This is a genomic window from uncultured Vibrio sp. (genome assembly GCF_947488985.1).
GTDB lineage: Bacteria > Pseudomonadota > Gammaproteobacteria > Enterobacterales > Vibrionaceae > Vibrio.
This window is the reverse complement of the sequence record NZ_CANLBV010000029.1, coordinates 1-43987: the sequence shown is the minus strand read 5'-3', so window position 1 is coordinate 43987 and position 43987 is coordinate 1. Positions and strand designations below refer to the sequence as shown.

The window sequence follows — 43987 nt, the reverse complement described above, 5'->3', positions numbered from 1 at the left end:
ATGACAAGTTAGAAAGGAATTATGCCAGCATGCTATCGCTGGCATTCATGTTGATGTGGCTACCGATGTATTGTTGAGCACGAAATGTACAGCAAAGATCAACACGCCCTAATCACTCATTAACCGTGGCTCTCTGACCTTTTGGATTGATGAAGAGGCAATAGGCGGGTGGGCGCAAAACAAACAGAATAAGCCTGGGAGGCCGCGTCGGTTCAGTGATTTAGCGATCACGACAGCACTCATGGTGAAGCGAGTTTTTCTATGCCACTGAGAGCGCTGCAAAGGTTTATCGACGGTTACAGTATCTATGTATCTATGTATCCAAATATATAGCGCCCCTTCACCATAGAAAAAAGGGTACCACTAACCAATGTTAGTGATACCCGATATGCCAAGCTAAACGGTTACGTTAGTTCTGAACGACTTGTTGTCCAGATGCTGATGTTGCCACTTGCGCTTTGTTTCTGCGGTAGATACCCCACTCACCCAAAGCTAGCGCAATAAAGACGCCAGTTCCTACTTGAGCTAAGAACTCGCTATCTACGCCATCCAAAGGATGCCAGAAGAACGTAATCACACCTAGAACAAGGAATAGTGTTGGTACGTAGCATGCTAATCGAACCATCACCTTACCGCCTTTCATCATGTAGACACGTGGTGTTTTATCCACCTGACGCAGCTTCAAGAAAGCTGGGAACATAATGATGTAAGACAGTAGCAAGGTAATCGCGCCAAGACTGAATACGTTCCAGAATAGGTCTTCGTTACCACCAACCGTTGCAATCACAGCGTAGGCGATCATAACAACTGTAGAGACAACGCCGTTCCACAAAGCAGCGCCTTTGGCAACGCCATGTTTGTTCTCTGACTTAAAGCTGACTGGCATATCATTGTTTAAAGCGGCGTAGCGAGCGACATAGTTCACACCCACTGACCAGTTAACAATATTGGACACGAGCGTAAATAGAAACAGTACCGCTAACGCTTTCACCAATAGCCCGAGTGCGCCTTCAGTTCCGAACAATATCGTCAGTGACTCATACAAGCCAGCACTTGGGTTGATCTCATCCATTGGGATCACCGCCAGAATGCCGAAGCTTGAAATCAGGTAGAAGAACGCGATCAGCACGCCGCCTAACATGGTTGCTCTTGGAATGTCTTTTGATGGATTTTTCAGCGCACCGGCTGCGCCGCCAACCACTTCAAAGCCAACCAAACCAAACAGAGCTACAGAGATCAGAGTCAGACCTGTATTAATATCAGGCACAAAATCAGCCATGGTGATCGGGTTAGCGCTGACATTACCACTGGCGATGTGATAAATACCGGCAAAACCCACCAGCCCCATCACCGTCACTTTACAGATCGCGCCAGCCGTCGATACCCAACTTGCATCCGCAACCGGTTTTAGAGAAAGGTACACCGCCACCCAGCTCATTGCGATAGAGATCGCAGCAATTTCAATTGGGCTGAATTCAACACCAATCAGCTGACCTAATACCACGGCAAAGAGATAGTAAACCGCTGGGATCCACAGTGCGAAGTTAACCCAGTAAACCCATGCCGTTCGCGCTGCCCAGTTACGTCCGAATGCTCGCTTAACCCAGTCGTAGATACCGCCATCTTGCGGGAAAGTGGTCGACAGCTCTGCCGTCACCAGACCGTAAGGAAGGAAGAAGCACAATAAAATGATGCCCCACCAAACAAAACCGCCGGGACCTGCCGCCGCCGATGCTGCCACGGTGTCAATCACCAGAACCGTACACACCCCAAACAATACGGTTTCAAATAAACCGAGCTTTTTTTCTTTCATGTCCATATGTGTATCTCTAAATTAACGGGATCTGTTGAGTAATACAGTGAATGTTGCCACCACCCAGTAAAATATCGCGAGCGGGAATACCCACGACTTTATGCTCTGGGAATATCGCTTGTAATTCACTCTGTGCTTGTGCATCCGATTGTTCACAAAGCATAGGGAACAGCACTAATCCGTTAGTGATTAAGAAGTTGGCATAACTTGCTGCCATGCGGGTGCCCGTTTCACGCTCCATGCCCTCACACGCATCAAAGCCTAGCCCTTCAGACGCTTCAATGTGCAGCGGTGTTGGCAACGTCAGCTTATGGACTTCGATATTACGTCCTTTGGCATCGGTGCTACTTTGCAACAGCTCCAATGCATGTTGAGAAATAGCATACTGAGGATCATTCTTATCTTCAGTCCAACTCAGCACCACCTCACCCGGCCTTGCGACATGCATAATGTTATCGACATGACCATTGGTATCGTCATCGGCATACAGACCGAGATCAAGCCAGATCACCTTCTCGGCACCAAGGTACTGCTTTAGATAATCTTCGATTTGATCTTGGGTTAAGTCTGGGTTGCGACTAGGGTGTAGCAAACACTCCTTGGTGGTATAAATAGTGCCCTCACCATCGCTGTGAATCGATCCGCCTTCTAAAACAAATGGCGCTCGATACACACGATCTCGGTACGAATTTGCGATTTTTGCCGCCACGGCGTCGTCTTTATCCCATGGGAAGTAAAGGCCATCTAGCAAGCCGCCCCAAGCATTGAATTGCCAATCAACCCCACGACGCTCTCCTTGACCATTGACCACGTAAGTCGGGCCTGTGTCTCTAAACCAAGAGTCGTTCATGCTCATTTCTAGCACACGAACATTGTCATCCAGTTGCTGGCGAGCATTGTCGTATTGCTGGGCTGAAACACATACCGTCACTTTAGTAAACTCAACGATGGTATTGGCGACATTCACAAAGGCCGTTTGTGCAGGCTTTGCGCCCCAAGGCCAAGTGTCGGTTCGTTCCGGCCAACCTAGCCAAACCTCTTCTTGCGGCTCGTGTTCGCCGGGCATATAGAAGCCATCATTTTTAGGTATCGTCAGCATTATCGATTCTCCTCAACAGCACCGTCCATTGTCATCACTCGACGGTAGGCGCTCGGCACACGGTCACGGAAAATACCCCAGCTGCCACGTTCAGCATCAATGGCATTAAGGTCAAACTCATGGCACGCATATCCCTCAGACGAGCGATCCAGTTCTTGCACTTTTTCACCGGTATTGTCTGTTATAAACGACGAACCAAAAAAGGTAATTTCAGTCTCTGATGACGTACCTTTCTCTAAACCAATGCGGTTGGAGGCAATCACAGGGATCTGGTTTGCCGCAGAGTGACCTTGCATAACACGTTGCCAATGTGGCATTGAGTCCATTTCAGGTTGCTTAGGTTCGCTGCCAATCGCAGTTGGATAAAGAAGCAACTCAGCCCCTTGCAGCGTCATGTCACGAGCAGCTTCCGGGAACCACTGATCCCAACAAATACCCACACCAATTTTGGCGTACTTAGTATTCCAAACCTTAAATCCAGTATCACCCGGGCTGAAGTAGTATTTTTCTAAATAGCCATCGGTATCAGGGATGTGAGTTTTACGGTAGACACCTAACACTTCACCATCTGCGTCGATTATCGCAATGGAATTAAAGCGAACTGTGCCAGCACGCTCATAGAAACTGATCGGTAATACCACTTCCAGCTCTTTAGCCACATTTCGAAAGTGCTGAATAGCCGGGTTATTGGCAACATCGGTAGCGAGGCTGAAATGCTCAAGGTTGATGTCGATACAAAAATATGGGGTTTCAAATAACTCTTGTAGCAAGATCACCTGTGCGCCTTCGCTTGCTGCAGCGCGAACCAGCTGTTCTGCTTTCTTGATATTATTTTGTGCATCCCAGCTGCACGCCATTTGGGTAATGGCTACTTTAACCTTAGTGTTCATATTGGTACTCCTTGCGTTGAGTTCAATCTACGCCAGATACCATTATTTTAAAAATGCTATATTATCATAAAATCATGAATAGAATTCATAGTAGGTAAGTTAGTGAACATCGACCTAAATCAACTTAAGATATTGATTGCATTAGATGATGAAAGAAACATCACCCGAGCAGCGAAAAAGCTGTTTATTAGTCAATCAGCGGCAAGCCATGCGCTGGCGAAACTCAGAGAGCGGTTCAACGACCCGCTGTTTCTGCGTACCAGTGGTGGCATGATCCCGACCCCATTCACCAGCAAAATGCTGCCTGTGCTTAGACAGGGTATGTCGACTATCGAGCGTTCGGTGCGAACGGAAAAAGGGTTCGACCCAAGATTTGACTCACACACCTTTTACATTGGTGCTTGCGACTATTTTGAGTTCATCGCCATGCCTGAGCTCGCGACACGGTTTAAGACACACGCCCCCAATATTCGCATCTCTATCGATATCAACTCTGAACATGTGAAAATGGAACGCGTCGAAAGTGGTCGACTTGATCTATACGTGGGGGTCGATGACATTCAGAAGGTGCCGCAAAACTTTAATAAGTACTCATGGATCAAGGATAAATACGTCGCCGTCATCCCTAAGTGGCGAGACCTTCCGGATAAGCTATCGGTTATCGAGTTTGCGGCGCAAAGCCAAGTTCACCTGCCGATCACCAGCAGTGGTTCTGATGTGATAGACAACTGGCTACAAGACCAAAATATGTACCGCAATATACAGATGATCGCGCAAAGCTACGCCGTGGGTGGCTTGATCAGTGCCAAAAGTGGTCTGTTATTTTGTACGCCGTACAACGTCGCAAAACAACTGGTCGAAATGCTGCCACTTAAGATCGTTGAATTGCCAGACGATGCGCCTCACCTAAGCTTGAGCATCCTTGCCCATAAGCTCTACGACTACCACGACTCAGCAAACTGGATGATTGGTGAGATATTAAAAATTCAGTGTGAATAAAAGGCTGAGTCTGTGTAGTAAGCCAATTCGAGTAGCGAACCAATCCACCCTCATTACTGCTAATACGATGAGTTTAATGAACTTAAGTAGTCGACTAACGCCTGTTGGTCTGGGTGATATCGCGAATCATACTGCTATCTTGAGCCATCGCGAAGGACGGCGATGCCAACAATGTTATCGCCAGTGCAAATCGGGAAATACGTGTCTTATAACCTTATTGTTATGAGTGTTTGTTTGATGAAAATTAAGCCATTTTCTTCCTATACGAAACACGGTTTACATAATTTTACGCAACCAGGTCGCCAAATTAACTATGCTACGACACACGCACTCAATTACATTTGGTTACTTAGTGAAGTAAATCTGAAACATAGATGACACGGTTCTGACATTTTTGAGGTTTAGCTTATGGGCTTCGAAATTGATTTCAAACAAGGAATTACCCGTGAAGTTAACACCTGTCGTTGCAGCATTAGTTATGTCTTTCAGTTCAGCAAGCTATGCATTTAGCCTTCAACAATCGGCCAATAATGGTGCTGAAGACGTAGTGTGGACTGGACACCTTAGCCCTGATAGCGACACGACTATGTCTGCAATGCTCGCCGCGCATATTTATGGCGGAACGGCGACCGTGCCTGAGGCGATCAACCCAGAGTCCACGTTCATCTTGAACTACTGTAACGCTGAGTCACCGCGCGTAGAAACCGATTACTCTCCATACCGTGTCGGTTTGGTCGATTTCAATCAAGCGACTCAATTAGCACCAACCATAGATCAAGCCTCGATTGTCGCACTGGTCGATCATCACACCATTGGTGGCTCACCGATCAATACCCCACAAATTATCGAGATGGATATTCGTGCTTGGGGCTCAACGGCAACTATCTTGGCTGACAACGCTCAAAAGTTAGATGTAACGCTACCTAAACACCTTGCGTGTGTTGGTTTAGGCGCGATTCTCTCAGATACCGTAGTATTCCAATCCGACACCACCACTGAGCACGATCGTCAGTACGCTGAAAAATTAGCAACAATGGCCGATATTTCAGACATCGAAGATTTCGGTCAACAGATGCTGATCGCTAAATCGGATCTCAGCCACCTGTCTCCTGAAACCATTTTGACGCTGGACTACAAAAACTTCCAATACGGTGATAAAAAAGTGGGGATTGGTGTCGCTGAAACGCTAATAGCTCAGCAACTTATCGACCGTAAAGATGAGCTTTTGGCTGCAATGAAGAGCTACAAAGAAGAAAATGGGTTGGATTACCTGTTCTTCTCAATTACAGATACTAAGAATAAAGAAGCGAATCTATTGTGGGTCGATGAAAGCGACTATCAAGTGATTAAATCTGCATTCAACGCCGAGCCAACCAGCGACATTCTCACGCTCGAAGGAGTAACGTCACGTAAGCGCCAAATTGGCCCTGCCGTGCAAAAAGCGATTGAAAACCTATAATACCGACGTAGGAAGCAATAAAACTATCAGGTTTTAAAATGATGAAAGGGATGGGTAGCGATACCCATCCCTTGTGTTTTTTTGGGGTAACTGAACTGGCTCATTGACATAAAAAACCGTCAGACATAACGTCTATCTTGATTTTTAAATGAACACGTGCGAACACTTATAAGCTATAAGCTATAAGCTATAAGCTATAAGCTATAAATTACAAGCCCATTTCCTTCGTCAGCGTGTAAGCCTTGCCTTGCTCATCAGTCAAACGCTCCTCGGCTTGGTCGACAAGCCACAATTGGTTTTCACCAACAAAGAAACGGTACTCATCAACTTGAATAGTATTACCCGAATCGTTCCAAACCAGCTCACCCTCTACCATCACCGTTGCGCTCATCTTATCAACATAGCTTCGGCTAAAAGAGTATTGGCCATCGGATTTCAGCTCTAAGAGTAAATTGGTTCCAGCACAATCACTACAAGGCACCATACCTCGATACATACCATTCCAATCTAACGCACTGCGCGCGCTATGAGCTGCATCAACTTGCTCCTGTGCTGCTTGCTCGACTGACGGAGCTGGCTGAGTTTCAGAAGTGTTATCTTGACAGCCGACGAGTGCCGTCGCTGCGATCATGAGTGCAGCAAGTGAGTATTTGGTCATTGTAATTCTCTAAACGTTTGTTGGATACAAGACAAAGCTTAGATCGGATTCGTTATTTAACAATACAACAGTATCTATACTGACTGAAAAATGACAGAGCAGGTGATTACTCACAACGGTTCACATTTTAAAACTCATTGCGGGACAAAAATTCGTTACAGAAAACCGGCACATAAGCTATCCATGAATAACGACGGAGATGGAAAAGTCACTTAACTCAGCGCCTAGTATTATGGACTATGGCGTTTATGGACGAACTCGTTATAGCTGAACCATTCTAGCCAATTTTTCGTGGCCAGAGTCGTGTCTTCAGCCCAATGCATTTAGAGCATAACTGGTATCTCTGCTTTCAACTTCACGAAATTACATCCCCGGTAACCTCTTTGTGGTTGATGGTTGGCCTTGCTGCCTCATTCAATAGTTTAATTGCCGACTTCAATTGAACGTGTTTTGCCATCACCGTCTGATCGAGCATTCGACTCGCCCACTCTGGGAGCTCGCGAGAAATAGGATAAAAGATCCACAAACCTTGGCGACGATCTTGCACAAGCCTTGCGGCTTTCAATTGGGATAACGCGCGTGCTTTCTTCCATAAAGATGATCCCCTCTGCGAAGTTCACACTCTGAACAAATATTACCCACCTTGTACTTTACCCTCCCCTTTGAACAAAACGTGGTATTAGGCTTGAGTATCTTGGCGTTCATTGGGGTGCTTTGGTTAACGGAAGCCCTCCATGTCACCGTCACTGCGCTGCTTGTGCCCGTTTTGGCGGTTGTTCTTGATGTCTTTGATACCCAAACTGCACTCAATAATTTTTCTAACTCGATTATTTTTCTATTTCTCGGCGGCTTTGCTCTCGCAGCCGCGATGCACAAGCAAGGATTAGACAAAGTCATTGCCGACAAAGTACTGGTTCTAGCCAAAGGAAAAATGAGCGTGGCGGTCTTTATGCTGCTTGGTGTCACGGCGGGCTTATCCATGTGGATCAGTAATACGGCCACGGCGGCAATGATGCTTCCATTGGTGCTTGGTGTGTTGAGTAAGGTGGATGCAAAGAGCGAGCGCAACACTTACGTGTTTGTGTTACTCGGTGTGGCGTACAGTGCCAGTATTGGTGGTATTGCAACCTTAGTGGGCAGTCCACCCAATGCCATTGCAGCTGCGGAAGTCGGCTTAACCTTTACCGAATGGCTCGCGTTTGGTCTTCCGGCAAGTATTATCATTCTGCCGATCGCGCTACTGGTACTGTATTTTACCATGCGCCCTAATTTAGAGGGTTCATTCACTCTCAACAAAGAAGCGGTAGATTGGGACAAAGGGAAAGTTGTGACTCTTGCAATCTTCGCAGCGACCGTCTTCTTTTGGATCTTCAGTAAGCCCATTAATGCCATGCTGGGCGGAATACCGAAATTCGATACGATTATTGCGCTGTGCGCTATTATTGCCGTGAATTTCGCTCGAGTGGTTCACTGGAAGGACATTGAAAAAACCGCAGACTGGGGCGTACTTATTCTATTTGGTGGGGGGATCTGTTTAAGTAATGTTCTCAAAGCGACGGGAACTAGCGTGTTCTTGGCTAATGAGATCAGCGCCATGATTGCTGATTTTGGTATCTTGTTTATTGTCGCCATTGTTGCTATTTTCGTGGTCTTCTTAACAGAATTTGCCAGTAACACCGCGAGTGCTGCCTTGCTCATCCCTTTATTCGCGGCGGTTGCAGAAGCCTTTGGCATGTCACCTGTGGTGCTTTCTGTGCTCATCGCCGTCGCGGCTTCTTGCGCCTTTATGTTACCTGTCGCAACACCACCGAATGCGATCGTGTTTGCGTCCGGCTATATCGAGCAACGCGATATGATGAAAGTCGGCATTGTCTTAAATATCTTATCGATTCTGGCTCTAACCTTTATTGCACTGACGTTCTGGCTATAAACGATCAATGTTTAGCGAACACCATCAAATAGGAAGGGCTGTAATACCCTTCCCTTAGATATTGATGTAACATTTGGATATTTCTGAGTCACAATTAGCCGAAAATCGTCTTAGCGAAGATACAAAAGCAAAGATCGCCATAGCGACAAATACACTGTCCATTCCCTTTTCTTGTTAGATACAGGTTGATGCCTAACAGAATAAAGAGAATCGGGGTCGCAGTATTGAACGATGTTGCGCGGGATTATCTTCTGATCATGGAACACAACAAAGGCAATTCAATTACAGCAGACGGTTCTTATATTGCTCTGGGGTTTGGCCGGAGTATTTCTTGAACATACTAATAAAGGGGCTGGCTTGGTTGTAACCTAACGTAAGTGCTACTTCTTTAACTGACTGTCCATTTCTTAATAGATCCATGGAGTATAAGTAGCGAACTCGTAGCCGCCATTCAGTAAAACTCATCCCCAATTCACTCTGGCAATGACGCGACAAAGTGCGCTCTGTAGCATGGACTTTCTCAGCCCAATCCTTTAGCGAAATATCGCTGGTTGGGTTCTCTTCTATCGCCGCGAGAATTGGCGCAAGATACTTATTATCGGTTGATGGTAAAAAATGGTGTTCAACTTGTCGCTCTGCCAGCTGATCCAATAGCACCTGTACGAGCCTTTGATCTTGTTCGCTTTGAGCGACGTTCACATCCCGCTGGCGAAAGTCATCAATAATCGAAGAGACAATTGGCGTGATTTTTATTAGGCTGGTTTTTTCTGGTAAATGCTGAGTTAATTCATGGGCAATATTCAGTGAGCAATAGTCCAACGGCTTACGGTTATAGCTGCAGTGCATCACCCCAGCAGGCACCCAAATAGCTAAGTGCGGCGGTGCGAGAAAGCGGGTGCCTTCGGCTTCCATTTCAAGAATCCCCCCGCTGATCAACTGCACTTGCCCCCAAGGGTGGCTATGTACACGAGTTTCGGTATTGGATAAAAAAGCTTCAAAATTCATGAATACGTTGGATGGAGCCTTATCAATGGATAAGGACGGATGAAGGTTTCTTGAGTGTTTTTTCAAACTTGTCTTCCTATCGCGTCTGATGTCTTTATAAAGATATCTGTTAGTATAACGACCTGTCAAACTCGCCGCATCAACTCATTTGCACCGGAACCCATATGCACTATCTTTTACCATTTTTCACTGTCTGTATCTGGAGTGTCAATGCTATTGTCAATAAGCTTGCAGCAAGTGCCATAGAACCCAGTGCGATGAGTTTTTACCGCTGGTTTTTGGCGATATTAATCCTCACCCCTTTCTGTATTCGTTCGGCTATCAAGCAATGGCCAATCATTAAACCTAACTTATCTAAGCTGGCGTTCCTTGGCTTCCTAGGCATGGTCTTGAATCAGTCTTTGGGTTACTACGCCGGCTTAACCACCACCGCTTCGAATATCGCGCTGCTCACCTCTCTAGTGCCACTGATCAGTGTATTCCTCAGTGTTCCTCTGCTAAAAAAATCCATTTCAAGCCTGAGTATTGTCTCTTTGTGGGTTGGCATTAATGCTGGGTAAAGGCGATCCTCTATTCTTTATCCATCAAGAGCTGACGCAAGGTGATGGCTATATGTTAATCGCGGCCTTTGTCTATGCTTCTATTTTGGCACCTTGGATGTGGGTAAAGGCGATTGATGTCATAGGCGCGGATTCCAGCGCGATGTTCATGAACCTACTTCCGGTTATCACCATCGTGCTGGCCGCAACATGGCTTGGTGAAGAGATTAACCAATATCATATCATTGGCGGCGCAATGGTGATCTCAGGCGTGGTACTTGCTCAGCTCAAAAGAAAACCAAAGCTTGGGTCTCCTCTATCTCTGCAAAACTAACCATTTCTTTGACCAAGCTTTAAGTAATGACGTTACCTGCTCTATTTCGGTTCATTGACTTCCCGTGATGAGTATCAAATGCGTTTAATACCTGTTCACTCTTGTTGCAACATACTGCTGACTCATTCACTTGTGGGCATTCTGCGAATGAAAGTGGTTACTGTAATAGCTCATTATAATGAGCTATTACAGAAAGCGAGTAAGACCGAAGATCAATCTAAACGCTATATGCTATATCTGAATGCATAGGACATACTCAACGAATCTGCCGCAGTTATGCCTGATATCACTATAATCACACTAGATTTGTGCAAAATACGCTACAAGGTCTCCAAAATAACAATCCGAAAGGCAATATCTACGCAAAGGATCTATACTTCAACCAAGATTAAGGTGAGCTGAATAATAAAGTAAATTTAACTACCACTTTAGTGGTATTCGAGATAGAATCACCTCAGATACACAAAATGACAACGCTCAGTTGGCTAATAAAAAGGTACCGTAATGAGTACCAAACGGCTTACAAACACCTAGCACTATGCTAGGTGTTTTTTTTCTATCGAATTGTCTGCACTACTAAGCTCTCGTCAATGTCTCTAGCTCTCCATATTTGCTCATTTATCAGTTATTAGGAATAAATACTCTTAACAGTGAGTAACCCCACTTTTATTTCACTTTCCTTATGTATACTGTTAGCGTTTAGTAAAGGCAATGTTATTCGACATGATAATAAAGGAAGATTGATGAGCAGTAACAATAGCCGACAAGATGGTAAACGAGATGTCACTCTGCGTTTTTTAGCCGAGCCTAGCGATGTAAACTTTGGCGGTAAAGTTCATGGCGGAGCGGTGATGAAATGGATCGATTTGGCGGCTTATGCTTGCTCTGCCGGCTGGAGCGGCAAATATTGTATTACAGCCTACGCTGGTGGTATTCGATTTGTGGCCCCCATTCATGTGGGGAACCTGGTTGAAGTGAGTGCGAAGGTCATCTATACCGGCTCATCTTCAATGCATATCGCCATCGACGTTCAAGCGAGCGATCCCAAGGAGCTGAACAACCGTCTAACAACGCACTGTATCGTGATTATGGTCGCCGTGGATGAAAATGGTCTACCAACTAAAGTGCCAGAATGGAAACCTGAAACACCTGAAGACATAGAATTGAGGGATTCTGCTATTCGCCTAATGAACATGAGAAAAGAGATTGGCGAAGAGATGGAAGCGCACGTAAAATACTTAAAGTAAGGTTAATCTAAGCCAACCCCGACAAGCCTAACTCGACAACATGGATAATGATGCCAAGTAGATGCTTGGCATTGGTTTATCTAGCCTCTCTCTGCACATGTTCCCGCCCTATTCCCCAGTAACCACACCACACCACACTCAATACAACTCATCGAACATTATTTCTCAAGATAAATGGCAAGCGAAGCGCTATTACTTAGCAAATTATTTTGACTGTAATAAAGTCGTCATTTTGCTCTGGTTAAATACGGACACTTAAATGGATGTATTTACACTTTCTGGAGCCATTCTTGAGCGTCACGCACGTTACTCTTAGCGAATCAACATTGAATAACCTGAAGGCCGTTGAGTATCAATGGGTCAGGAGCCTGTATGTCGAAGGCTACGACAGCAATGAAATCAATCACTATATCCAGACTTGCTTTGGTGGTGACAGTACATTTGCGGATCTATTCCGCCGGGTCGCGCTCAATCAAGAGAGCATTTATGTCCTGCTTCAGCACTTAGGGTGTGCGCCTTCTAGTAAAGAGTTTTAATTCGACAAATTTGACCGAGGTCGAACGAGCCTGATAACCCTACCCTGACCACCTATTGCCAAAACCATTTACAAAGGGAATTTGCTAAGGGAATACGATTACCCACGCATCCCCTCTGCAAAACCGCTCCTGTTGCATAATAATTATTGAAGTATCACGCATAAAAATACAAGTCACGTATAAATCAACCATTGGTATTTTATACTGGATGTCTAATTTTTGAGACGATACTGAATGAAGAGATTATATCAATCACAGTAATTAAGTGTTCAGAAATAGCGCAGGGGAAATGCTTGAGAACAAGGCAGCTTTTTTGATAAGTCGTTATTCGACAATTAAAAATTGTAGCGCAGTTATCGAGTGTTTTAACAAGCTAGGGTGTCCAGTTATTTACTGCGATTGGTATTAATAGCAGACATAAAAAAACCCAAGTAAATACTTGGGCGAGAGTTACAAAAACTACTAATCATTACTAGCGTAAGGAACTTGATTAGTAGCCAGCTATGCGTAACCTGAGGGTTATTTTTATTACTGATCGGCGGCCAAACCAAATGATGTAATAAAAAAGCCAATATATAGAGCGACCTAACGGTCGCTCTTTTTCTTTATTATAGTATACAGTTTATCCTTTTACACCACCGGCCGTCAAACCACCAACTAACCAGCGTTGAGCCAGTAAGAATACGATTGTGATTGGAAGTGCTGAAAGTACGGCTGCTGCTGCAAAATCACCCCATAGGTAGTTCTGAGGGTATAAGTATTGCTGCATCCCTACCGCTAGCGTGTATGAATTAACATCCGTAAGTAGGATAGAGGCAACTGGTACTTCACCAACTGTCGCAATGAACGAAAGGATAAATACCACCGCTAGGATTGGCACAGACAGTGGCAGTAGAACCAATCTGAATGCTTGCCAAGGCGTTGCGCCATCCAATGCTGCCGCTTCTTCCAAAGAGTTATCAATCGTCTCAAAGTAGCCCTTAATCGTCCACACATGCAGTGCGATACCGCCTAGGTAAGAGAAAATCAAACCGCCATGAGTATTCAAGCCTAAGAACGGGATGTATTGCCCTAGTTTATCGAACAGTGCGTAGATAGCCACCAGCGCCAGTACCGCAGGGAACATTTGGAAAATCATCATCGCTTTCAAGATGGTGTTTTTACCCTTAAAGCGCATACGAGCAAAGGCGTACGCCGATGTGGTAGACAAGGCCACGATCAGAATCGAGGTGATGCCTGCCACTTTGATCGAGTTCCATAACCAAGTCAGTACTGGGAATGGAGGGGTTGTAACCGAACCATCCGCATTGGTGACTGCAATCCCCAATGCCAGCTTCCAGTGTTCCAATGAAGGGTTTTCAGGAATTAAACTACCCGTTGCGAAATTACCTTCACGAAATGAGATCGCGATTATCATCAGTAGCGGGAAGATAATCATAGCCAAGAAGCACCACAACACGGCATGTGTTGCCCACACTCGATATTTTAGGCCTTTGCCTTGTACCATAGCCATTGTCGTGCTCCTTAATCTTGAGACAGTTTAGTAAAGCGAAGGTTGAGTAACGCAAGTGCACCAACCAATAGGAAAATAAGCGTTGCGATTGCACTTGCTAGACCAAAGTCTTGACCGCCGCCACCTTCAAATGCGATTCGGTAGGTGTAGCTTACAAGCAAGTCTGTATAACCCGCAGGCTCAGACGTGCCAATCATGTTCGGGCCACCGTTCGTTAATAGTTGAATCATTACGAAGTTATTGAAGTTAAAGGCAAATGCTGCAATCAATAGCGGTGTCAGTGGTTTAATCATTAATGGGAAGGTAATGCGCTTGAAGTTATCAAGGAAGTTCGCCCCATCAATCGCTGATGCTTCATATAAATCATCAGGAATCGCTTTAAGCAGGCCCATACATAGGATCATCATGTAAGGGAAGCCAAGCCATGTGTTAACCATCAGTACCATGGTTTTCGCAAGGAGAGGATCCGAGAACCAGTTAGGGCTTAAACCGAAGATGTTCTCCAGTACCATGTTGATCTCACCAAAGCTTTGGTTGAAGAGCCCCTTAAAGATCAGAATCGAGATGAACGCTGGCACGGCGTAAGGTAGAATCAGCAGAACACGGTAGATTGAACGGCCTTTGAGCTCTTCCCACTGCACGATGTTTGCAAGTACAAGGCCAATCACCAATGTGAATGCAACGGTACATACTGAAAAGATAACCGTCCAAATAAAGATGCTGATGAAAGGTTCTTTGATACCCTCGTCTTTCCACACACGCTCAAAGTTATGCGTACCAATGCTAACAATGAAGCCCGGAGAGATTGTGTTACCTGTAAACTCACCATTGGCATCAACAGGTTGGTAGAAACCTAACTCCATATTTGGCTTGAGAACATCACCCGTTTCATTATTGATTAACGTTTCGCCATCATCTTGAAGGGTGTAAAGCGGAGCAACAGAAGCAAACTTACGTAAGCCACTCATACGGATGTCACCACCGTCCGGTAGATTGAAATCAACACCACTGATCGCTGCTCGGTTTTGGATGATCGCTTTGATCTTCTCTTTTTCACCTTGCGTAGACGCGATTGCAGATAGGTCCATTTCTGTCGCTGTCATATTGTCTAGAGAAAATACGTCAGTCGCTAATAGTTGGTCGCCATCTTTAACCACGATCTGGTGACCGTCGTCTGTCTTGTACAAAGTGAATGGGTAGCTATCACCACTTTGGAAAGTGCGGTCTAAAAGAACGGTTTGAGTACGTTCTAGAGAAAGCTGGTTTTTTGCGCTGTAGTTTGTAAACGCAAGCCCTACGGTGTATGCCAATGGGAAAAGAATGAATAAGATCATTCCGGCAATACCTGGGTAAATATAACGGTGAGCGTAGGTTTTCTTACTACCAAAAATGTAGAGTGCCAAGGCCGTTAAAATAACGGTAAGCAGAGCAAAAGCGAGCTCACCGCGAGAATACATTAAAATAGTAGCGTAGCCGTTAATTAAGCCAACGCTGCCAAGCACTCCCCATTTAATGAAGACGCTTTTACTACCTGGGAGGCTTGGTTGTGCTGGGATAGCATCGGTATCTTGAACTGACTGCATAGAGGAACCTGCTAGCGATATAGATAAAAAATAGAAAAGTAAGGAGAGGTTGCCCTCTCCTTAAAAGGTTGTACTTGGTGATTACTTAGTCATACGAGCTTCAGACGCTTTTAGTGCTTGCTCTACGGATTGGCGGCCGTCAACAACGTTGCCGATCGCTTCTTCCATGCTGTACCAGAATGTGGTGAACTGAGGGATATTCGGCATAACTTCGCCGTTCATCGCGTTGTTCATCGTTGCTGCAATACGAGTGTCGCTGTCTAGCTTAGTCTGAAAAGAGTTAAGAGCTACCGCACCTAGTGGCTTGTCGTCGTTCAGGCTCTTCAAGCCCTCATCCGTTAATAGGTAGTTTTCCATGAACTCAACCGCTAGATCACGGTTTGGAGATGCTGTGCTAATACCACCCGCCCATACACCTACGAAAGGTTTAGACGCTTTGCCATTGAACTTAGGCAGTGTGGTTACGCCGTATTCTACGCCCGCTTTCTCGATATTTTCCCAGCCCCAAGGGCCGTTGATGGTCATAGCAACGTTACCAGCAACAAATTCAGACTCAGCAACTGAGTAGTCCATATCTGCAGAAATGATTTTGTCTTGTACCATCTTCTCGATGAAGCCAAGTGACTCCTGAACGCCTTTAGTCGCTACGCCTGCATCTTTAATGTCGTAACCTTCAGCGGTTTGTTTGAATGCGTAACCGCCGTCAGCTGCAAGTAGAGGCCATGTGAAGTAAGCACCACCACGTAGAGGCCACATGATCGCTTTCTTGCCATCTTTTTGCAGTTCAGCGTTCAGTGCAGGGATCTCTTCCCAAGACTTAGGTGGGTTAGGAACAAGCGCTTTGTTGTAAATAAGAGAAACTGACTCGATTGCAATTGGGTAAGCGATGGTTTTGCCTTCGTAAGCAACCGCATCCCATGCGAAGTCTACGATACCGTCTTTTGTCTCTTTAGAAGGGTTGATATCAACAAGAAGACCGGCTTCTGCATAGCCACCAAAACGGTCATGCGCATAAAAAATCATGTCTGGGCCATCACCAGCCGCTGCAACTTGAGGGAATTTCTCTTCTAGTTTATCAGGGAAAGCAACGGTAACTTTAACGCCAGTATCTTCTTCAAAGCGTTTACCTACTTCAGCCATGCCTTCATAAGCTTTATCACCACCTACCCAAATTGTTAGTTGTCCTTCTTCGATAGCAGCATTTGCACCAAAAGAACCCAGAGCAACCAATGTTCCTAGAGCTACAGCGCTTAGAGCGTTTTTCATGTGAATATCCTTTTTATATTTATGCGTAGGGCACATCAACCAAGATGAGCCAGTTTTCGAAGCTTAATGATCTGAGAAAACAGACCCTAGCTCATCATCCTAGTCACTACGCCCTCACTATTATGGCTTAAATTCGTGATCATCATCCGGTCAGATTGGAGAGCAAAATCACAAAACACACAGCCGTCGTGATCAGCATCACCGTAATGCGGTGGATTTATTTGAACTGGATCGCCAATTATTATTCACCCCTTATATCTACTCCTCCCCTGCTACTCCCCCTTGTTAATTTTACGTTGGGAGGATGTACCATTCCGCTAATTCACCGAAACTGCATCCATCCAAGAGTGGATAGTAAGAACCCTTTACCAGCGAGTGTCATGTATAGTTGCATTGTTCACTTAGTTGGCTTCACTGCCCGCTGTTGTCTCTATTTTAGCAGCAAGCTAAATCTGTGATGGAATCACGGGGGAGATTTAGCTTGCTGTGGGGGGAAATAGGCAATAGTTTGGCTATGATGGGTGGGCTTGGTTAACGAATCCAAGTCTCACCCACTTTTTTCTTACTCATTCAATACTGACCAATTCCTACAGTTACTGCTGACCCAAAAATTACTTATAATGATACGCAGTAATACCTAAAATTAGATCGATCGAGGACTAGCTAGATGGCGAGTGTCACGTTAAAAAACGTTTATAAATCATATGGTGATGTACAGATTTCTAAGGACGTAACCTTAGACATCAACGAAGGTGAATTCGTAGTATTCGTTGGACCATCAGGTTGTGGTAAATCAACGCTATTACGTTGTATCGCAGGTCTAGAAGACATTACGTCTGGTGATTTGTACATTGGTGATCAACGCATGAATGACGTTGAACCGTCAAAGCGTGGCGTGGGTATGGTATTCCAATCATACGCGCTTTATCCTCACCTTAACCTATACGACAACATGTCTTTCGGTCTTAAGCTCGCTAACGCAAATAAAGCTGAGATTGATAAGCGTGTTGAGCATGCCGCAGAAATTCTTCAGCTTGGTCACTTATTAGAGCGTCAACCTAAAGCGCTTTCTGGTGGTCAACGTCAACGTGTTGCGATTGGCCGTACACTGGTTTCTCAGCCAAACGTATTCCTACTTGATGAGCCTCTATCAAACCTAGATGCGGCATTGCGTGTGCAAATGCGTTCGCAAATCACCAAGCTACAGCGTCAACTCGGTTGTACCATGATCTACGTGACCCACGACCAAGTGGAAGCGATGACCATGGCGGATAAGATCGTTGTTCTTGATGGCGGTTATGTCTCTCAAGTCGGCAAGCCACTTGACCTTTACCACTACCCTCAAAACCGTTTCGTTGCTGGCTTTATTGGTTCACCGAAGATGAACTTTATGTCGGTGCATATTGAACAAGCGGAAGCAGAGCGCGTACAAGTGCAACTATCAAACGGCATGACTTTCTGGATCCCAGTCGATGGTACGACCGTTAATGCCGGTGACCGTATGTCACTAGGTGTACGCCCTGAGCATTTGATGTCAGCGGAAGCGGGTGATGCGACGATTGAAGCTGAAGTGATGATGGTCGAAAAACTAGGTAACGAAACGCAAGTTTACCTTAATCTTGAAAGTGCTGACGCGGATGTTATCTACCGTCAGCCTGATACATTAACCGTTGAAGTTGGCGATAAACTGGCGATTGGTATTCCAGCGCATCGCTGCCACCTCTTCCATAGCGACGGACGCGCATGTCGTCGTTTATATAAAGAGTACGGTACCGATTAATCGACTCTCTGTTAGTAATATAAATGCCTCCCCCCTTGCCATTGGTAGTGGGGGTTTCTTTTTCTGCTCTATCTACTTCACCCCTCACCGCAAATAACAAAAAGGCCTAGCAACCGCTAGACCTTTCTCTATGAGTTAAGCAATAAGCTCACCGCTAATTCCACTTCTTTTAGACAAAAGACCTGTCTAAATCAACTTAGTGAATTGGCGTATCATTCTGTTTGTTGAACTGACCAAAGTGCTGCTCTAATACTTCAGGTGTTAGCTTGCCTTCCGCTTCTAGTCGCTTAAATTCAGCAACGATCGCTTTTTGCTCTTCAAGTGATGGCAGCTTTACTTCGGGCTCATCGCCCATCTCTTGAGTCATCTGCTCTAGTTCTTTTTCAAAATCGCTCATGATACTTACCTAAATGTTAAACCTAACCAGATTTTACTCATTTACGCCGGATGATGCTAGGACGATTCCATACAAAGCCGAAACCAGCTCAAGCAACCTTTAAGTTTACATCGACCCAAACCAAGGTTTGAGCGGCGTGAGTTGCTCATTTGCCCCCCGATTAACACAGCGGTTCTTGTTTTGCGCTTTCGTATATAGAAGGCGATTGGTATGATAAAAATCGTTCCAATTTTGAAAAGATAAATTCTGTAAATGCACTGGAACTTTTCCCAAATAATCAGTGACTAATAATCAAAATGAAAATCAAATGGATACCCAGAGAGTCCAAAATGCACAAAACAAATTTCGAAGCCCTTCAAAACTATTTAGAATCTCAAATCATTGGTCAGCAAGAGCTCGTTAAACAGCTGATGATCGCCCTGCTGGCGGATGGTCATATCCTGGTTGAAGGGCCTCCCGGCTTAGCAAAAACTCGCGCAGTAAAATCACTGGCTGACTGTGTTGAGGGGGATTTCCATCGTATTCAATTTACCCCTGACTTACTGCCTGCTGACTTAACTGGTACCGACATCTTCCGCCCAGAAACTGGAGAGTTTACGTTCCAATCTGGTCCTATTTTTAACTCACTAATTCTAGCGGATGAGATCAACCGTGCTCCGGCGAAAGTACAAGCGGCAATGCTGGAAGCGATGGCTGAAAAACAAGTCACTGCGGGTCGAAAGACTTATGCTTTGCCTGAACTGTTTTTGGTCATGGCAACGCAGAACCCGATAGAACAAGAAGGCACCTATCCGCTTCCAGAAGCTCAACTCGACCGCTTCTTGCTTCACCTTGAAGTTGAATACCCAGATATGGAAAGTGAACTTGAGATCCTGCGACTCAACCGCGGTGAAGCTCAAGGCAACGAATCAGTTCAACCACAAGAGATATCTCAGCAAACGATCTTTGAAGCGCGCCAAGAAGTGCTCAATATTCATATGGCAGATACCATTGAGCAGTACATCATCAGACTGGTAATGGCGACTCGCCAACCTAAACAATACAGCGACCAACTGGATCAATGGCTAGATATGGGTGTTAGTCCGCGTGCAACGATTGCCCTAGACCGCTGCGCTCGTGCACACGCTTGGCTTGCCGGCCGAGATTATGTTACTCCACAAGACGTTCAAGCGATGGCATTCCCTGTACTGCGTCACCGCCTACTCCGTAGCTACCACGCACAAGCTGAAGGGGTCACTGCAAATCAAGTGATCGCACACCTTATTTCACTGGTTGGTAGCGCATAGGGATACGCGCATGAATAATCAACTACCTAACTACAGTGACGGCGTGATGCTGAATCTGGATGAGCTGCTGCAATACAAAGCGCAGTCTGTTCGATGGTTGCCTCCGGCAAAAAGCCTCTGGTCACAGCTTAATGGCCAACATGAGAGTAACCGCAAAGGGCGCGGGATGAATTTCTCGGAAGTTCGTCAGTACCAAGCGGGCGATGACATTCGTAGCATTGATTGGCGAGTAACCGCGAGAACGGGCAAGGCGCATACCAAGCTGTTCTCTGAAGAAAGAGAGCAGCCTGTCATTTTGTTCTTGGATCTCTCAAGCAGCATGATTTTTGGATCAACCTTATTGCTAAAGTCGGTTCAACTTGCGCACTTTGCTAGCCAATTGTGCTGGTTAACTGTGGCTCAAAAAGACCGAATTGGTGCTGTGATTGATACGGGCAGAGAAATTATTGAGATTAAACCCAGTGGAAGCAACCATGCTCCGCTGCGTATTTTGCAAAAAGTTATAGAAATCAATAATGCAGCACTGACTAATCACGACAATCATAATGACACGACCTTAGAGCATGGGCTGAAATCTCTGCACCAGCTTTGTCCTAAAGGAAGCGATATCATTATGCTCAGTGACTTTGTGCGCTACCAAGAAAGTGATTACTCACTTATTAGTCAAATACGTCGACACAACCGAGTACGTCTGGTGCATTTTCACGACCCACTAGAGCAAGGTCAAACGACCTATAAAGGCTCGAAACAAGTAACAGATGGCAGTAAAACACAGTGGTTCAACTTCTCCTCAAATAAAGAAAAGGAAAAGCTCAACCATGCTTTCTCGACCAAGCAACAACAGCTACAGCAAATGGGGTTATCTCTCGCGATACCCTATAGCTCACTGTCGAGTGCACAGCCATTAATGAGCCAGATTTCAGGAGCTCAGTCATGAAGCAACCCTTAGACTTAAGCCCTGTTATTGCGCCAGAGGCACCAACATGGTGGCCTTTGGCGTGGGGTTGGTGGGCCGTAATTATCACAGCCATTATCCTGATTGCCTTGGTGTTTTTTATTCTAAAACGCAGAAAAAACAATCAACAGGCGAAGCAAGAAGCGCTGTCTTACTTTAGCAATAGTCAATCTTCAAATCGCTTATCTCCGAGCGAAGCACAACGCGTCCTTCGTCAGGCTGTATTGAGCTACTTCCCGCGAGCAAAAGTGGCTGGCCTAGCTGGAGATGATTGGTTGAAGTTCTTAGACACACAGCTGAAAAAGCCGTTGTTTGTAGCAAAACAATCCCAGTGGCAACAGTCGCTCTATCAAGATCCAACTTCAATGAATGACGATCAGTGCAAGGTTCAACAGCAATTAGTTGATGACTGCGAAACTTGGATTCGTAAAGCCCTTCCTCCAAAGCGAGGTCGTTATGACTGATCTTTTAAACGCGAACTTGCTAAACATTGAGTTCGTTTGGTGGTGGATGTTTTTCCTCGCACCACTGCCGTTTCTCGTTTACTTGTTCTCACCTAAAGCGGAATCAAGTAGCGCCCTTAAGCTTCCATTTCTGCCAGAGGACAGTAATACCAAAACACCAAGCACTCGCTTGCCAAAGGCGTTGTCCATCATTATCTGGCTTTTATTGGTGACAGCACTCGCACGCCCCGTTTGGTATGGCGAACCGGTGGAATTTCAACCGAAACACCGTGACTTGATGTTGGTTGTCGACCTCTCCTACTCGATGAGCCAAGAGGATATGCAGTTCAATGGTGAATACATCGACCGCTTATCGGCGGTCAAACATGTGTTGAGTGACTTTATTGAACGCCGCAAAGGCGACCGAGTTGGGTTGGTGCTCTTTGCCGATCATGCGTATTTACAAACACCGCTGACATTAGACAGAGGCACACTGTCACAGCAACTCAATCAAGCAGTACTGAGATTAATCGGTAATCAAACTGCGATTGGCGATGGCATAGGCCTTGCGACCAAGACCTTTGTCGATAGCGATGCTCCGCAACGTGTGATGGTGCTACTCAGTGACGGCAGTAATACCGCTGGGGTATTAGACCCATTAGAAGCGGCGGATATTGCTAAGAAATACGACGCGACCATTTACACCGTCGGTGTCGGTGCCGGCGAAATGATGGTTAAAGAGTTCTTCATGACGCGTAAAGTCAATACCGCGCAAGACTTGGATGAACGCACGCTAATGGAAATAGCAGAGCGTACTGGCGGCCAATACTTCAGAGCTCGCGACAGCAAAGAACTGGCGACGATTTACGACACCATCAACCAGTTAGAGCCGGTGACAAATGTCTCCAAAGTTTGGCGACCACAACAAGAGTGGTTTGTATGGCCTTTGTCTGCGGCAATGTTCTTCGCATTTATGCTGTTAGCCATTAGGAGAAACAATGTCTAACTTTACTTTTATCTACCCATATTGGTTCTTGGCTCTTATCGTGTTGCCTGTGATTTGGTGGCTTAGCAAGAAGCAATCTAAGCAAGGGTTATTGGCGTCTCATATCGCTCGATACTTGGCGCCAGAATCAAGCAAGCCATCGAAAAACCGCAGCACTTACTTTGGTATCTGGTGGATGATCGGTGTTATTGCACTAGCCGGCCCCAGCTTTCAAAACAATGAACAGCCGAGCTTTGAAAAAACGCAGGCGCGAGTTGTGATGATGGACATGTCGATGTCTCTATACGCTACCGACATAAAACCAAATCGCCTGACTCAAGCGCGATACAAAGCTCTTGATCTGCTTTCGTTGTGGAAAGAAGGCTTAACAGGAATGGTCGCGTACGCTGGCGATGCTTACACCATTAGCCCGCTAACGTCCGACATCAACACCATCAAGAGCCAAGTACCGAATCTTTCCCCGGATATCATGCCTTACCAAGGCAGTAACGCACCTGCTGCGGTTAAGCTTGCCATTGAGATGATGACTCGCGCGAAGATATATCAAGGTGACTTGGTATTGATTGCTGATGACATCGATGACCAAGAGAAGAAAGAGATCGACTCACTATTATCTGGTAGCAATTGGACGCTATCTATTTTAGCGGTGGGTACTGAAAGTGGTGCGCCAATCTCTTTGCCAACAGGTTCGATGCTGCAGACTGATTCAGGGCAAACCGTGGTCGCGAGAACCCACTTAGAGAACATGCGCGACCTGGCTCGCAGTTATGGTGGCACGTTCACTGAGGTTCAATTTGATAACTCAGATGTTGAACATATCGCGAGTTATCTCGACCGAGTTGCAACAACCTCTGAAGTGACCAAGACCAATAACTCACTCAGCACCAGAGTCAACAATGGCTTCTGGCTTCTGCCGTTCCTATTACTCCCTGCACTTGGGCTGTTCAGGAAAGGGGTTATTTGGTGCGGATTAGCTGTGGTTTTGTCGTTCAGCCAACCGAATACTGCGTTTGCGAATCCTTGGAAAACCGACGATCAGGTGGGTTATCAGCTTTATCAAGATGAAGACTTCCAACAAGCTGCAGAGCAGTTCCAACAACAAGAGTGGAAAGGCATCGCACAATACAAAGCGGGAGACTTCGAAGCTGCAGAGCAGACACTACAAGGTTTGAATGGCGAAGGTGCTCGCTACAACCTTGCAAATGCACAAGCACAGCAAGGCAAGTACGATCAAGCAATAGAAGAGTATCAACGCATTTTAGAAAACAACCCTGAGCACGCATATGCCAAGAAGAATCTAGAGATCGTCAAACAAGCCCAACAGCAACAGCAACAGCAACAGCAAGGCGATTCTGAATCCAAAGATCAAGACCAGCAGAATCAGCAAGGTCAGCAAGGTCAGCAAGGTCAGCAAGGTCAGCAAGGTCAGCAAGGTCAGCAAGGTCAGCAAGGTCAGCAAAATGATTCTTCGCAAGACTCGTCGGATCAACATCAAAGTTCTGCGAACAATGAAAACTCACAGAACCCAACAGACGACCAAGCTGAAAGCGCAAACCAAGGGCAAGCTAAAGACCAACCGGATGCAAATGCAGGCGAGCAAACAGCTCAGTCTATGCAACCAAATAAAGCCGAGCAGTCAGAAGACCAAGATGAATCAACACCTCAAAGTGCGAGTGCACAGCAAGCTTCAAGCGAAAAAGGTGAAGACGATGCTCAACAAGCTGTAGCACAAACCTCAGGGCAGCCGCTATCGAGTGACCCAGATATGCGAAAGCTTGAGCAAGTAGAAAGCGCCCGTGACCCGAGCCAGCTGCTTAAAGCACAAATGATTTTACAAGCACGACAAAAAAGTGCTCCTAATAACCAGAACAAAAAGTGGTAACCATGCGATTTCTTAACAAGCCATTTTTATCCATACTCCTAACGCTGCTGTTAGGCGCTTTCTCGTCCTTTTCGGCATTGGCTGCGACTGCCGTCGCGAGCGTTTCACAAAACCATGTCACCAAAGATGAGGTCTTTCTGCTCAAAGTCGTCACCGACGAAAAAGTACCCTCTGATGCCTTAGATCTTGCTGAGCTACAGCAAGACTTCTATGTTGGCAGGCCCAACTTTGGGTCATCGATGCAAATCATTAATGGCAGCCGTACTGTTTCTAGTGAGTGGAATATCACCCTTGCTCCCCTGCGTTTGGGCAAACTACAAATCCCTAGCTTTGATATTGACGGAGCCAAAACCCAACCAATTACTATTAACGTCGCGATTGACAAGGCTGCGCCGACACAAAGTGATATGGCGGAGTTTCAGCTTAAGCTCAGCAAAGACACCTTATACCCACAAGAAGTGGCAGAGCTTGATGTAAAACTCATTATCAAAGCGGATCCAAGAAGGCTACAAAACCCTCAAATAACACCTCCTAGCTCATCAGGGTTAGAGGTGGAACCCATCGGTGAATCGAAACAATTTCAAGATGTGAACAATGGGAAAGAAGTGACCGTTGTACAACAAAAATTCCGCATCTCGTCATTGAAGGAGGGGCAATTTAAACTGAGCGGGCCGAAGTTAACCGGGGCGGTTATCTACTCAACCAACAACTCAAGTGCAACGCGCCTTTTCCAACTCGATACGCCAGTCAAAACATTAGATATAACCGTGAAGCCGATACCAAAAGACTTCCAAGGTGAATGGTTACCAACCTCTAGCTTCAAACTGATACAGAAGTGGTCAGATACTCAAGGCAATGAGATTTCGGGTTTAGACAGTAGCAGCAAGCCAGTCATTGAATTGGAAACGGGAGACTCTTTAACTCGCACCATCACCATGACAGCCAGTAATTTAAGTCAGCACCAATTACCAAAACTGAACATCACCTACCCTAAATCGGTACGAGTTTATGAAGAGAAACCGCAATTTGGCACTACCCAACAGGGTAATGCGGTCGTGGTTTACAAGCAGGTATTGATCCCTAAAGAGGCAGGAAATATCACTCTACCGGATGTGTCTCAATCTTGGTTTAATACCAATTTACAATCAGCACAAACCAGCCAAGCACTTGGTCTAGAATTAGTGGTACAAGCAAGTGAACAAGCGACTTCAAGCACACCCCCGTCTGCGATTGAGTCACCAGCCCAGCATATAAACCCAACCGTTGTTAACGTTGACAACCCAGGATTTTGGCCTTACCTAACTGCTCTGTTCGCGGCATTATGGTTAATCAGCTCTGGGGCGGCCTTATACTTCTGGTCGCGTCGCAACACAATGACAAAGCTAAGACCACAAGCTGAACGTCAATCAGAGACAGCTGACGCTCTAATAGCAGCTCTTAAGGCCAAAGACGGAGTGATAATAAGAAGCTTATTTGAACGATGGAAAGCGGAAAATCCTGACCTGAGTGACGCGACCATAGAGCTGATTGAAGCTGAATTAACCAAACTGAGCCAAAGCCTCTATAGTGCTGGAAACTCAGCAAGCCAAACATGGGATCTCGCATTAGCGGTCAATACCGTGAAGAAGCCTAAACGTATCTCTAGCAAAACGCATAAAATCACGCTAGAGAAGCTATAGCTAGAGGAACCTAGAAAACTAGACCTACATCGAAAACTAGCCCTAGCCGTGATGACCAAGTACCGTTCATCACGGCTAGCTACCCTAAGAATGAAGCAAACTCATCAAGCCAAGCCCGCTAGATTACCGGGTAGGGAGCTAAAGCTCAGTTAGAAGATCATATAAAACCCAAAGACCTGAGAAACCAAAAACGAAGCACTAAGAAAGCGTAGTCGCGACTTTTCTGCGTTTTAATGCGGAGAAGACTCGATTTCGTCCCATGTCTTTCGCCTGATACAAGGCTTTGTCTGCCTTGCCATACAGTAAATCAAAGTCAAATTGGCGCTGGTCAGAAGTTATCGATGCAAAGCCTACAGACGCAGTCAGGTACTGGCTAGTACTGCTTTCACAATGAAGGATCTTCGCCTCTTCAATGCATCTTCGAATCAACTCAGCACGTTGCTTGGTTGCCGCATGATCCGTATCCACCATCAGTAGCATAAACTCCTCACCACCAATTCGACAGCAAGTTTCTTGCTCACCGTAAACGTGGTCATTTAATATCTTGCCAATGGTGCGCAGAGCAGCATCTCCTTCGGTATGTCCATAAACACTGTTGTATAAACCAAAGTGATCAAGGTCGACAAGAATAAGTCCAAACGTCACTTCTTGTTGCGTAGTAAACACGCCTTGATTATCACAGTTTAAGTCCTCCAAAACCTGCGACAACATGCGTCGATTACCAAGACGAGTCAGTGGATCGAGTTTAGAAATCAAGTCTAATTGCTCGTTCGCAAGTTCCAACTCTTGAGTACGATTTCTGACTTCCTGTTCAAGCGTTTGATTGAGATTTTTCAACTCCTCTTGAGCCATAGTTCGTTGTAGAGCTTCGGCAAGGCTAGAAGCAAAGATCCGAATCACTTCACGTAACTGTGACGTTAACGAGCTTCGGGTCAACAGATTATCTGCCGCAATAAACGCAATCGGCTCGCCAGTATTGGTGGTCAGCATGGTCATAGCCGTCCAGCCGAGACCGACAATATTGCAATCATGATAGATAGGCACAGATTCTTCGAATGCCACTTGATTTGGGTTAGTCTGAGCCGATAACACAATGTCACGCTTAACGATCTTAGAGCGATAATAGGACTCATCAACAATGTCACCTTTAATGTTAGTTCCCCAAGTGCCTTGTAAATAACTGCAGTCCTTATCGGTGAGGAAAACCGCCAACCGATCGATGCCTAAATGTTGAATAGCAAAACTTACCGCAGACTTACACACCTCACTCACGCTATCACATTGAGATAACGCAACCATACTCGAGTGCAGCATGCGTACATTCTGCTCTTGGCGTTTGCGTATGTATATCTGTGACAGTAGTGAACCAAACGATTCAAGCATCTGCTTTTGATAGGTCGTGATGGCTGAGCGATGAATATAGTTATCCATAGCAATCCAACCAACAGGCGTATCCCCTTCGCGTAAGATCAACATACCATTCCACCCCTGCCCGACAACCTTACCTTCGGTATACAAAGGCGTGTTCTCAATGATCACCAAGTTAGTACTATTGTCAGACAGGGCCTCTATATACTCAGCACCGAGCTGATGTAAGTCATATTGAGTATGATACTCACGACTAGTTTTCCCCGCTTCATCGGTGCCATATGTTCCACTAAAGCAACGCTTTTTCATGTCAATCAACATTAAGGTCGCACGATCAAACCCTAACCGATCACGAACCGCCTCAACGGATGCCTTATACAAGTCATCCAATGATTTAGGATTTGATAACTCTAGCGCAACCTGATGGACTAGCTTCATGTTCTCGACAAATCGCTCTCTGAGCTTAATCTCATCAAGATACTGCGCTTCACGACTGTCTCTTTGCTTGATCTCAAGGGTTGCATTTTTTTCTGCACGAATACATTGCCACCGCGCAGCCGCAAGCTGAAGGATATCAAGCTCTTGGTCGAAGGTTTGATTGATCTGCTCGGCACTACAGTTTTGAACTATCAAATAGGTTCTGCAGGCAGGCGCGTTATCGAGCATCATGATGAAAGACTCCCCACCAAGCACTTTCATTGGTTCCCACTGACAAGTACTAATTGCCATCGGCAGTACACCATCTGCAGTATCAAACTGAGAGGCCCAAGGCCAAAACGTTGGAGGGTAATTATCAATAGAGGTTAATTCACCGTAAGCAAATAACGGTGACCTATCACTCGCTAGCGTTGGGTCTGAAAATATTCCGATCCCTTTTGGAGTAAGCATCTCCACCAGATAGTCGAAAAGAGACTCTGCCAATAAGCGGTGATCACGTATCGCGGATATTTGTTTTGCGAAGTCTTTAACAGACACAGTATCCGTCCATTAACTATTGATAATATAGAAAAAATACAGAAGCTTTGATATGCAATCAATATAACTAAAAATGAGATGTTAAGCGGGTCGCAATTTAACTGTTAACATTATCACAAATATGAGAAGCGCGGCAAAAAACGGATTATCTACCCAAAATCCCATCGACATTGGCACTTTTTTAATAAAAATAAAAAAGCCCCACATAAAGTGGGGCAAAGTTTCCATCGCTTATAGTTATAGTGATAATTCTGTCGATCTAACCGATTAACCAAAGTCACCGTTTACGTAACCTTTTGTACGATCATCTTTTGGCTCGCTGAAGATAACACTGGTTTCGTTGTGCTCGACCAGCTCTCCCATTAGGAAGAAAGCCGTACGGTCTGAAATACGTCGTGCTTGCTGCATTGAGTGCGTTACGATAACGATCGTGAAATCTTTCTTCAGGTCTTCCATCAATTCTTCAATTTTGTGTGTCGCAATTGGGTCTAGAGCCGATGTTGGTTCATCCATTAGGATTACATCCGGTTCCATGGCAATCGTACGTGCTATACATAGACGCTGCTGCTGACCACCAGACAAACCAAATGCGTGTGCTTTAAGACGATCTTTTACTTCATCCCAAAGTGCTGCAGCGCGCAATGAACTCTCAACAACTTCATCAATGTGTTTTTTGTCTTTGATACCTTGAGCACGCAAGCCGTACGCTACGTTCTCGTAGATGCTCATAGGGAATGGGTTTGGCTTTTGGAATACCATGCCTACACGAATACGTAGGTCAGCCACATCAATATTACCGTAGATGTTTGTGCCATCCATGTCCAGCTTACCTTTAATAGTAACGCCTTCAATGAGGTCATTCATGCGGTTCAAGCAACGCAATAGTGTTGACTTACCACAACCCGATGGGCCAATCAGTGCCGTTACCTGGCGCGTTGGAATTGGCAGGTTAATAGATTTAAGCGCTTGGTTGTCGCCGTAAAACAGGTCTAGGTTCTCAATATCAAATTTGTTCATGTTCGTAATCTCTAAATTCTTAAATTCGTGTCTAACTTGATGCTTTCTTTATCACGGGGGCTCTCTTTATTGTTGAGCCAGTAGCTAGTGAGCTTAGTAAGTTGCCGTGTTGAAGCGTCTCGCAATCAGTTTTGTAACCATGTTGATCAAGAGAACCAATACGATTAGGACTGTCGCCGTGCCGTAGGCTTGGTTCCACTCATCGACAGTAAATAGCTCTGTTGTCAGCTTATATAGGTGAACCGTTAGTGTACGGCCAGAATCGAATACCGACTCAGGAACACGTGCCACCATACCTGCTGTTAAAAATACAGGTGCCGATTCGCCAATTACACGACCAATACTAAGAATGACCGAAGTTAAGATACCTGGCATTGCGCTTGGTAAGATCAAACGCCAGATAGTGTAGATTTTTGAAGCGCCAAGGCCGTATGAGCCTTCGCGGTAAGTTTGTGGTACTGCCATCAATGCTTCTTCTGTAGTACGAATTATTACAGGAAGAATCAAGATACTTAGCGTTAATGCACCCGATAGAATCGAGAAGCCAAGGCCAAGAATCGAAACAAAGAAGGTCATACCGAACAGACCAAAAATAATCGATGGGATACCAGCGAGCGACTCAGTACAGAATCGAATCACTTTCACCAATCGGCTACCTACTTTCGCATATTCTGTTAGGTAGATTGCCGTCATGATGCCCAGTGGCGCTGCGACTGCAATCGATGCAATGACCATGTAGATCGTGGCGATGATCATTGGGAAAATACCACGCTCTTCACCAGTACGAGTGTAATCGTCAGTGATGAAGTTCCAATCTACGTATTGCAGACCGTTCGATAAGATGTACCAAATAATCCAGAATAAGAAACCAACGGTTACAGCTGCTGCTGCCCAGATAAAACCTTTCAGGATGTTATCTTTGGTTTGACGTGCTTGTTTTAGTTTTACGAGATCCATATTACTCATCCTCGCCTACTTCGCTTTTTCACGGTTAAGATAAAGTAGAGCACCATTTAACATCATGATGAACACTAGAAGTACAACACCTGTTGCGTACAGTGCGTTAGCGTGAACGCCACTTGCGTAAGACATTTCAATTGCAATGTTTGCTGTTAGCGTACGTGCTGAGTCCAAAACACCTTCTGGCATTGCTGGCGCATTACCCATAACCATGATGATTGCCATCGTTTCGCCAAGTGCACGACCGATACCCAAAATCACCCCCGTCATAATGCCTGAACGTGCCGCAGGAACGAGTAGCTTAAAAATTGTGTAGATTTTCGAAGCACCCAGTGCAAGTGAACCTTCTTTATATGTACGAGGTACCGCACGAATCGAGGTTTCAGAAACCGTGATAACGGTAGGCAGAATCATGATACCCAGAACAATAATACCAGCCAGGATCGTGTTACCCGCTGGCACTTCAAAGATGTTCTGAATCATTGGAACGATAATTACCAGACCAAAGAAGCCATAAACTACCGACGGAATACCCGCTAGAAGCTCAACTGCTGGTCGAATAATATCGGCAAGACGCTTTGGTGCAATCTCTGCAATAAAAATAGCGGTCAGTACACCAACTGGTACACCAACAACGACGGCTCCAAGAGTCGAAACAATCGATGCAACAATCATAGTTGCAACACCGAATAGAGCTGGTGGTAGCCAGTCAACACCCAGTACGATGCCTGAAACACCGGCTTCTTGGAATGCAGGGATACTCTCTGCAACGATAAAGTAAGCGATAACGGCTAGTGATACGATGCCGATTACAGCACTCGATAAGAACAAGCCGTGGAAAATTCTTTCTCTCCAGTCGATACGTTTTTTAGTACGTAGACTTGGCTTGTTGGTTTGAGTCGCTTCAGTATTCATAAGCTTTTCACTATTTGCGATGGTCATATATAAAATCTCAAACTTTGTGGCTCAATAAGAGCTCGAAATAAACAAAGTTGAAAGAAAAGGCTCAGCCTAAAGCAGGCTGAGCAATAATTAGGTGTAAGTCAGTTAGGATTAGTTAACTGTGATGTAGCCTTTCTTAGCAGCGATAGCTTGAGCTTCATCTGCAACCATCCAGTCTAGGAATTGTTGAGTTTCAGCTGTTGGAGAGCCTGCTTTGTAAAGTACTAGGAAAGGACGAGCAACTTTGTAAGAGCCGTTCTGAACGTTTTCTACTGTTGCTTGTGCGCCATCGATAGTTAGCGCTTGAACAGATTCGTCAACCGTACCTAAAGAGATAAAGCCGATAGCGTATGGGTTGCTTGCTACAGAAACTTTAAGAGCACCGTTACCGTTTGCAACTTGTGCACGTTGAGAGATTGCCGATACTGTCTTGTCGCCGATCTTCTTTTTAAGCTTCATGATGTCTTCGAATGCACCACGTGTACCCGATGCTGTATCACGAGTGATTGCTACGATAGGCTTGTCAGCGCCGCCAACATCTTTCCAGTTAGTGACGTCGCCTTTGTAGATTGAAGTGATTTGTTCAGCAGTAAGAGCAGATACTTCGTTATTTGGGTTAACAACAACTGCGATACCGTCACGAGCGATAACAAGCTCTTTCAGGTCAGCTGTTTTCTCTGCTTCTTTAAGATCACGAGAAGAGATACCTAGATCCGCGCTTCCATTTTGCGCTGCTTTGACGCCTGCAGAAGAACCTGGTGCTTGAATTTCGATGAACACAGGTTCGCCTTTATTCATGTAGGTTTCTGCAAAAACTTCAACCAGTGGAGCTGCACTGTTAGAGCCAACTACAGAGATAGTTTCTTTAGCTGAAGCTGTATTCACTGTTAGAGCGCCTAGTAGTGCGATTGCACCGATAACTGTCTTTTTCATCACAAATTTCCTTTAGTGGCGTTATTGCCGTAATGTTGTGTTTGCTTGAACGAGGCCCACTTTAGATTCTAAATATGACAGTTATGTTTCACTAAGTTGAAAACTGTATGACAACTGAAATTTATTGTCTTTTTTTTAATCCAATCGATAGAATTAAGGCAACCTTACTCTCTATAAATTGCTAATAGATATCGATTGCTACCAATTTGAAACAAGCAGCTCAATATTTCATCATCTTACATTCCCAGCGAATACATGCACCAACTTCTCCGTGGCTTATCTATAAAATACAGATTCTCATTCCTCTATCATTTTCTGTTGTTTTACTTATGGCAGGGATCATTATCGGTGGTGAATCGCTAGAAAACGGATTTAAATATGTATCAACATCCACCGGCAAACTGATCTTGCATAAAGAAAAGCTCAGCGGAATTGTCGACAACAGTTATGGGATGCTTCAAAGCATATCTGAGCAAACCAATCTCCTGGCTCTTAACACAGCAATCGAAGCCGCCCGCGCCGGTGAAAGTGGTCGTTGTTTCGCAGTAGTAGCTGATGAATTTCGTATGCTTGCTGCACGTACGCAAGATTCGACTAAAGCAATCCAAACCATGATTGAAGGCCTGCAAGTTCAATCTGGACATTAAAGTCAGTGTGCTAATACAAAAAAACCGCCATCATTGGCGGTTTCTATTTGCATTCGCTGTTATTAACTGTGCGATTAGCTCAAACGGGTGGATTACTCGTCGTCAGTTTTTGGTGCCACTTTCTTCTTAGGAATAAACACCGTATCACCCACTGCCACATTCTGGTGGAAGCTCTTATCACGCTTAACTGGTTTCTTCGGCGTTTTCTTCGCTTGAGTGTTGGCTTTCTTCTTCGCTGGACCGTTTTTAGCAAACGTAGGTTTACGCGGCTTAATGCCTTTGAATTTACCTTTTAGGCCTTCAAGCACGGAGAAGGTAAGATCTTGTTGAAGGTATAGTTCAACACGCTTGAAGCTATCCCAGTCTTTTGGACCCACCAATGAGATCGCGTCACCTTTATTACCCGCACGACCAGTACGACCCACACGGTGCACATACTCTTCAGTGTGCTTTGGCATATCAAAGTTGATAACGTGGCTCACGTTTGGAATATCAATACCACGAGAAGCGACATCGGTGGTGACCAAGATCTTGTAAACCGCACGCTCAAACTGACTCATGATGGCGTTTCGTTGTGTTTGATTAAGATTGCCGCTCAGTGCAACCGCTTTAAGTTTCTTCTCGTTCAATATCTCTGTTAGGCGATCGGTATCGGCACGAGTCGCTGTAAAGATCATGACCTGGCGGTATTCAGCTTCTTCCAGTACTCGGTCTAAGATGGCTTCTTTATGGTCTAGGTGATCACACAGATAGAATTTTTGAGTGATATCTAAGTGTTGTTCGTTAGAAACACCCACCGAGATACGCTTAGGAGCGTCTAGCATTTCATTGGCAATACCGTTCACTTCAGCGTGATCTAGCGTTGCAGAAAACATCAGCGTTTGACGACGACGGTGCTTGGCTGCGTTTGCAATACGGCGCAATTCTGGAGCAAAACCGAGATCAAGCATACGGTCGGCTTCATCAAGGATCAGTGTTTCAACACCATCAAGGAACAATGAACGATGCTCTAGGTGGTCAGCAAGACGCCCCGGAGTCGCGACGATAAAGCGAGGGTACTTACGCAGTGCTTTAACTTGATCGTTAAAGTTCTCACCACCCAAGATAAGCGCCGCTTCGTAAGACAAACCACCGAGCATGCTACGCAATTCACCGTACACTTGCTTAGCGAGCTCACGAGTAGGAGCCAAAATTACACCACGAGGATCTTTAGCAGAAAACGCTTTGGTTTTTAATGCTTTGTGTATCATTGGCAATACAAACGCCAATGTTTTACCTGAACCCGTTTTTGATGAAGCCAATAGATCCTTACCGGCAATAGCAACAGGGATCGCTTTCGATTGGATCTCTGTCGCTTTCTTAAAGTCGTAATGTTTTAAGTTCTTCAGTAAGCGATTATCTAAGCCTAAATCTTTAAAGTGCAAAGGACTCTCCAGTCATGATGGTATTGAACAAAATTATTTTAACGTGACATGATACCGCGAAAGTACTTTATAAGGATAGAGATCACCGTAAATTTATCCCTTATTCTATATAAGGTAGAACATTGTATGCATTGATAACAAAGGCTTGGGTTTACCTAGCAATACCAAAATAGATTTTTGTTTGCTTCTTCTCAAGAGTGAGACAGAACGTGATGCTTGGCTAATTACCTCAAAAATTTAGCAATTTCTTTAGTTATTGCTTTTGCGCTTGAAAAATTAGTCGCTACAATCATTAATGAAGCGACTATATGACGGAGAAATGTATAGCGCATCTTTTGATAATAAATAAGCAAGGAGTTCTTATGAATAAGACGTTAATCGCAGCTGCTGCCTCAGTTTTCATTATTGCCGGCTGTTCTTCAGATCCAGAAGAAGCTGCAGTGTCAGAAGTTGATCAATTAACTAACCAAGTCGCTGAACTAACCAGCGAAGTTGAAGCACTTAAGAGTGAAAAAGCTGCTGCAGAAATGAAAGCTGAAGAAGCAACGGCAGCCGCCATGGCAGCAAAAGAAGAAGCGGACCGTGCGAACGAACGTATCGACAACATCGCAAGCTCTTACACTAAATAAACGAATTTATACGTAATGAAGCTGTAGATTAAACCAGTCGCAAATTAGTAAGAAACAGTAATTAGAAAGCACCACATCTTAACCGATGTGGTGCTTTTATTTGTGGCAAAGAAAGATAACAAGCTAGGGTGACCAGTTTTTACTGCGATTGGTATTCTTTCTACGATGGGTACCTATCAATTAAGCTCAACCAAAGGAGGAACGACTTCAACTGGCACGCCATTTTGAGCAAAGATAACCGATTTCGCTTTTGAGTTAGACAAGTCTGCATCTTCAAGCCACCATTTTAACTCAACTGGGATTTGTAAGGACTTCTTAGAACCATCACTTCGAGTCAGCGGCTCATGCGCTTCAACAAACACACTACGGTCAGGTTCGAGTGACACTTTGATCGGCTCATCAATAATAACCACCTGTTCTCCATGGCTCACTTTCTCAAACAGCCACTCAATATCTTTAGGCTCCATACGAATACACCCAGAGCTGACTCGTAAGCCTATACCAAACTCTTTATTAGTACCGTGTATCAAATAGTCCCCGATGCCGTAAGCCAGTCGTAATGCATACGAACCCAGTGGGTTATCTGGGCCTGCGGGTACCACACTCGGTAATTCAATGCCCTTTTCTAAATATTCTTCACGGACTGATTGAGGTGGTGTCCAAGTCGGGTTGGCTCTTTTTTGGCTGATCTTAGTGGTCATTTCTGGAGTATCACGCCCCACTCGGCCAATACCGACAGGGAAGACATGAACCAGGTTTTGAGTAGGTTCAAAGTAATATAACCTCAATTCAGCAAGGTTGATGACAATTCCTTTTCTTTGAGTATCAGGCAGAATCAAACGGCTTGGAATGCTTAACACATAGCCTTCCATAGGTAGAAAAGGGTCCACCCCTTTATTTGCTGCCATCAAAGAGAGCAAGCCAATATCATATTGCTTTGCGATGATTGCCAACGTTTCGCCCGCAATCACCTCATGCTGCTGTATTCTGCCCACAATACGGCTTTCCTCTGGAGGCAGTTCAAAGGTTGCAGCAGACACCCACCACGAACTCACTCCTCCAACAATCAAGGTTGTGCTTACAGCAAGCCGCGTTGCTCTCACAGCACGCAAAGCGACCTTACGTATTTGTGTTTTCATTGAGTGTAAAGACATCAAGCTAGCGAAATACCACATACAATTCCTTAGTTTGTCTTTTATCAAAGTTTAGATTATCGCTGTGCAAACGTCTCTACCGCGGTGATTGCCCGCTAAATTGATATCCGCTCTTGCCGTGATAACCGCGCCCTACCATCGATACTATACGATTTTACCGATCAAAATCGATCCCTTTTAAACTTTCAACAGATTTAGTTATCAATAACAATAAAACCTAATGAGCGGCCCCTTTTTGTGACCAACCTCTCATGGAGAGCAGTTTTTACTCGCTAGTATTGCGTCAACCCAATGAATTCAATTCAACATAATCGGTAATCGATGAAACCCAGCTTCAATCATTGCCGTTTAAACACTGGAGAACGACCATGGCTACACCTCATATTAATGCTCAAGTTGGTGATTTCGCAGAAACCGTACTGATGCCGGGCGACCCGCTTCGTGCAAAATACATCGCAGAAACCTTCCTTGATGACGTGAAGCAAGTTTGTGACGTTCGCAACATGTTTGGCTATACCGGCACTTATAAAGGCAAAAACGTGTCGGTCATGGGGCACGGCATGGGGATCCCATCCTGCTGTATCTATGTACACGAGCTTATCGCTGAATTCGGTGTAAAGAATGTTATTCGTGTCGGTAGCTGTGGTGCCGTCCGTGACGACGTTAAACTGATGGACGTTGTGATCGGTATGGGCGCTTCTACTGACTCAAAAGTTAACCGTATTCGTTTCAACAACCATGATTTCGCGGCCATCGCTGACTTTGGTCTTCTAGAAGAAGCCGTAAACCAAGCTCGTGCGCATCAAGTGCCAGTAAAAGTCGGTAACGTATTCTCTGCCGACCTTTTCTACACGCCAGAAGCTGACCTTTTCGAAAAAATGGAAAAACTAGGCATCCTTGGCGTTGATATGGAAGCCGCTGGTATCTATGGCGTCGCTGCGGATCTTGGTGCTAAGGCACTGACGATTCTCACGGTTTCAGATCACATCATCCGTGGTGAAAAGCTCAGCTCTGAAGAGCGTCAAAAGTCATTCAATGACATGATGACCGTCGCTCTAGAGACAGCGATCAACTTGTAATACCAACCACAAAAAGTAAGTAATCAGTGATTGGCTACGATTGGTCTGAGCATTTGATCAACGATACATTAAAACGCACTACCTCGCAGCCAAGCGAACTTGGCTGCTCAAATAATCCGAGGGGGAGATCGTGTCTAACGACAAGCTGCCAAAAGATGCAGATGGTTTGCAACTCAACTTTTGTAAAACATTGGCGTGTGACAACTTTGGCTTGAGCGAAGCAAAACGATATGTTTTGCAACATGCGAACCCTAAACGTCCGGCGATGGTCTGTCGTGAGTGTGGCTCTTTCCCCCCCTTACTTAACAACCGTGAAGTATTAAACGAACTTCATCGTTTAAGACAACTTCACAGCGATGGGCTCCCAGCTTGTCGTAATGATGATTGCGATAATTTCGGCTTATCGGTTCATACCCATAAACAGCTTTATCATGCCTTCGGCTACAGTGGGGACAGACAACGCTATCGCTGCAAAAACTGCCAATCCACCTTTGTTGACAAATGGTCTGGCTCCAATAAAAAACTTCAGTTTCAAGAGAACCTCATGGGCTTATTGTTCATGGGCTATTCGGTACGGGAGATCTGTAGAAAATTAGACATAAATCCCAAGACTTTCTACGATCACGTCGACCATATCGCTAGCCGTTGCCGCCGTAAATTAGCGATGATCGATGCTCGATGGGTCAATCATGCCAAAGAATATCAATTCGCTTCTTATTACCAACGCTTACAACCTCAAAGTAACAATGGTGTAGTGTGGATTGCGACTGGCGAGGCACATACTGGCTATATTCTTTGCCAGCACGTCAATTATTCGCAAAATGACGAGCCATCAGAAAGTGTTGATCATAATCCTTATGGCGATATAGCGCGCTTTGTCTCAAAAGAGCACGATTTAGAGGCCAATCTTGATCTCCCTGCGCCGTCTAACAAGCTGAAAGAAAGAATTGAACAGCAGTACCAAATGATCCTTGCCAGAGGAAACGTTGAAGACCCTATGGGCAACCTCACTGCTTTTCATTACCCTTCAAAAGGTGCCCTTATTCGCCCTCCATACACCTCGTATGCCCACTTCTTACATGTGCTTGATATGTGCCATAAGGACAAGCATGTGTCGATTTATATGCCACAAGATCCTTTGTTACGCTCTGCCGCACTCAGCGTCTGTTTACCGCGCATTCATCGTCAACATATTGACCTTATGTATGTAGAAGAAGATGCTGGCTGGCAAGATGACCTCCCTTTCGAAAAGATAGACATTGTTCATATGAGTTGGTGGCGCGATCGTTGGGCAATTGCGAATCAAGGTCAGTGTCAGAAAGGCATTTGCTACTTAACGGGTAATAATCCTGCGCCCAAACAGTGGTTGAGTACCGCTTCTATACAACAAACCAAGTTCTATCAGCATCGTTTTCAGGTGTTATTTGCTAGCTTCATCAATGAGCCTAGGCGTAAGCTTCGTCCTGCGGGCATTCTTCCATTACTCGACATATTTAGAGCTTGGCACAATCTGTGCTACCAAGATAGGCAAGGGCTCACAGCAGCACAGCGCTTAGGTGTCACGGAACAGCCATTAACTCTCAAACAACTACTGTCATAACGTGTATCTTCTTCATAATTTGTTCCACTAACCCTCAAATTTAACTCAACAATATGAGGTAGAACCCATAATTAAGAAAGAGAAGTGTTGCTTTGACAAGCGAAGAAAGATAATGAGTCATTACCTTTACGGCACTTTGATGATGCTTGTGTAAATACGATATTCGATAATGATGGATCGGAACCTTGGACAAAAATCAGTACCTTCTTGAAACAGAACTCACACAACTCAAAACTCGCGTCGACTCAGAGCCGTTGGTCATTCTAGAAATAACCCAACAGTGCCTAGTTCGATGTGAGCAAGTTATGTTTGAAGAGGGCGCGATTCAGTCCCTGATGTTAATGGCGAGAAGTTGTTGGAACCTAATGGATTACCAGAAAGGTTTAAAGTACATCAAAGAAGCCTACAAACGACAAAAACGCTTAGATACCGACCTTTTTCTTCCTGAAATTCTCCATTTACATGCGCTCCAGTTCTGGGGGCAAGCCAAGTATTACTCTGCCCAACAGTTTTGGATCAACGCATTAGAGCAGTCTGCTCTGGTTGATGACGTAGAAATGCAAATTGAATGTCTCATTGGCCTTGGCAACATTTGGCGAATGACCCATGAATATAAACTTGCATGCTCAACCCACCAACTCGCGGTACAAGTAGCGAACAACAGCCGTATTAGCTGGATAGAGGGGAAAGCGAGAATCGTACTTGCTTGGGATTACTACCTACTCAATAACTATGCTGAAATGTTATCGGTGTTAGACGCTGCAGAAGAAATATTGAAAGACCACAAAGACGATACTTGGCACGCCGAGATATGGGATTTCAGAGGTCTTGCGCTCCTTGGTCTTGAGCGCTTAGACGACGCAGAGCGAGCTACCGACAAAGCGCATCATCTGGCCGTTGAACACAACCTCGTGTGGATGAAAGCCCACTCATATATCAGCCGGGCCCGATTAGAGCTGCTCAGAGAAAGACCAGAACAAGCAGCAGAATTGCTGAGACTCGCCGAACAATCGGCCAATAAATTCGACAACGGCGAGCTACTTAGCCAAATTTGTTACCAACAATCCTTAGTTGCAGAAGAAAATCAAGATTTCAAAGCTGCATTAGTCGCCTTTAAGAAGTATCGTCAATACTCTATAGGTATGCTTCGAGAACAAACTTCCCGGGTGAGTTTAGATAAAGCGCACACTTCAAAACGCCAACTAGAGAAAAGAGCACGAAAGCTGATTAACCGTATTCGAGGTCAGCACGAATACGACCCAGAAAAGCATTTTTCTTATGTGGTTTCTGAAACCTTTTGGTGGGAACAGCTGATGCAATTTAAAACAGAACTCAAACACTCGAACCACAGCATTATTATGTTCCACCATATAGACAGCGCTTACCTAGATGTCTGTACCGAGATTGCCCATACCTTGTGTAATCAGGACGACTTTATTTCTAGACTAAGTTCAGAGCGCGTAGCGCTTATGATTTCAGAGAAAGGCAAAGCCGCCGAGCACACCTTCCAAACTCTCACTACCATGCTCGATATTTACCCTTGGCATAGGAAGGGATTAAAAGGCTCGAAACCTTCCGTGAGCCTGACTGACATTTTGACCTTCCCATTCACGCTTGAGCAACTAGAAGAAGACGATTCAGAGGTAACAGAATGATGGAGACCCTATTACGCAAGATCACCGACGCGGGGTTAGATCCTTCATCTGTCTCTGGTGAAGAGGCGATCATCTTCTGGAACCATATTCGACAACACATTTCGACCACAAAAACAGAGCAAGCTCACTGCTATATCATTAGCTCTGAATACCGCGCTGAATTACAACAAAATCAAACCAGTATCAAAGAACTGAGACTTGCACTCAATCTACTGGACCTTCCCAACGACGTTGAAGACATACTGACGGTAAAAAGTAGCCTAAGTGATCGCTTGGTTGAAATGGGGGATTACACCTCAGCCCTAAATGAATTCGTCAGTTCATCAACAATCGCCGTTGAACACGGCTATATCGATGAATATGTCATGGCTATTTTGGGGATGGGGAATCTATGTGATGCCTACAGTGATCATAACCGAGCCCTGCGCTACTACCAAAAAATCTGCAGTATCGATCATGCGATAAGTAGTCGCTCACTTCGTCTCAAATTCAAGCTACATATGGTCGAGAGTCTCCTGTTGCTCAACCGTATTACCACCGCCAGTGATTTACTGGATGAATGTGAAGAGCTCGGTATTTTGGTGAGTAATAAGCTGCTCACCGCTCAGATATTACTGAGCCAAGCGAAGGTGCTTCGTGCTCAGAAACAATACTATGAGGCGCTGCGATGTCTATCCAAGATTCAATATCCGACCAACAGCACTCAAGCGAACATGCTGGCGATCGTAACACGTCTAGAGCAAGCGCAATGTCTGAGTGCAATAGGAAAGCAAGAGTACACACGGATGATCTTGTCGATTACCGAAAAACGAGTAAAAGTAGACGCGTCACCGGTACTTGCAAAACGCTTCTTTGATTCCTTGAGCGATGTATGTATAAGCCAAGGGTGTTTTCAAGAGGCGCTGAATTATGAGAAAAAAGGCTACCAAATTGAAACGGATCTCATCAAGCAGATCCCAATCAGTGAACTCGGAGCAAGCCAACTGCGCCGCTTATCACGCTTTGAATTGCAGCTCAAACTTATTCTCTCTGAACAAGAAAATAGAGAGTTGAAAGAGACAACTGAGCAACATAAAAATACGGTAGCTCGACTACAGCAAGATGTGTTCACCGACCCACTGACCGGATTACATAACCGCCGATGGCTAGATGTAAAACTGAAAGATCTACTTCTTCACCACACTCCCTTTGCGCTTGTCGTAATCGACATAGATCACTTTAAGTCTATCAACGATGAGCTTAGCCACTTAGTCGGCGACAAAGCGATTGTCACCGTCTCTCAAGAACTTCGCGCCTACTTCAAGTTCAAAGGTGCGTCATGTGTCAGATTTGGTGGAGAAGAGTTTTTAGTCATTCTGGATAATACCGATCTTACCAAGGCAGAAATGCACTCTGAACAGTATCGAGAGCGCATTGACCAATTCGGTTGGCATGAAATACTCGGAGAGCGTGGCTTAACCGTGAGTATTGGCATCACTCTACATCGAGAAGGTGAAAATACTCAACGCACCTTCTATCGCGCAGATAAAGCACTCTATAGAGCGAAGGCTAATGGTCGTAATCAGCTCTGTACTGAGTAGTAAAAGTTATCATTGATCACACAATGAGCATAACGACGAATCATTCCTTATAATATAAATCATTTTTCATAATAATTACTTGAGTGATGACGTAGTATGTTTATATTCAACATCTAACATTACAAGGATCTGTTATGTTTCTAGACTACTTTGCGCTCGGCTTGCTTGTCTTTGTGGCACTGGTCATTTTTTACGGCATCATCGTTATTCACGATATTCCTTATGAAATCGCTAAAGAACGTAACCACCCTCATCAGGATGCGATTCACGTTTCAGGTTGGGTTAGCCTATTCACCTTACACGCCATTTGGCCATTCCTATGGATTTGGGCAACATTGTGGCGCAAAGACAGAGGCTGGGGCTTTGCCAAACTCGAAGAAGAACAACATGATATTCATCATCGAGTGGACACCTTAATCGACCAAGTCAGTACACTTAAACAAGAAATCGAGCAACTCAAACAAACCAATGCAGCTCAGAGCAGCATTGAGAAAGAGGCACACAACGTCCAAGATCAGGAGGCTAAGTAATGGATTTACTGCTGATAATGACCTATGCGGCACTTTGTATCACCATCTTCAAAGTATTTAATATCCCACTGAATAAATGGACTGTACCGACTGCTGTTCTTGGCGGTGTCATCATTATCGGGACTTTGATCCTGCTGATGAACTACAACCACCCGTTCACTCAGATAGGTAACCAAGTTTACTCAACCACGCCGATTGTTTCAGGGGTTAGAGGTAAGGTTATCGAAGTCCCCGTTCAAGCAAACAAACCGCTTAAGAAGGGCGATATCTTATTTAAGATTGATCCTGTGCCATTTGAAGCCGAAGTCGCAAGGCTAGAGGCCAAAATAAAAGAAGCAAGCCAAGGCGCGCTTGGCATCGAATCAGAAGTCGCCGAAGCGGAGGCTGCAAAAGTCAAAGCCATCGCGGAGCGAGACAAAGCCCAGCGAGAATTCTCTCGTTACAAGCGTGGCTATGACAGCGGCGCCTTTACCGAGCAACAATTAGACACGCGCCGACAAGCTTACAAGGCATCGGAAGCGGCAGTAAAAGTGGCCGATGCTAACCTAGACCAAGCCAAATTCGCCTTAGATTCTGAAATAGGTGGTGAGAATACCGCAGTCGTCAGTTTATTGGCCGAGTTGCGTAAAGCCCAGTTTGATGTTGAACAAACCGTCGTACGAGCTCCCACTGACGGGTACGTTACACAATTAGCATTGCGCCCTGGCGTGATGGCGGTTCCACTACCATTAGCTCCTGTGATGACCTTCGTCCACTCAGAAGAACAATTTTACGCTGCTGCCTTTAGACAAAATTCATTACAACGTCTTCAGCCGGGCTACGAAGCCGAATTTTTATTCCGAGCACTGCCTGGAAAAATTTTCAAAGGTCGTATTGAAGAGGTCTTACCCGCTATTGGAGAGAGTCAGTTCCAAGCTCGTGGCGCACTATTGGGAACCGATTCACTAAAAACAAGCGGTCGAGTCTTTGCCAAACTTTCAATTACCGATGATCTCTCTGAATACCATTTACCAATGGGGACTGCGGTTGAAGTTGCGGTATATTCTAGGGCGTGTTGATCTTTCGTGGTTAAATTTCGTTCGAGATAAAAGCGTTTTAATCGCGGCGAGGGGGAAGTAGCCTAGTCACTCTAAGCAAATCTCCCTCAACAAAGAGTAAAACGCTTTTAGCCGAACCCTTCGGGCAGCGTTTGCTG

Annotated in this window: 34 protein-coding genes and 6 pseudogenes; 23 read left to right on the top strand and 17 right to left on the bottom strand. The window is 45.1% G+C overall.

The window, feature by feature from the left end; genetic code table 11:
• Positions 1-118 precede the first annotated feature (118 nt).
• Positions 119-294: pseudogene (locus Q1A70_RS09045) on the top strand (transposase); the annotation flags it as partial.
• 115 nt (positions 295-409) lie between these two features.
• Here the strand turns inward: Q1A70_RS09045 and Q1A70_RS09040 are convergent.
• From Q1A70_RS09040 to aguB, 3 genes are read right to left on the bottom strand one after another with little or no spacing between them, the layout of a single operon-like run.
• A complete protein-coding gene (locus Q1A70_RS09040) occupies positions 410-1819 on the bottom strand; it encodes an APC family permease (RefSeq protein WP_299689474.1) in 1410 nt (469 codons plus the stop codon).
• A gap of 10 nt (positions 1820-1829) precedes the next feature.
• Entirely contained in the window at positions 1830-2912 is a 1083-nt protein-coding gene (gene aguA, locus Q1A70_RS09035; protein ID WP_299689472.1) for an agmatine deiminase, read from the bottom strand.
• Positions 2912-3802 (bottom strand): N-carbamoylputrescine amidase, encoded by an 891-nt coding sequence (aguB, locus tag Q1A70_RS09030; protein ID WP_299689469.1) that lies wholly within the window; start codon positions 3800-3802, stop codon positions 2912-2914. The genes aguA and aguB overlap by 1 nt, the downstream gene beginning before the upstream one ends.
• Before the next feature lie 102 nt (positions 3803-3904).
• Here aguB and Q1A70_RS09025 point away from each other — a divergent pair, with 102 nt between their 5' ends.
• Positions 3905-4801, top strand: a complete 897-nt coding sequence (locus Q1A70_RS09025) for a LysR family transcriptional regulator (protein WP_299689466.1) — start codon at positions 3905-3907, stop codon at positions 4799-4801.
• Between the two features lie 445 nt (positions 4802-5246).
• A complete protein-coding gene (locus Q1A70_RS09020; protein ID WP_299689463.1) occupies positions 5247-6260 on the top strand; it encodes a manganese-dependent inorganic pyrophosphatase in 1014 nt (337 codons plus the stop codon).
• A 208-nt stretch (positions 6261-6468) separates the two neighbouring features.
• Here the strand turns inward: Q1A70_RS09020 and Q1A70_RS09015 are convergent, their stop codons facing one another.
• Together Q1A70_RS09015 and Q1A70_RS09010 are read right to left on the bottom strand one after the other, a co-directional pair.
• Positions 6469-6918 (bottom strand): copper resistance protein NlpE N-terminal domain-containing protein, encoded by a 450-nt coding sequence (locus tag Q1A70_RS09015; protein ID WP_299689460.1) that lies wholly within the window; start codon positions 6916-6918, stop codon positions 6469-6471.
• Positions 6919-7273: 355 nt separating this feature from the next.
• Positions 7274-7465, bottom strand: a complete 192-nt coding sequence (locus tag Q1A70_RS09010; RefSeq protein ID WP_299689457.1) for a hypothetical protein — start codon at positions 7463-7465, stop codon at positions 7274-7276.
• A gap of 96 nt (positions 7466-7561) precedes the next feature.
• Here Q1A70_RS09010 and Q1A70_RS09005 point away from each other — a divergent pair.
• A pseudogene (locus tag Q1A70_RS09005) lies at positions 7562-8848 on the top strand (DASS family sodium-coupled anion symporter); the annotation flags it as partial.
• Between the two features lie 282 nt (positions 8849-9130).
• Here Q1A70_RS09005 and Q1A70_RS09000 read toward each other — a convergent pair.
• Positions 9131-9919 (bottom strand): helix-turn-helix transcriptional regulator, encoded by a 789-nt coding sequence (locus Q1A70_RS09000; protein WP_299689454.1) that lies wholly within the window; start codon positions 9917-9919, stop codon positions 9131-9133.
• 98 nt (positions 9920-10017) lie between these two features.
• On the opposite strand from Q1A70_RS09000, the pseudogene Q1A70_RS08995 reads away from it, so the two are divergent.
• From Q1A70_RS08995 to Q1A70_RS08985, 4 genes and pseudogenes are all read left to right on the top strand, one after another.
• Positions 10018-10726, top strand: a pseudogene (locus Q1A70_RS08995) (DMT family transporter).
• A 119-nt stretch (positions 10727-10845) separates the two neighbouring features.
• A pseudogene (locus tag Q1A70_RS20870) lies at positions 10846-11118 on the top strand (peptide ABC transporter substrate-binding protein); the annotation flags it as partial.
• A gap of 351 nt (positions 11119-11469) precedes the next feature.
• Positions 11470-11973: an acyl-CoA thioesterase gene (locus tag Q1A70_RS08990; protein WP_299689451.1), complete on the top strand. Its 504-nt coding sequence runs from the start codon at positions 11470-11472 to the stop codon at positions 11971-11973.
• A 290-nt stretch (positions 11974-12263) separates the two neighbouring features.
• Positions 12264-12509: a hypothetical protein gene (locus tag Q1A70_RS08985; protein ID WP_299689448.1), complete on the top strand. Its 246-nt coding sequence runs from the start codon at positions 12264-12266 to the stop codon at positions 12507-12509.
• Between the two features lie 622 nt (positions 12510-13131).
• On the opposite strand, the gene malG is transcribed toward Q1A70_RS08985, so the two are convergent.
• The 3 genes from malG to malE form a co-directional block, all read right to left on the bottom strand.
• Positions 13132-14022, bottom strand: a complete 891-nt coding sequence (gene malG, locus Q1A70_RS08980) for a maltose ABC transporter permease MalG (RefSeq protein WP_299689445.1) — start codon at positions 14020-14022, stop codon at positions 13132-13134.
• Positions 14023-14033: 11 nt separating this feature from the next.
• Complete coding sequence (gene malF, locus Q1A70_RS08975; RefSeq protein ID WP_299689442.1) at positions 14034-15605, bottom strand: maltose ABC transporter permease MalF; 1572 nt, start codon at positions 15603-15605, stop codon at positions 14034-14036.
• Between the two features lie 81 nt (positions 15606-15686).
• Complete coding sequence (malE, locus tag Q1A70_RS08970) at positions 15687-16871, bottom strand: maltose/maltodextrin ABC transporter substrate-binding protein MalE (RefSeq protein WP_299689439.1); 1185 nt, start codon at positions 16869-16871, stop codon at positions 15687-15689.
• A 667-nt stretch (positions 16872-17538) separates the two neighbouring features.
• Between malE and malK the strand changes: the two genes are divergently transcribed.
• Positions 17539-18651: a maltose/maltodextrin ABC transporter ATP-binding protein MalK gene (gene malK / locus Q1A70_RS08965; protein WP_299689436.1), complete on the top strand. Its 1113-nt coding sequence runs from the start codon at positions 17539-17541 to the stop codon at positions 18649-18651.
• 196 nt (positions 18652-18847) lie between these two features.
• Here malK and Q1A70_RS08960 read toward each other — a convergent pair whose 3' ends face one another.
• Positions 18848-19048 carry a restriction endonuclease subunit S gene (locus tag Q1A70_RS08960; RefSeq protein ID WP_299689433.1) on the bottom strand — a complete coding sequence of 67 codons (201 nt, stop codon included), beginning with the start codon at positions 19046-19048 and terminating at the stop codon, positions 18848-18850.
• 329 nt (positions 19049-19377) lie between these two features.
• On the opposite strand from Q1A70_RS08960, the gene Q1A70_RS08955 reads away from it, so the two are divergent.
• Genes Q1A70_RS08955 through Q1A70_RS08930 form a run of 6 tightly spaced genes read left to right on the top strand, consistent with a single transcriptional unit; the run spans position 19378 to position 26299 of the window.
• A complete protein-coding gene (locus Q1A70_RS08955; protein ID WP_299141813.1) occupies positions 19378-20334 on the top strand; it encodes a MoxR family ATPase in 957 nt (318 codons plus the stop codon).
• A 10-nt stretch (positions 20335-20344) separates the two neighbouring features.
• On the top strand, positions 20345-21271 hold the full coding sequence (locus Q1A70_RS08950) for a DUF58 domain-containing protein (RefSeq protein ID WP_299689430.1): 927 nt from the start codon (positions 20345-20347) through the stop codon (positions 21269-21271).
• Positions 21268-21753 (top strand): DUF4381 domain-containing protein, encoded by a 486-nt coding sequence (locus Q1A70_RS08945; protein ID WP_299689427.1) that lies wholly within the window; start codon positions 21268-21270, stop codon positions 21751-21753. The genes Q1A70_RS08950 and Q1A70_RS08945 overlap by 4 nt, the downstream gene beginning before the upstream one ends.
• A complete protein-coding gene (locus tag Q1A70_RS08940; protein ID WP_299689424.1) occupies positions 21746-22738 on the top strand; it encodes a VWA domain-containing protein in 993 nt (330 codons plus the stop codon). The genes Q1A70_RS08945 and Q1A70_RS08940 overlap by 8 nt, the downstream gene beginning before the upstream one ends.
• Entirely contained in the window at positions 22731-24620 is a 1890-nt protein-coding gene (locus tag Q1A70_RS08935) for a VWA domain-containing protein (RefSeq protein ID WP_299689421.1), read from the top strand. The genes Q1A70_RS08940 and Q1A70_RS08935 overlap by 8 nt, the downstream gene beginning before the upstream one ends.
• Before the next feature lie 2 nt (positions 24621-24622).
• Positions 24623-26299, top strand: a complete 1677-nt coding sequence (locus Q1A70_RS08930; RefSeq protein WP_299689419.1) for a BatD family protein — start codon at positions 24623-24625, stop codon at positions 26297-26299.
• A 198-nt stretch (positions 26300-26497) separates the two neighbouring features.
• Here Q1A70_RS08930 and Q1A70_RS08925 read toward each other — a convergent pair whose 3' ends face one another.
• The 5 genes from Q1A70_RS08925 to Q1A70_RS08905 form a co-directional block, all read right to left on the bottom strand.
• Positions 26498-28642 (bottom strand): GGDEF domain-containing protein, encoded by a 2145-nt coding sequence (locus Q1A70_RS08925; RefSeq protein ID WP_299689416.1) that lies wholly within the window; start codon positions 28640-28642, stop codon positions 26498-26500.
• A gap of 267 nt (positions 28643-28909) precedes the next feature.
• Positions 28910-29659, bottom strand: coding sequence for a phosphate ABC transporter ATP-binding protein PstB (pstB, locus tag Q1A70_RS08920; RefSeq protein ID WP_299689413.1), 750 nt, complete (start codon positions 29657-29659; stop codon positions 28910-28912).
• A gap of 93 nt (positions 29660-29752) precedes the next feature.
• Complete coding sequence (gene pstA, locus Q1A70_RS08915) at positions 29753-30616, bottom strand: phosphate ABC transporter permease PstA (protein WP_299689410.1); 864 nt, start codon at positions 30614-30616, stop codon at positions 29753-29755.
• Between the two features lie 15 nt (positions 30617-30631).
• Positions 30632-31561 carry a phosphate ABC transporter permease subunit PstC gene (gene pstC / locus Q1A70_RS08910; protein WP_299689407.1) on the bottom strand — a complete coding sequence of 310 codons (930 nt, stop codon included), beginning with the start codon at positions 31559-31561 and terminating at the stop codon, positions 30632-30634.
• A gap of 111 nt (positions 31562-31672) precedes the next feature.
• Positions 31673-32494, bottom strand: coding sequence for a phosphate ABC transporter substrate-binding protein (locus Q1A70_RS08905; protein ID WP_299689404.1), 822 nt, complete (start codon positions 32492-32494; stop codon positions 31673-31675).
• A gap of 410 nt (positions 32495-32904) precedes the next feature.
• Between Q1A70_RS08905 and Q1A70_RS08900 the strand changes: the two are divergent.
• Positions 32905-33138: pseudogene (locus tag Q1A70_RS08900) on the top strand (methyl-accepting chemotaxis protein); the annotation flags it as partial.
• A 95-nt stretch (positions 33139-33233) separates the two neighbouring features.
• Here Q1A70_RS08900 and Q1A70_RS08895 read toward each other — a convergent pair.
• Positions 33234-34565 (bottom strand): DEAD/DEAH box helicase, encoded by a 1332-nt coding sequence (locus Q1A70_RS08895; RefSeq protein WP_299689401.1) that lies wholly within the window; start codon positions 34563-34565, stop codon positions 33234-33236.
• Positions 34566-34927: 362 nt separating this feature from the next.
• Here Q1A70_RS08895 and Q1A70_RS08890 point away from each other — a divergent pair, with 362 nt between their 5' ends.
• Positions 34928-35194: an Lpp/OprI family alanine-zipper lipoprotein gene (locus Q1A70_RS08890; RefSeq protein WP_299689398.1), complete on the top strand. Its 267-nt coding sequence runs from the start codon at positions 34928-34930 to the stop codon at positions 35192-35194.
• A 176-nt stretch (positions 35195-35370) separates the two neighbouring features.
• Here Q1A70_RS08890 and Q1A70_RS08885 read toward each other — a convergent pair whose 3' ends face one another.
• Complete coding sequence (locus Q1A70_RS08885; RefSeq protein WP_299689395.1) at positions 35371-36369, bottom strand: L,D-transpeptidase family protein; 999 nt, start codon at positions 36367-36369, stop codon at positions 35371-35373.
• Between the two features lie 347 nt (positions 36370-36716).
• On the opposite strand from Q1A70_RS08885, the gene deoD reads away from it, so the two are divergent.
• The 6 genes and pseudogenes from deoD to Q1A70_RS08855 all read left to right on the top strand — a co-directional run.
• Positions 36717-37427: a purine-nucleoside phosphorylase gene (gene deoD, locus Q1A70_RS08880; RefSeq protein ID WP_299689391.1), complete on the top strand. Its 711-nt coding sequence runs from the start codon at positions 36717-36719 to the stop codon at positions 37425-37427.
• Between the two features lie 130 nt (positions 37428-37557).
• Complete coding sequence (locus Q1A70_RS08875; RefSeq protein ID WP_299689388.1) at positions 37558-39027, top strand: lactate dehydrogenase; 1470 nt, start codon at positions 37558-37560, stop codon at positions 39025-39027.
• 185 nt (positions 39028-39212) lie between these two features.
• Positions 39213-40682 carry a hypothetical protein gene (locus tag Q1A70_RS08870; RefSeq protein ID WP_299689385.1) on the top strand — a complete coding sequence of 490 codons (1470 nt, stop codon included), beginning with the start codon at positions 39213-39215 and terminating at the stop codon, positions 40680-40682.
• Entirely contained in the window at positions 40682-42262 is a 1581-nt protein-coding gene (locus Q1A70_RS08865) for a diguanylate cyclase (RefSeq protein ID WP_299689476.1), read from the top strand. Before Q1A70_RS08870 ends, Q1A70_RS08865 begins: the two co-directional genes overlap by 1 nt.
• Positions 42263-42396: 134 nt before the next feature.
• Positions 42397-42792: a DUF3302 domain-containing protein gene (locus tag Q1A70_RS08860; protein ID WP_299689381.1), complete on the top strand. Its 396-nt coding sequence runs from the start codon at positions 42397-42399 to the stop codon at positions 42790-42792.
• Positions 42792-43838: pseudogene (locus tag Q1A70_RS08855) on the top strand (HlyD family secretion protein); the annotation flags it as partial. The gene Q1A70_RS08860 and the pseudogene Q1A70_RS08855, both read left to right, overlap by 1 nt.
• Between the last annotated feature and the right edge of the window lie 149 nt (positions 43839-43987).

Excerpts from the sequence above, each read along its gene's own strand:
- Q1A70_RS09040 (WP_299689474.1), bottom strand. The coding sequence starts at position 1,819 with ATGGACATGAAAGAAAAAAAGCTCGGTTTATTTGAAACCGTATTGTTT.
- aguA (WP_299689472.1), bottom strand. The coding sequence starts at position 2,912 with ATGCTGACGATACCTAAAAATGATGGCTTCTATATGCCCGGCGAACAC.
- aguB (WP_299689469.1), bottom strand. The coding sequence starts at position 3,802 with ATGAACACTAAGGTTAAAGTAGCCATTACCCAAATGGCGTGCAGCTGG.
- Q1A70_RS09015 (WP_299689460.1), bottom strand. The coding sequence starts at position 6,918 with ATGACCAAATACTCACTTGCTGCACTCATGATCGCAGCGACGGCACTC.
- Q1A70_RS08990 (WP_299689451.1), top strand. The coding sequence starts at position 11,470 with ATGAGCAGTAACAATAGCCGACAAGATGGTAAACGAGATGTCACTCTG.
- malG (WP_299689445.1), bottom strand. The coding sequence starts at position 14,022 with ATGGCTATGGTACAAGGCAAAGGCCTAAAATATCGAGTGTGGGCAACA.
- malF (WP_299689442.1), bottom strand. The coding sequence starts at position 15,605 with ATGCAGTCAGTTCAAGATACCGATGCTATCCCAGCACAACCAAGCCTC.
- malE (WP_299689439.1), bottom strand. The coding sequence starts at position 16,871 with ATGAAAAACGCTCTAAGCGCTGTAGCTCTAGGAACATTGGTTGCTCTG.
- malK (WP_299689436.1), top strand. The coding sequence starts at position 17,539 with ATGGCGAGTGTCACGTTAAAAAACGTTTATAAATCATATGGTGATGTA.
- Q1A70_RS08960 (WP_299689433.1), bottom strand. The coding sequence starts at position 19,048 with ATGAGCGATTTTGAAAAAGAACTAGAGCAGATGACTCAAGAGATGGGC.
- Q1A70_RS08955 (WP_299141813.1), top strand. The coding sequence starts at position 19,378 with ATGCACAAAACAAATTTCGAAGCCCTTCAAAACTATTTAGAATCTCAA.
- Q1A70_RS08950 (WP_299689430.1), top strand. The coding sequence starts at position 20,345 with ATGAATAATCAACTACCTAACTACAGTGACGGCGTGATGCTGAATCTG.
- Q1A70_RS08945 (WP_299689427.1), top strand. The coding sequence starts at position 21,268 with ATGAAGCAACCCTTAGACTTAAGCCCTGTTATTGCGCCAGAGGCACCA.
- Q1A70_RS08940 (WP_299689424.1), top strand. The coding sequence starts at position 21,746 with ATGACTGATCTTTTAAACGCGAACTTGCTAAACATTGAGTTCGTTTGG.
- Q1A70_RS08935 (WP_299689421.1), top strand. The coding sequence starts at position 22,731 with ATGTCTAACTTTACTTTTATCTACCCATATTGGTTCTTGGCTCTTATC.
- Q1A70_RS08930 (WP_299689419.1), top strand. The coding sequence starts at position 24,623 with ATGCGATTTCTTAACAAGCCATTTTTATCCATACTCCTAACGCTGCTG.
- pstB (WP_299689413.1), bottom strand. The coding sequence starts at position 29,659 with ATGAACAAATTTGATATTGAGAACCTAGACCTGTTTTACGGCGACAAC.
- pstA (WP_299689410.1), bottom strand. The coding sequence starts at position 30,616 with ATGGATCTCGTAAAACTAAAACAAGCACGTCAAACCAAAGATAACATC.
- pstC (WP_299689407.1), bottom strand. The coding sequence starts at position 31,561 with ATGACCATCGCAAATAGTGAAAAGCTTATGAATACTGAAGCGACTCAA.
- Q1A70_RS08905 (WP_299689404.1), bottom strand. The coding sequence starts at position 32,494 with ATGAAAAAGACAGTTATCGGTGCAATCGCACTACTAGGCGCTCTAACA.
- Q1A70_RS08890 (WP_299689398.1), top strand. The coding sequence starts at position 34,928 with ATGAATAAGACGTTAATCGCAGCTGCTGCCTCAGTTTTCATTATTGCC.
- Q1A70_RS08885 (WP_299689395.1), bottom strand. The coding sequence starts at position 36,369 with ATGTGGTATTTCGCTAGCTTGATGTCTTTACACTCAATGAAAACACAA.
- deoD (WP_299689391.1), top strand. The coding sequence starts at position 36,717 with ATGGCTACACCTCATATTAATGCTCAAGTTGGTGATTTCGCAGAAACC.
- Q1A70_RS08865 (WP_299689476.1), top strand. The coding sequence starts at position 40,682 with ATGGAGACCCTATTACGCAAGATCACCGACGCGGGGTTAGATCCTTCA.
- Q1A70_RS08860 (WP_299689381.1), top strand. The coding sequence starts at position 42,397 with ATGTTTCTAGACTACTTTGCGCTCGGCTTGCTTGTCTTTGTGGCACTG.